Consider the following 57,671-nt stretch of genomic DNA (forward strand, 5'->3'; position numbering starts at 1 on the left):
TCCCGCAGGGTCCGTGCGTAGTGCTCCCGCAGGTTCTCCTGGTGGCGGATTTCGAACCCGGCGTCGTTCATCGCCGCCTGCAGCCAGCCGGGCCCTTCCAGCTCCCCATCGGGGAAGACGTAGCGGTTGATCACCCCGCCGCGTTTGAAGGGCGGCAGGTCGTTGCGGGGCCGGGTGATGCAGTGGTTGAGCAGGCGGCCTCCCGGGACGAGCTTGCGGTACAGCGACGCGAAGTAGGCGGGCACGTTCTTTTTGCCGACGTGCTCGGTCAACCCGATCGAGCTGATCGCGTCGTACTCGCCGTCGGGCAGGTCCCGGTAGTCCATGTGCCGGACTTCTGCCAGGTCGCCCAGGCCCTCGTGGGCGATCCGCTTCTGCGCCCACTCAGCCTGCTCTTTGGACAGGGTCACCCCCAGGGCTTTGACCCCGTGCTCCCGGGCCGCGTGGATGACCATGCCGCCCCAGCCGCACCCCACATCCAGCAGTCGTATCCCAGGGGCAAGACCGAGCTTGCGGGCGATCAGCTCGTGCTTGAAGAACTGTGCCTGCTCCAGCGTGGCCTGCTCGGTCGGGTAGACCGCGCAGGTGTAGGTCATCGACTCGCCCAAGACCAGGGCGTAGAAGGCGTTGGAGACGTCGTAGTGGTGCTGGATGGCTTCGGCGTCGCGCTGCTTGGAGTGGCGCCAGCCCAGGGCGGCGAGGCGGGACTGGCGCACCTCCTGCGGCGGCGGTGGAAGCCGGTTGACGAACTTCACCCACCCGATCCCGCGGATGATCCGCAGCAGTTCCCCGGGGGACAGCCGCGGCCGGTCCTGGAACACCACGTCGGCCATTGCCCGCAGCGCGGTGTACATGTCCCCTTCGACGTCGAGGTATCCCGCCACGTAGGCGCGGGTCAAACCGAGTGCTCCCGGCGCTTGGACGATGTAGTTGACGGCTGCCGGGTGGCGAACCACGATAGCGACTTCACTGCGTGGATCTCCCGCAGTGCTGCCGTCGTAGGCCCGGAAGTGGACGGGCGCATCGGGTCCGACGACACGTTCGAATACCTCCGCCAGTCGCATCCCTCATCCTTTCTCACCCGCCGCCGACGCACTTGGTGTACAGGTCGAGCAGTCGACCGTCGGGGTCGTAGGCAGCTTTGAGCTTGCGGTAGATCTCCCCGTTGTAGAGCTCCCAGAACTCGTCCTCGTCGTAGAAGGCGTCCGAGTAGAGCGACTTGTGCCCGCCCAACCGGGTCACTTCTTTTTCGATCAGCCGGTTGTGGTATGTCCTGCCTCCACCGGGACGGATCGGAACGAGGCCCCAAAACCCGAAGTTGACGTAGAGGCGGCGGGGTTTGAGGGGGTAGAGCGGCCAGACCGGTTCCGTATCGTCGGCTGTGTCTTCTCGCAGCCGCAGCGGGCACAGCCACACCGGGGACATGCCGATCTCGGTGTGGAAGAAGTCGAGGAACTCGGCAGCCCGCCCCACCTCAACCTCGATGTCCTGGATCACCGGTTCCTTGGGCGGGCGCCCGCGGTAGTAGTCGAGCAGGCGGCTCGCGTCAGTGCGCCGGTCCCAGGCGACGAGCTTGCGGTAGACGTCGGAGCGTTTCAAGGAACGCGGCCACAGGCGGCGCACCACGGGATGCTGCAGTCCGAAGGCGCGGGAGCACCAGAACCAGTCGGTGTCCCACCGCCACAGGTAGTCGTGCGTGGTGAGGTAGTCGCCGGGGCCGGGGCCCGCGTAGCGGGGGATCGACCGGTAGTAGATGTCGGTTCCGGTGTAGTCGCTGGTCCACGGAGCCCGGTCGGTGAACGTCCCCAAGGTCAGGTACAGCTCGTTGCGGGCGAACACGACGCCGTCGACGAAGTCGACGGTCTCCCCGTCGTGGGTGCGGTCCGCGCAGATCTGCTCCAGCGCGGCCATGGCCGCTGCGGCATCGGTGAACCGCAGGTGCCGCAGGTGGACGTAGGGGCGGACCGGTTCGAGCTGGATGCGGAGCCGCAGCGCGTAACCGAGGGTGCCGTACGAGTTGGGGAAACCGTAGAACAGGTCGCGGTGCTCGTTGTCGCGCCGGGCCACCACCACCTGGCCGCTGCCGGTGAGGATCTCCATCTCTTCCACTGACTCGTGCGGGAGCCCGTTGCGGAAGGACGAGGATTCGATCCCCAGCCCGGTGACCGCACCGCCCAGGGTGATCGTGCGCAGTTGCGGAACCACCGGCGGCATCAGGCCATGCCGCAGGGTGGCGGCGACCAGGTCCTCGTAGGTGGTCATGCCGCCCACCTCCGCGACCCGCGCCTCCGTGTCGATGCTGATCACCGAGGTGAAAGCGCTGACGTCGAGACGCGCGGCATCGTCCCGGCTGCGGAAGCGGAAGAGGTTGGAGGTGGTCTTCGCCAGGCGCACCGGCTTGTCGGCGGACAGCCGCGCATAGGCGCGGCGCAGCTCGTACACCGCGTTGATGTGGTTGGCGAGGTTGGACGCGGAAGACTGACAGTTCACTGCTCACCCACTTCTCCCCCGCCGTTCCCGCGCGGCATTCCGGGCTGTCGGAGCCGCCGCACGGCGGTCGGGGCGCCGGTTTGAGGCCAGCCTAATCTCCCAGTACGGCAAATCCGGGGATGTTACGCGGCGTTTCCCGGTTTTGCGCATATCATCGGCTGGCGTGCGCATCGCATTAGTCGACTCAGGGATCGGTCTGCTCTCCACCGCCGCCGCGCTGCGGCGGATCCGTCCGGATGCGGACCTGATCCTCTCCATGGACCCTGATTACATGCCGTGGGGACCGCGCAGTGTTCCGGAGATCGTCGCGCGGGCGCTGGCCGGGGCCCGGGCTGTGCTTGACGAGCAGCCCGACGCCGTGGTGGTGGCGTGCAACACCGCCTCGGTGCACGCGTTGGAGTCGCTGCGCGCCGAACTGGAACCGCGGATTCCCGTGATCGGTACCGTCCCGGCCGTGAAGCCCGCCGCAGACCGGGGTGCGCCGTTCGCGATCTGGGCGACCCCGGCTACTACGGGGAGCCCGTACCAGCGGGACCTCATCGACCGGTTCGCGCGGGGGATCGCGGTGACCCCGGTGGCCTGCCCCGGCCTGGCTGACGCGGTGGAACGCGCCGATCCGGCTGCTGTGGCGGAAGCCGTCGACCACGCCGCCGCGCACACTCCTGCCGACGTGTCAGCGGTGGTGCTCGGCTGCACCCACTACGACCTGGTGAGCGACGTCATCACCGCAGCGCTGGGCGAGCATGTGACCCTGTTCACAGCCGCGGATGCGGTCGCCGCGCAGGCCCTCCGGCGAATCGGGGTCTCGCCCCAACCGGACGCGCCCCGCACCGGTGGGCTGCGGGTGTATGCCAGCGGCCGTCCCGCACAGCTTCCCGAGGCAGCCCTGACCTACCGGGCGGGGGTGCTGCTGACCACCGAGGTCGCGGCGTGAGCGTGTCTGCTGCGCCGGTAGTCGTCCCGCACGGATGTGCTGTCGGCCCGGTTCTGTTCCGCGGCAGCGTCTGAATTCCCCGCGCAGTGCGCCACGGCGGTGTGCCGCGCTGTTCAGGGCTGGCGGACGGTACCCGTCTCGGACAGGGTGGCCAGCAGGCCGACCAGTTCCCGTACCCCTTCCATGTCCCCGTCGTGCAGCAGGGATTCCAGCAGGCTGAGCGCGGTGGTCGCGTCGGCGGGGAGCGCGCGGACCCTTGCCCACTGCTCTCGCGCTGCGTTACGGGCCAGGTCGAGTTCCCGGGCTACGCGTCCGAGGCGTTCGAGGAGCACCGCATCCCCCGGGCATTCGGCGAGTGCGGCCCAGATCAGGTCGGCCCGCTGCTCGGGGTTGAGGTCCAGGGCGTGGTTGCTCCACAGCCACGAGTCCAGGCGAGCTGCGGGGACCGGAAGCGACGGCGATGGGAGCTGGCGGACACTGGCGCGGACCGCAGCGAGGTCGGCGGTGAGCGCGTCCTCGCGGCACATCTGGGCTACCGCGGCTTGGGCGTATTCGACCATGCTCAGCGCGGTCCAGCGGGCGCCGCGGCGCAGGGCGAGCCGGGCTGCTCGCACCGCCAGTTCCAGTTGGCGGCGGGGCGCGCCGTTCTGCTCCAGGTGGCGGACCCACCCGGTGAGGCGGACGCCGAGCCGCCAGTCGTTGAGCGCTACCCCGGCCGCGTCGAGGTCTTCTGCGGCCTGCACCCACAGCGGCCGGAGGAACGGGTGGGCCTGGGCTAGTTCCACGGCTGGCAGCGCCGCCGCAGCCACCTCCACCAACTGCCGTCTGGTGCGGGCCAGGCGGGCCAGCAGCCGGGCGCGTTCGAAACGGATCCGGAGGTGCACGTCGTCGCGGGCGGCGTCGGGGCCGCTCAGCACGGGGACCTGGTTGTCAAGCCGGTTGAGGACTGCCAGCGCTTCCTCGTCGCGGCCCATGAGGTGCAAGGCGCGCACGCGTGCCACGGCGAGCTCGACGGTGAAGCGGAGCGTCTGGTCTTGGGTGTCGAGGAAGTCGACCGCCTCGTGCGGGCGTCCCACGTCGCTGAGCAGGTCAGCGAAGGCCGCGGTCAGCGCCGTGTAGGCGGGTGTTCCGGGTTCGACGTGCTCTAAGGCGGTGGTGAGCAGGAGCTCCCGTTCCACGGTGCGGCCAGGGCCGTCGATGTTGGCGTGGCAGGCAGCGGCGATCACGGCAGGGCAGGCGCCGGGCGGGCAGTGGGCCGGATCGGCGTGGGCGGCGTGCACCAGTTCGGTGACCTCGTCCAACACCACTGTGCCTGCCTGGTGGTGGAGGATACGCGCGGCGAGCTGCCAGTACCGCACATAGTGGGCGGCCCAGAGCGGGGCCCCCGGCTCGGTCGCGGCCCGCAGGGCGGCCGGCAGTTCGATGGTGATCCGGTGGGTGTCGCCGAGGACAGCCAGTTCCGGCAGGCGCCCCAGCGCGGTAGCTAGCTGCTCGTGTCCGTTGGCCCGTGTCTTGTCGGCGGCTTCCGCCACCCATTCCCACAACGTCATCGTGGCACTCCCTCCCCGCATCACGCACTGAACGTATCAACGCGATCACTGCAGCGGCCCGATTGACACAGCGGTCCTTGACGGTGTCCTTTAGAGTCAGCGGCACTGGGCTGTGCGGGTCGGGTGTGGTGCGGCGGACACGGACAGGAGTAAGTACGGTATGGGATGGCTGGATCGCTTCGGGCTACGGAAAGCGCAACGCCGAGGCAGAAAAGCGCGTTACGATCGTCCTGCGGAGGATTCCGACATCAAGGCGCTGATCGAGTTCGCCAAGAGTCGGAAAGGCGTCGAGTTCTACGTCGAGCCGGAGACGTTCGCCACGGGCACGACTGCTGTGGCGGTCGCCCACGACGGGGAGTGGATCCGTCGACGGGTCGGTTCCCCTGAGGTGCTGCGCCGGGTCGCGCACAAACTCGCTCTTCCCGCCTACGACGTGAACCTCGTTGGTTACCCCAAGCGCATGCGGGAGTGGACGGCCCGCAACAAGCGCCGTTTGTCCCTCGACTAGCTTCGATGGAGTGTGAAGGGTGGTGCCCCGATGAGTGACGACCCCGGATCCGTGAGGCACCGCCCACCCTCGGAAGGCGCTACTCCCCTCACCGGCTCGGCCGCCCAGGTGCCGCCATGGCTGCTGCGGGCGCTGCTGCTTGTCGTGTGGGTGGTCACTCTCGCGGCGCTCGCCTGGTGGCTGTTTGTGCAGCTCCAAGGGCTGTTGCTGCTGCTGTTGATCTCTTTGTTCCTGGCGCTGGCGCTTGAGCCCGCCGTGAACTGGCTGCACCGGCACCGCTGGCCGCGCGGGCTCGCCACGGGGGCGGTGATGCTGGCAGCGGCCGGCACTCTGGTGCTGTTCCTCACCGTGCTGGGGTCGATGCTTGTCGGCCAGGTCGTCGCGTTCGTCTCGGATCTGCCCCGGATGACGCGTTCGCTGCTGGCCTGGGTGAACGCCACGTTCCACACCGACTTCTCCCCCACCACGCTGCTGAGCGAGCTGACGAGTGTCAGCGGGCTGGTCGAAGAGTACGCGTCCCAGCTCGCGGGCAACGTGGTGGGAGCGGGATCCACCGTGCTGGCGCTGCTTTTCGACGGGTTGACGATCGCGCTGTTCACCTTCTACCTGTGTGCGGACGGCCCGCGGTTCCGCCGCACGATCTGCTCGGTGCTGCCACCGCGCACCCAGCGGGAGGTGCTGCGCGCCTGGGAGATCGCGATCGAGAAGACCGGCGGCTACATCTACTCGCGGGCGCTGCTCGCGCTCATCTGCACGGTGGCCCACTACATCCTGCTGGCGCTCTTGGACATCCCCTTCGCGTTCGCGCTGGCCCTCTGGATGGGGGTGCTATCCCAGTTCATTCCGACCGTGGGCACCTACATCGGTGGGGCGCTCCCGGTGCTCGTAGCGCTCCTCGACGGTTTCTGGCCGGCGCTGTGGGTCCTGGTGTTCGTCACCGTCTACCAGCAGTTCGAGAACTATCTGCTGCAGCCGCGGATCACCGCTAAGACGCTGGACATGCATCCGGCGGTGGCGTTCGGCTCCGTCCTGGCCGGGGTCGCGATCCTGGGTGCGCCGGGGGCGCTGCTGGCGCTGCCTGCCGGGGCGAGCTTGCAGACTTTCCTCAGCTTCTACATCAGACGCTACGAGGTGGCCGAGCACCCGCTGCTGGGCGCGGGCGACTCCGGGGGCACGGCGGAGGAGTCAGAGTCCTCTTCCGGATCGTCTGCCGACCCCTCCGACTCCGCTGAGGCCTCTCTTTCTCCGCCGAACCCAACGAACCGGGGCGACTAGGAAGAGGAGGGGCGCAACCTACTCTCCCGGAACACCCGCTGGCAAGCCCCACAAGCCACTAAGAGGAACAAGAGGGAATTTTTGGACACCGGTGGAGACAGTTTGTAGGAACCACCTGGTGGAATCGGTTCCCCCGCGGGGGAGGCTCATCGCATACTCACTCGTGGGAGGGGTCGTGGAAATGAGACAGGAGTTGACCGCCCTGTGCTGTGACTGCGGGGCAATCCGCCGGGTCACCACCTACCGCGGTATCGGGGAGGCCCAGTCTGCCCACGGTGCGGCCCGGTGCGTGGTACGGCGGATGTGCCGCTCCTGCGGACGGCAGACCTACCACGCCTACATGCGCGACGACGAGGACCGCGACGAACTGGAAGACGCGCTCCGGTTAGACAACGCCCTGGCTGCCAAGGCGTTGGAAGAGGAGATCAGCCAGTTGCGCCGGTGCGGTGTGGAGGTGGGGCACGCTCCTGTTCCCGCGATCTGGGACAGTCCGCCGGTCGGCATGATCACCCAGCGATTGAGCGACCGGAAATACTCGCTCGTCCTCGACCCGAATTCGTCGATCGTGGCCCGGCTCAAACTCATCGACCTGCTGTGGTACGAGCTGACCACGGGGGAGCACAGCGACCGGTGGCACATCCACTCTCCCGGCGACGGTCCGGGCTACGCGATCCGCCTCTTCGGTTTCCGAGCGCCCCGCTGAGTACGGGTCGGCGGGTTCAGGCCGCGCGGGACGCTGCCTCGTGGAGTCTCCGCAGCGCCGCCCGGGCCACTTGGGGGTCGGTGGTTCCCCAGTACGGGGGCAGGGAGGCGCGGAGGAACGCCCCGTAGCGGGCGGTGGCCAGCCGCGGGTCGAGGACCGCGACCACCCCTTTGTCGTGGACGGACCGCAAGAGCCGCCCGGTGCCTTGGGCGAGGAGCAGCGCGGCATGGGTAGCCGCGACTTCGAGGAACCCGTTCCCTCCTTGTGCACCGATCGCGCGCTGCCGGGCCGAGGCCAGCGGGTCATCGGGCCGGGGGAAGGGGATGCGGTCCACGATGACCAGTTGCAGCGCCGGTCCCGGGACATCCACGCCCTGCCACAGTGACAAGGTGCCGAACAGACAGGTGGCCTCGTCTGCAGCGAACTGCTGGACGAGGTGGCCGGTGGAGTCGTCCCCCTGGCACAGGATCGGGTAAGGCAGGCGTTCCCGGAGTTCTTCTGCGGCGTGCACGGCTGCCCGGGTGGAGGAGAACAGGCCGAGGGTGCGCCCTCCTGCCGCGTCGATGAGTTCCGCCATCTCGTCGAGGTATTCGGGGTGGAGGCTCTCCCGGCCCGGCGGGGGCAGGTGGGTGGCGATGTAGAGGATGCCGCTGCGGGCGTGGTTGAACGGTGAGCCCACGTCGATCGCGCGCCACCGGAGCGGGCTGGGTTCGGCCGAGGGCGTGGCAGTGGTTTCCGCGGGCTCTGCTGCCTCTGCCGGGTCATGATCGGGCAGAGGGCCGAGTCCCCACTGCCGGGCCATCAGGTCGAAGGAGCCGCCGAGAGCGAGGGTGGCGGAGGTCAGCACCGTGGTGCGCTCGGTGAACAGGGCCTGGCGCAGGGTCCGGTTGACAGCCAGGGGAGCGATGCGAAGTCCGGGGGTCTGCCGTGCGCCGCGCGCGAACCACACCACGTCCTGCCGGTCCCGGAGGGGCTGCTGGACGCAGAGGAGGATCCGTTCGGCGGTGCAGTGGACTTCTTCGAGGCCGGCGAGGGCGAGCCGGCGGGCGCTGGCGGCGTGCGGGTCGTCCCGGGGCGGCTCGGGCAGCGCGGAAAGGCAGGCGTGGGCGGCGTCCCGGACTGCGGCTACGGCGGTGGCCAGCGGATCCGGCAGATGGTCGAGACGGCCCGGCGGGGTGTCGGCGAGCATCAACGCCAACCCGTCAGCGGTCTCTGCGAGGCGTTCGGTGAGTTCCACGTCACAGACCGGGGCGGCCCGCTTCGCCGCAAGGCTGATGCTCCGGTCACTGAGCACCCCAGTCGCCACGGAGGTGACCCGGTCGACGAGCTCGTGCGCTTCGTCAACGATGAGCAGGTCGTGGTCGGGCAGCAGCCGGTAGCCCTGGACAGCGTCGATAGCGAGCAGGGCGTGGTTGGTGACGACGAGGTCCGCGCCGATGGTCTCGGCCCGGGCGAGCTCCGCAAAACAGTCGTCGCTGACCGGGCACATCTGGGGCCCGATGCACTCGTTGGCTCCCACGGAGACCTGCCGCCAGGCCAGATCGCTCACCCCCGGGGTGAGGTCGTCGCGGTCCCCGGTGAGGGTCTCCTCCGCCCATTCGTGGAGCCGGCGCACTTGGCGGCCGAGCGAGGACAGCAGGTGCGGGTCGAACAGTTCAGCTTCTTCCGGACCTGTCGCTGCCTGGGAGAGGCGGTAGCGGCACAGGTAGTTGCGCCGTCCTTTGAGGATCGCGTAGACGGGACGGCGGCCCAGCAGCGGTTCGAGTGCCTCGGTGAGCCGCGGCAGGTCGCGTCCGATGAGCTGGTTCTGCAGCGCGATGGTGGCGGTGGAGACCACAACCGTGGCGTTGGCGGCGACCGCGTGGCGCAGTGCCGGAACCAGGTAGCCCAGGGATTTTCCTGTTCCGGTGCCGGCCTGCACGACGAGGTGTTCGCGGCTGTCGATCGCTGCGGCCACCGAGCGGGCCATGGTCGCCTGGCCGTCGCGCCGGGTGCCGTTGAGGGCGCGCACGGCCGCGTCGAGGAGCTCGTCGACGTCGGGAAGATCAGACACGCCCCTGACAGTACCGGGTCGGTGCGGCAGGTTCGGCCGGTTGTCCACAGGAGAGCCAGGGCGGTCTCCCGCGGGGGTTCTCACCGCGGGCACGCCCTGGCTGGTCGGTGCGCTGTGCCGGGTGCCTCTGGGGCGGTGGCACGGTACGGCCCTGGCGGGTGTCCGCCAGGGCCGCGGTGCCGGGGAGCTTGGTTCCGGCTGTCTTACGGCTGCCGGCGTGTTGGCTCAGCGGTTAGCCGGCGTAGGTTTCGAACTCGGCCACCCGCGGAGTGCCGTTCGAGCTGAGGATCTCGAAGTTGATCTTCCGCAGCGTGGTGGGGGTGAAGGTGATGACTCCCGCCCCGGTTCCCGTGGCCAGGACGGCGCCGGTGTCATTGTTGACGACCCGCCAGGAGCCGATGTTGCCCACGGCCCCAGCCGCCTCGCGGATGTGGATCGCGGACACCGTCACGTTCGAGCCCCACTTGACCGAGATGCGGCCGGTGGAGCCGCTCGGCGACCAGTAGGTGCTCATGTCGCCGTCGATGACGTTCTTGTAGCTGGTCCCGCTGGCCTTGCTGGAGCCGTCGGCGTCGGCACCGATGCTGAGGTTGGTGCCGCCGGGCGGGGTGCCCGGGTCAGGGTTCCCCGGATCCGGATTGCCCGGATCGGGGTTGCCCGGATCCTCTGCCCGGCAGTTGCCGTCGGAGACCCGGTTGCCCTTGTTCGCGCCCGCGGTCTGGCTCACGATCTGCGGCACGCAGCCGGCGTCGTCAAGCCGGTATGAGTAGGGGATGCTCACCGATGTGGTGGACTGCGGGTTAGGTCCGGCAGGGTAGTTCTCGTTGCCCTGGCTGGACCAGGTCACGTTGTCGAAGATGTTGCCGCGGACCTCCCAGTAGCCCCGCTCGTTGGTGTAGAAGGTGCCCAGGACGTCCTTGGAGTTCTGGAAGTAGTTGTTCTCCACTTTGGCGCGTGCCCCGGCCCGGGAGTTGATGCCGGAGTTGTTGAGGCGCACGTAGTGGTTGTTGTACATGTGCGCCACGCCGCCGCGCAGCAGGGGCGTCCGCGAGTCGATGTTCTCGTACAGGTTGTGGTGGAAGGTGATGTAACCGTTGGAGAGGTCGCTCTCGCTGGATCCGATCAGTCCTCCGCGGCCAGAGTTACGGAGGATGCTGTAGGAGAGGGTGACGTACTGGGTGTTGTCCTTGAGGTCGAAGAGGCCGTCGTAGCCCTCCGACTCACCGCCCGAGGCCTCCAAGGTGACGTGGTCCACCCAGACGTTGCGGACGTCCTTCTCCATGCCGATGGCGTCGCCGCCGTTAGACGTGGGTGATCCGGACTTCTTGACGTTCCGGATGTGCACGTTCTGGATGATGATGTTCCGGGATTCCCGGATGTGGATGCCGATCTGGTCGAACAGGGCTCCGTTGCCGACACCGACGATTGTGACGTTGCTGATCTTCTTGAGTTCGATCTTGTCACTGGCGGTGTCGCATCCCGGTCCGGACACCTTGGAGGTGTTGCCGTGGTTGATGGTTCCTTCGACCTGGATGATGATTGGGGTGCTGGTGCTGGGCCGCTGGCACAGGGCTTGGTGGATCTCGGTTCCTGTGGTGGCTCGGACCACCTGTCCGCCCGCACCGCCCGTCGTTCCGCCGTTGAGGGCTGCGTAGCCGGTGGCGCTGCCGGTCTGCGCCGATGCCGGGGACACCGGTAGGGTTAGACCTGCTGTCACCACGGCCGCTGTGGCTAGCGTCGAGGCGAGTCGACGCGTAATTGATCGTCCCACCGTTTACCTTCCGTAGTAGTTCGTAAGCACCGAGGTGCTTTCCTTGAGCATAAAGAAAGCGCTTTCCGTGTCAAGAGGATCACACCGATTTTTGGTGGCAGGAGGACTCGACGGACGCTGCCCGCCCCTGCGTCTTGGGGGTCTGCCTGCTGGGCGGCCGTACTCCCTATCGAGTGCGCGACACCGCTGAGAGCGGGGCGGCCGCCAGTGCCGACCGCCCCGCAGCTCTCCGGAGCCCGGTGGGCGCACCATGGCTCGCTGCCCAGGACCGATCGGGGAGCTGCGCTACCGGATGCAGGATGTCCAGCAAGGAAAAAGACCCGCGGGCAGTGGAGAGAATTCCACCGACTCCGCGGGTCTTGCTGTGGAGCTATGGGGATTCGAACCCCAGACCTCTTCCATGCCATGGAAGCGCGCTACCAACTGCGCCATAGCCCCTTGGGTCATCACCCACTCTACCCGATCTCCAGGAGTGGTCGGTACATCTTGCTCCCGCCGCGGGGGAACGGGACCGCTTTCTCCTCGGCTCGAAGGCCGGAAACCCCGATGGACCAGGGTCGCTGTCCAGCTTGATCGGGCCTGGGCTCTGCCCCACCCCTTCAAGAAACCGCTTTCCCATACTGGTGAGTGGCGCTCCTCACTTTCTCCCACCCCCATGGTCGGAGCTCTGCTCCCGACGGCACAGCAGCCTTCACCCAGTCCGCCCCGCGTATGGGGCTCATCCAGGAGACAGCGCGGAGGCGGCACCCGTTGTGCCGGGAGGTGCGCTGTGGTGTGACAGGCCCTTGCTGCACCGGCTCCGCACAATGCATCACGGGCCCCACCGGTGCTGGTGAGGCCCGTGATGTGTGCCTATGGAGTGGAGCTATGGGGATTCGAACCCCAGACCTCTTCCATGCCATGGAAGCGCGCTACCAACTGCGCCATAGCCCCGTGTGGAGTCCGCGGGACGTGTCCCGCTGACTTCCAGAACAATAGCGGAATTCCCCGCGTTAGTCGAAACAGTTAGCGGTCGTCGCCCAGGACCTTCTCCTCGGGCAGGCTCCTGGCGTTGTACTCCAGCAGCCGCCAGCCGCCAGAACGGCTCGGCCCGAGGACAGACCAGGAGCAGTTGCTCAACGTGCCCAGCACCTCCCACTGGTCTGCCTGGAGGCCGAGCATCGTGTGGATGCCGGCGCGCAACGCGGCACCATGGCCTACCACGACGAGGGTTCCGCCCTCCGGGACTTTCTCCAAGCCGCGCTGGATGGCTTCTGCGACTCGTTTGCCGACGGTGCCCAAGTCTTCACCGCCGGGGATGTCCATGGTGGGCAACCGCTCGGGCCATCCCGCGGCGATCTCCGCGCGGGTCAGCCCCTCCCACGGGCCGCCGAAGCGCTCCCGCAGCGCGGGGTCGTACGTCACGGGCAGGCCGACGATGCGGGCCAGGGCCCGCGCCGTGTCCGCGGCCCGCTGCAGGTCAGAGGCGACGATCGCATCGGGTCGCAGTTGGGCAAGCAGTCGGGCAGCCCGTTCCGCCTGGGCGAGTCCGGTCTCGTTCAGGGGAACATCGCGCTGGCCTTGGAAGCGGTTCTCGATGTTCCAGTCGGTCTGCCCGTGGCGCCAGCAGATCACGCGGCGGGTTTCGGTCACCAGGTCACTCCTGTCCGCGAAGAGAGCGGTTAATCGGGCGACGACTCACTCACTGCTCGAGCCGTTCGCGGTGTGGTCGACGCCCTGAGCCGCCTGAGGCAGCTCGATCTGGGGGCAGTCCTTCCACAGCCGCTCCAAACTGTAGTAACCGCGCTCCTCTTCGTGCTGGACGTGCACGACGAGGTCAACGTAGTCCAGCAGTACCCAACGGCCCTCGTGTTCGCCTTCCCGGCGCACCGGCTTGGCTTTCGCCTGCCGATACAGGCGTTCCTCGATCTCGTCTACGATCGCCCTGACCTGGCGGTCGTTGGGCGCGGAGCACAAGAGGAAAGCGTCAGTGATGACGAGCTGATCGCTGACATCGTAGGCAACAATGTCCTGCGCGAGTTTGTCGGCCGCGGCGGTGGCCGCAATGGTGACAAGTTCAACAGTCCGTTCCGTAGCGGTCACAGGTAATGGCTGCCTCTCGTGGGCTGCTCCCTCGCCTGCTAGTCATCGAGGTACAGCCCGGTCTTGTTGATGTAGCGGACAATACCGTCGGGCACCAGATACCAGATGGGCTCGCCTTTACGGACGCGTTCTCGACACTCGGTCGAGGAGATCGCCAGGGCCGGGATCTCCACCAGGGAGACCTTCCCCTCGGGCAGACCGGGATCGGCGAGCTGGTGCCCCGGTCGGTTACAGCCTACGAAATGCGCGAGTTCGAAAAGTTCATCCGCGTTGTGCCAGCTCAAAATCGCGCTCAGCGCATCCGCTCCCGTGATGAAGAACAACTCCACGTCAGGGCCGTACTGCCGGCGCATCTCGCGCAGCGTATCGATCGTGTAGGTGGGCCCTTCACGGTCGATCTCGATCCGGCTCACCCGGAACTGGGGGTTCTCCGCGGTGGCGATCACCGTCATCAAGTAGCGGTGCTCGGCCGGGGTGACCCGCTTCCCCTGCTGCTGCTTCTGCCAGGGGTTTCCAGCGGGGACAAAGATCACCTCGTCGAGGTTGAACAGGTGGGCCACCTCGCTGCCGGCCACCAAGTGTCCGTTGTGGATGGGGTCGAAGGTGCCACCCATGATTCCGATACGGCGCGGTTTTCTCTTCCCCCGCGTAATCGTCTTCTCCTCGGGCACGGTCACCGCTCTCGTCTCATCCCCGTCGTTGGGGCTACTCCTCCGGTTTCGAGAGTAGTCATCCCGGTTTCGACCACTGTGAGCACCCCTCCCCTGGACACCGCCCTCCCCGTATCCGCAAACCGTAGATTCTCGGCATAGTCACGCATAGCATTCAGGCATGGCTACTACTCCAGACCGTGCTCGCGTCCGGCTCCGCAACATCTCTTCGCGCGCCTACGAGCATCCCGCGGACCGCGGCGCCCTCGTCGCCTTGCGGTCGCTGCGCGGCTTCGACGAAGTCTTCAAGCGGCTCTCCGGCCTCTTCAACGAGCGGGCGCTGCGGCTGATGTTCCTGGCCAGCGCGGTACGGGTCGACGAGCGCCAGTTCCCCGACATCCACGACTATGTGCGCGACGCCGCCTACGTGCTGGACCTCGACCGGGTTCCAGAGCTGTACATCCAGATGAACCCGCAGCCCAACGCCATGGCGATCGGCAGCAGCCGTCCTTTCATCGTCGTGACCACGGGCCTGGTCGACCTGCTCGGTCCTGAAGAGCAGCGGTTCGTGGTGGGGCACGAGGTAGGGCACATCCTGTCCGGGCACGCCGTCTACCGCACCATGCTGCTGGCTCTGGTTCGGCTGGCGGCGCGGGTCGCCTGGTTCCCCCTGGGCTATGTCGGCCTGCGCGCGATCGTTGCGGCGCTGGAGGAGTGGTACCGCAAATCAGAGCTGTCCTGTGACCGTGCCGGGCTGCTCACCTGCCAGAACCCGGAAGCGGCCAAGCGGGCGCTGATGAAGCTCGCCGGGGGTTCACGGCTGGCCGAGATGAACGTCGACGCTTTCCTCGACCAGGCCCGGGAGTACGACGCTGCTGAGGACATCCGCGACGGGTTCATCAAACTCCTCATCACCCAGGGGCAGACCCATCCGTTCGCGGTGGTCCGGCTCGCGGAACTGGACCGCTGGATCGCAGAGGGCTCCTACCAGCGCATCCTCACCGGCGACTACCCCCGGCGGGACACCGATACCGACGCCCGCATCAGCGAGGAGGCCCGCAGCGCGGCCCGCTCGTACCGGGAGGCGTGGGAGCGCACCTCTGATCCGCTGGTGGGCACTTTGCGCGATGTGGTGAGCGGCGCGGCGGCCACGGGCAGCAAGATCTTCGACTCGATGGCCGACCGGTGGCGCAACGGCCCGGGACGCCGCACCACCGCCTGACCCCGGCCAGTGGTCCGACCATTTCCCGTAGGATGCAGGCCCCGGATTTCCTTTTTCTGCATAAATGAGAAATATAAAATTTATGTAAGAAAAATCCGGCCCTCCCTCTCCATTTCCGATGTGAATTGGTTCACATCAAAGGGATGTGCTCCACCGCATCTGACCTGTCCGGGTGAGGATGCACTCGTATGACGTCTGCCGTTCGTGGGTATCGGTGCAGATGAGACGCGTGCTGCTCGGTCCGGGCGCCGCACCGCCCCGCCATCCCAGCCCTCTCGTGTTTCCCGCGCCTAAAAGAAAGCAAAAGGCTCGGTAAACCAAAAGCCTCGAACACGAGTGATGTAAGTGCACGGACCGTGCCCTGCCATGCGTCTTTTCTTGCACTGGTCCGCGTGCGCCACGCAAAGGCAGCATCACTACAGGGGGAAACGGGGAATCATGTCCATCGATGTGACCGTCATCATTCCGGTCCACAACACCGGCCGGGGGGTACTAGCTGGGCTTGAATCGCTGCGCGCGCAGACTCTGCCCCGCTCTCGCTTCGAAGTCATCTACGTCGACGACGGTTCCACTGACGGGACCGGGGAGCTGCTCGACACGGAACTCGCTGGCGAAGAGAACTTCTCGGTCGTGCACATCGAGAACTCCGGCTGGCCTGGACGCCCCCGCAACATCGGCATCGACCGCGCCCGAGGCGAGTACCTCTTCTTCATGGACGATGACGACTACCTCGGCGCGGAAGCCTTAGAGCGCCTGGTCGCCAAAGCCCGGGAGGACTCCGCTGACATCGTGATCGGCCGGATGGCGGGCATCGGCCGGAGAGCGCCCCGGGAGATCTTCCAAAGACCCTTGTCCGGGGCGACACTGCGCACCCACCGCATCCTGCTCACCACGCTGACGGTGCACAAGCTCTTCCGCACCGAGTTCGTCCGCTCCCACGGGCTGCGCTTCCCCGAAGGGAAAGTCCGGCTCGAGGACCACATGTTCATGCTCCCCGCCTACCTGCGCGCCGCCTCGGTCTCGGTAGTCCACGACTACACCTGCTACTACTGGGTGCGGCACAAGGACGAAAACTTCGGGAATATCTCGTTCCGCACCCCTCCCGACCCCGAGGACTACCTCGGCAGTGTCGAGCGGATCATCGACATCATCGAAGCCGAAACCGAACCGGGAGAGTTCCGCGACACCCTGCTGGCGCAGTGGTACCGGTCGAAACTGCTAGGGCAGATGCAAGGGGCTAAATACTTGCGGCTGCCCGAGCAGACCGCGGAGGTCCTCCACACCGTCGCCCACTCGCTCGTCCAACGCCGCATCCCCGAACGGGTGGACGCCAGACTCAACCCGTTCTCCCGGCTGCGCGCTACCGCGCTGCGGACCGGACAGTTCGACCTTGTCCGCCACGTCGCCGAGTTCGAACACGACCTGGGACAGCACACCACGGTGACCGGATACCGGTGGGACGGCTCGGTGCTGTACGTGGACGTGGAGAGCACCCTGGTGCGCAAAAGCGACCAGCGGCCCCTGGAATTCGTGCGCTCCGCCGAATCGGTCTACTGGGACCTCCCGACCGCCGTGCTCTCCCACCCGGAGGTGTGCGAGGCCGCCGAGGTCACCGCGGCGCTGAAACGGATCAAGCTGCGTACCTTCGCCCGCAATAAGAAGCTCGGCGCAGATGTCACCGTGCCGACCTCGTTCACCCTCCTCGAAGAACCGGTGGGTGCGGACCGGTTCACGGTCCGGCTGGTCGGGACGGTCACGCTTGACATCCAGCGCGGCAACCTGGGCGGCCCCCTGCTCGGCAAGTGGTGGTTCGTCTCCCGCATCGACTTGGGCGGCGTGAGCTGCGATTTCACGCTTGGTCCGCTGCGCTCCCCCGCAGCGGAGGCCACGCGGGTCCCCGCCTTCGTCCACCTCGACAACACACCCCCGGTGCTGGTGACCCCCAGCTACAACGCGAAGAACCACCTGGTGGTCACCGCCGACGACCCCTGGCAGAAACTCCCGGCGCTCATCCCCCCGCAGGAGCGCCCGGCTGTGGTCCGCAACAGCGACGGCCTGCAATTGCGGATCCCGCTGGCCCTGCACACCAGCGACGAGCGCATCGGGTTGCCGCTGTGCTTGGTCGGCAACGGGGAGAAGGTAGAGAGCGCGGCAAGTGTGCGGCCCGATTCGGCCAGCGCGACCAACCCGCACTCCGTCCTCACCGCTGACGTGCCCCACGTCTCCGGTCCGGGGCAGTGGGAACTCGTCGTGGAGACGGCGGAGCGTCCCATCCCGCTGCGGCTCCGGCTCAGCCGGGGCCTGTTCCACTGGTCGGTCAAGGTGCAGCACCCGTCCCGGTCGTTGCGTGCCCGGATGGGCCGCCTCTACCGGGCGCTCCGGCGCCGGGCAGGCCGCCTAGCCCGTGATCTCGGCCTCCGCCGCTGATCCCGCTGTCTTGTTCACTGTCCCCCACGCAGGTCCGCGGGCGGGGCGGACGTGTACGCGATCTCCGTAAAATGCACCGTCTGCCCCTCTCCCGTGGGGGACTGGGCGAGGAAGCCCGCCCGGGCAGGACCGGGGAGCGCGAAGTAGCGGATCAGGTGCCACCACCCGTCGCCGAGATTGGTGTGGAAGGCGTAGGCGCCTCCGGTCCGGGTGATCCGCAGCATGGCTTCCCCCTCGACCGCTAGCGAATTGCAGTCGTCGGAGACACCGTCGCGGGTCACCACCGACACGATGGTCGGCTGGCCTTGCGGGGACAGCTCCAGGCACAACTTGGCGTGGTTGTCCTCGTCGACGTAGAGGAACAGCACGCCGGCGTCGTAGGTGGCGTGGAGGCTCGGGCTGACGCGCGCAGCGAGGGTGAAATCCCCGTCGAGTCCCGCCAGGAGGGCAGGGGCGTTCGCGATGCGGACCGTCCCGTTCGGGTCGCTGAACACGTCCGTCCGTGCTCCAGCGGTGATACAGAGGCTGTCCGGTCCGGTCACCGCGAAGTCGACCGGGGTGTTCCACCAGGTCAGCGAGGCGGGAAGGGCGGGGATGGTTACCGGTTCAGGCATGGGGGTCCTCTCGTGGACGCTGGGGAGTCGCCGTGATCCTCCACCACGGCCACGCTCTGTGACAAGACCTTCCCGCGTCCGGACCGCCCTACCGAAAGCGGCCGCGGGGAGGCGGCCTGCCGCTTCGGCCATGGCCGTCGTCCTCTCCCCCGTGCCGCTGCGCGGCGGCTCTGCGGCGGAACGATCCCGCTGGGCGGGGAACGGGAGCCGCCGCGGCTCCGCTCCCCGGCTGCGAGGTGCGGGCCGCGGCGGCACAGCGCTGGTCAGCGCACGTGGCCTTCCCCGGTAACCACGTACTTGGTGGTGGTCAGTTCCGGCAGGCCCATCGGACCGCGTGCGTGCAGCTTCTGGGTGGAGATGCCGATCTCCGCACCGAAGCCGAACTCGCCGCCGTCGGTGAAGCGGGTGGAGGCGTTGACCATGACGGCCGCGGAGTCCACCAGGGAGACGAAGCGGCGTGCCGCTGCCTGGGAGTCGGTGATGATGGCCTCGGTGTGCGCCGAAGAGTAGGCGCGGATATGCGCCACGGCCTCGTCCAGGGAGTCCACGACGCGGACCGCCAGGTCCAAGGAGAGGTACTCGGTGGCCCAGTCCTCTTCGGTGGCGGGCACCACGCTGCTGTCGTAGGAGCGGACCCGCTCATCGCCGTGGATGGTGACTCCGGCCTCGCGCAGTTCGGCCAGCGCCCGCGGCAGGAAGGCGTCGGCGATACCGGCGTGGACGAGCAGGGTTTCGCTGGCGTTGCACACCGAGCAGCGCTGGGTCTTGCTGTTGAGCACGATCTTCAGCGCCTGGTCGAGGTCGGCTGCTTCGTCGACGTAGACGTGGCAGTTTCCGGTGCCGGTCTCGATCACGGGGATCGTGGACTCGTTGACCACGGTCTGGATGAGCGAGGCACCGCCGCGCGGGATGAGGACGTCTACCAGGCCGCGGGCCCGCATCAGGTGCTTGACCGACTCGCGGCTCTTGCCGGGCACCATCTGCACGGCGTCGACCGGCACCCGCGTGCTGGCCAGCGCCTGGCGGATCACGTCGGTGAGGACCGTGTTGGAGGAGTACGCGGAGGAGGAGCCCCGCAGCAGGACAGCGTTTCCGCTCTTGAGGCAGAGCGCGGCGGCGTCCACGGTCACATTGGGACGCCCCTCGTAGATGATGCCGATGACACCGAGCGGAACCCGGATCTGGCGCAGTTCCAGCCCGTTGGGCAGGGTCTTGCCGCGGACGACTTCGCCGACCGGGTCAGGCAGTTCGACGATCTCGTGGACCGCGTCCGCGATCGCGGTGATACGGGCGGGGGTCAGGGTGAGGCGGTCGATCATCGCCTCGCTGATGCCGTTCTCCCTGGCTTGAGCGACGTCCTTGGCGTTGGCCGCGACGATCTCCTCGGTCCGCTCGCGCAAGGCGTCGGCCACGGCGGTGAGCGCCTCGTCCTTAGCGTCCCGGCTGAGCGGGGCGAGGTCTGCGGCGGCGTCCCGAGCGCGCTCAGCGACCTTGCGGACGTCCCGCTCGATGTCAGTCATGGTGTCTTCGCTTTCTGCAGTCGGTTGTCCTACACACCGCTTTGGACGGCGCGGGTAGCGGCGGTCCGCTCCCCGGATCGGAGCCCAGCGCCGCAGACGGTGGGGTCCGGATGTGTTCCGCCGTCCCACGCACAACGGTATCGGCGTCGCGGGGCCGCCGCCACTGCAGCTGTGGGGAGGCGGTCTGTGGGCCGCCGGGCACGGCGCCCGGGCCACGTGCGGGGCCGCACCCTGGGCGGGCAGGGATGCCGCGGCGGCCGCTCCGACGGGCAGCGGCAGCAGATCTCCCCCGCTGCTCCGTGTCAGCCGCACGCGAAGGGCGACTACTTAAGGTTCACCCATTGACGCAATCGGTCACCACGTCGCACCATGCTGGAGACGTCACTTCACAGAGAGCCAACACCAAACTGGGAGCGCTCCCACACCGGTGTGTTCGCACAATCCCCCTGGAGACCCCATGTCCGTCACTGAACCTCCTCCCCGCCGACGCGGCCGTCACAGCCGGGCGCGCCGCTTCCTCACTTCCCTGGGAGCTACCGCGGCCCTCACCGCGGGCATGCTGGGCGTCCCCTTGGCCACGGGAACCGCCCACGCCGAACCGGCGTTCAACTACGCCGAAGCCCTCCAGAAGTCGATGTTCTTCTACGAGGCCCAACGCTCCGGGAAACTCCCGGAGAACAACCGGGTCTCCTGGCGCGGCGACTCCGGGCTCAACGACGGCGCGGACGTGGGACTCGACCTCACCGGCGGCTGGTACGACGCCGGCGACCACGTGAAATTCGGCTTCCCCATGGCCTTCACCGCGACCATGCTCGCCTGGGGCGCCATCGAAAGCCCGGAAGGCTACATCCGCTCCGGCCAGATGCCCTACCTCAAGGACAACCTGCGCTGGGTCAACGACTACTTCATCAAAGCCCACCCCTCGCCCAACGTGCTGTACGTGCAGGTCGGCGACGGCGACGCCGACCACAAGTGGTGGGGTCCGGCCGAAGTCATGCCGATGGAGCGGCCCAGCTTCAAAGTGGACCCCTCCTGCCCGGGCAGCGACGTCGCAGCCGAAACCGCCGCGGCCATGGCCGCGTCCTCCATCGTGTTCGCCGACGACGACCCTGCGTACGCGGCCACCCTCGTGCAGCACGCCAAGCAGCTCTACACGTTCGCCGACACCTACCGCGGCGTGTACTCCGACTGCGTGCCCGCCGGAGCGTTCTACAACTCCTGGTCGGGCTACCAGGACGAGCTCGTCTGGGGCGCCTACTGGCTGTACAAGGCCACCGGGGACGACTCCTACTTGGCGAAGGCCGAGTACGAGTACGACTTCCTCTCCACCGAGCAGCAGACCGACCTCCGCAGCTACCGGTGGACCATCGCCTGGGACGACAAGTCCTACGGCACCTACGTGCTGCTCGCCAAGGAAACCGGCAAGCAAAAATACATCGACGACGCCAACCGGTGGCTCGACTACTGGACGGTCGGCGTCAACGGCCAGCGCGTGCCCTACTCCCCCGGCGGGATGGCTGTGCTCGACACCTGGGGAGCCCTGCGCTACGCCGCTAACACCGCGTTCGTCGCCCTCGTCTACGCCAAGGTGATCGACGACCCCGTCCGCAAGCAGCGGTACCACGACTTCGCGGTGCGGCAGATCAACTACGCGCTCGGCGACAACCCGCGGAACTCCAGCTACGTGGTGGGCTTCGGCAACAACCCGCCGCGCAACCCCCACCACCGCACCGCGCACGGGTCGTGGACCGACAGCATCGCCTCGCCCGCGGAGAACCGGCACGTCCTCTACGGCGCCCTCGTCGGCGGTCCCGGCTCCCCGAACGACGCCTACACCGACGACCGGCAGGACTACGTCGCCAACGAAGTCGCCACCGACTACAACGCCGGATTCTCCAGCGCGCTGGCCATGCTGGTCGAAGAGTACGGCGGCACCCCGCTGGCGGACTTCCCGCCCACCGAGGAGCCCGACGGACCGGAGATCTTCGTGGAAGCCCAGATCAACACGCCGGGCACCACGTTCACCGAGATCAAAGCCATGATCCGCAACCAGTCGGGCTGGCCGGCCCGGATGCTGGACAAGGGCACCTTCCGGTACTGGTTCACCCTCGATGAAGGCGTGGACCCCGCGGACATCACGGTGAGCTCCGCCTACAACCAGTGCGCCACCCCGGAGGACGTCCACCACGTCTCCGGCGACCTGTACTACGTGGAGATCGACTGCACCGGGGAGAAGATCTTCCCCGGCGGCCAGTCGGAGCACCGCCGCGAAGTCCAGTTCCGCATCGCCGGCGGCCCCGGATGGGACCCCTCCAACGACTGGTCCTTCCAAGGCATCGGCAACGAACTCGCCCCCGCCCCGTACATCGTGCTCTACGACGACGGTGTACCGGTGTGGGGCACCGCCCCCGAGGAAGGGGAAGAGCCCGGCGGCGGAGAAGGACCGGGAGGCGGCGAAGAACCCGGCGAGGACGTGACCCCGCCGAGCGCGCCCGGCTCCCCCGCGGTCCGGGACGTCACCTCCACCAGCGCCGTGCTCACCTGGTCCGCGTCCAGCGACACCGGCGGCAGCGGCGTAGCCGGGTACGACGTCTTCCTCCGCGCCGGCACAGGCCAGGAGCAGAAGGTGGGATCCACCACCCGGACCAGCTTCACCTTGACCGGTCTAGAACCCGACACCACCTACATCGCGGCTGTCGTGGCCCGGGACAACGCGGGCAACGTCTCCCAGCGGAGTACCGTCTCCTTCACCACGCTGGCCGAGAACGGCGGCGGGCCTGACGCCTCCTGCACGGTGGGCTACAGCACCAACGACTGGGACTCCGGATTCACCGCTTCGATCCGGATCACCTACCACGGCACGGCCCCGCTCTCCAGCTGGGAGCTCTCCTTCACCTTCCCCGCTGGCCAGCAGGTCACCCACGGGTGGAACGCCACGTGGCGCCAGGACGGGGCCGCCGTGACCGCCACCCCCATGTCCTGGAACAGCTCCCTGGCGCCTGGAGCCACCGTCGAGGTCGGCTTCAACGGCTCCTGGAGCGGCAGCAACACACCTCCCACCGATTTCACCCTCAACGGCGAGCCCTGCGCCCTCGCCTAACACGGCAACCGCGGCCGTCCGCCCCGCGGGCGGCCGCGGCACCGTGCCGCTACCGGTCCAGGAAGTCGAACAGCTCTTCCCAGCGGCGCACGATCTTCTCAGGGGCGTACCGGGTCACGGAACGCCGTGCCTGGTCCCCCAACCGGTCGCGGAGCTCCTGGTCGGCGAGGATCTGCGCGAGCCGGTCCGCGAGGGCGTGCGTATCCCCGGGCGGGGCCAGCAGCCCGTCGACGCCGTCGGTGACGATCTCACGCACCCCCGGAGCACAATCGAAAGCCACACACGGCACCGCGCACGCCATCGCCTCGAGCAGCACGAGCGGGAAACCTTCCCCGCGTGACGACTGGACGAAAACCGACGCCTCCCGCAGCGCCCCGGGCACATCGGATGTCGTCCCCATCCACTGCACGGAGTCGTCCAGCCCCAAATGGCTGCAGTAGTCGCGCAGCTCCTGCTCTTCGGCGCCGCTCCCGTAGATCCGCAGCGTCCACTCCGGGAAGCGGGGCGCCACCTTGGCCCACGTCTCCAGGAGAAGGTCGACCCGCTTCTGCTCGTCGAATCGGCCGATGCTCGCCACCACCCGACCGGTGCGCGGCGACGGCTCCTCGGGGTACCACGGCAGCGGGTTGGGCATGACGTCGAGGTTGTTGAGCCCTTGGTTGATCCACCGGTCCGCGTCCTCCCGGGTGAGCGCAAGCAGGCAGTCCACGTCCCGGTAGTACCGCTGGACTCGAGCGAACCTGGAGGTCCGCCTGGACTCCTCGAACGATTCGTGGGTCATCCCCACCACGTGCAAGCCCGCGGTATCGGCCATAGCCACCCACTCCATCGCCCACACTTGGGTGACGATGACCACCCCGCCGGGTGCCGCGGTCTGCAGCAGGTCGGACAGTACGGCCGCGTGAGCGCGTCGGGTCGCTTCCCAGCGGGCCCGCCGCAGGCGCGCCCCCACGTTGAGCCGGTCGCGGAGCCGCCGGGGCGGCCGCAGGGACGGGGGTCGGGTCGCGTGCAAGGTGGTCGTGGGATAGGGCGTCTCCCCGACCTCTTGGACGACATTGGGGGGGGCGACTCCCACCACGTGCACGCGGTGGCCCCGGTCGGTGAAGAGGCGGGCCATGCGGTGCGTCCAGCTCGTGACACCGCCCAGCTCGTTGACGCTGTTGGCGACCAGGAACAGGTCACGTCGCCGTTCGGGAGCGCTGTTCATCGGCGGCCTTCCTGGAGAAAGAACCGGTCGACGATGGCGCGCGCAGCCGTCCCAGTGTCGTAGGCAGCGAAACGCTCGGCGAAGGCTCGGCGGGCTTTGACGTACTCGGTATCGGCTGTGTCCAGTTCCCGGAGCGCGGCGAACAGCTCTTCCTCGGTGAACGCCAGCGGTCCGGGTGCCACTTCCGCCAGAGAGAAGTAGGTGCCCCGCGCATGGTGCACGTAGTCGTCATAGTCGGGCACGTAGTAGATCATCGGACGGTCGAGCAGCACGTAGTCGAACATCACCGAGGAGTAGTCGGTGATGAGCGCATCCGCCGCGGCGAGCAGCGGGGTGGTGTCGTGCTCCGCGGAGACGTCGATCACCGCTTCGGCTGCCGAGGGCGGCACCACCAGACGCTCGAGGTAGTGGGAGCGGACGAGCAGCACGTACTGGTCGCCGAACTCGCGGGCGAACGCCGCGAGGTCGAACAGCGGCCGCACCGCGGTCCGCCGCCGCGGCCGCCCGCGGAACGTGGGCGCATACAGCAGGATGCGCCGGTGGTCGGGAAGGTGCGGTGCGGCACCGATCCGCGGATAGGTGCGCCGCCCGGTCCGCTCCTCCTGCTGCCGCTGCCGCACCAGGGCGTCGTTGCGGGGGTAGCCGACGGGGAGCGCCACCGCGGGGTTGAGACGGAACGCCGGGATCAGTGTCTCCATGTCGTGGTGGGACCGCACGCAGAAGGCGTCGAACCGGCCGAGGTCCGCGCGGAGCCGGTCCCGCGCTGCCCGGCTCCGCAACTGCACTTCGGGTTCGTCGAACCCCATGCGTTTGAGGGCGCTGCCGTGCCACGTCTGCAGGTAGGTGGTGTGGGCGGGTTTACGCAGCCCTGAAGGGAAGCCCTGGTTGTCGATCCAGTACTCGGCACGGGCGAGGGCCACCAGGTAGCGCAGGCTCCACCGGCGGACCAGGACCGCATCGCGTGGGAAGCCGTCCGGGGTGTGCGCATAGGACCACACCGCGGTCATGGGCAGGTCGCGGCGGCGTAGCTCTTCGTAGATCGCCCGGGGACTGTCGGAGTAGCGCTGCCCCAGGTGGCTTTCGAAGACAGCGAGTCCGCGGTGCCGCGGCAGCCGGCACAGCACCGTGTGGTAGAGCCACCGCTTGTTCTGTTCCGAGGCGAGCAGGCGCGGAACGCGGCGGGCTGTGGCGAGCAGCGCCCGGCTGCGCCGGCCCGCGGGGGTGCCGGCTGCTGCGACGAGAGCGGTGCGTGCCCGGTGTTGGACCGCAGTGGACGGGACGACCCGCAGCGCGAGGTGTCCTTTGGCGGACACTTCCGCGACCACCTGGTCGGCGCCCAGTCCGGGCAGCAGCGGCTGAACGGGCAGCGGAGCAGTGTCCAGGTCGGGGTGGACGACGGTGAGGCGGCTGCGCACGCGCGTCCCGTCGATATCCATGACCAGCCGCAGATCCCACACGTGGTCGACGATGCCGATCGGGTGGAAGACGCGCCCCAGGTCGAGGTCGGCCGCCCAGGTGAGGTGGTCTCCGCGGTGGACGAGCTGGCGGAGGGGGAAACGGAAGACGCGCCACCCGGCGCGGCGGGCGGTGAGTTCCAGGCGGCCGCGCACCCGAGAGCTCGTCGGCGTGGGGATACGGCCCAGCGGGTTGGTCACGCGCCCCGACAGCCGCAGCCAGCGGCCGTCGACCCGCTGGCCGGTGACCACGGTGCGGGGAGCGAGCTTGTGCAACGGTTTGAGGTGATAGCCGAGGTCGGTGACGTCGAGGAGCTCCCGGCCCAGCGGGTCGTTGAGGTGCCGGGTGCTCCAGTAGATGCGCCCTTCCCGCTCCGCCAGGGGCACCGCGGTCTTGTGGGGGTTGATGAGTGCGTCGGCCGCGGGCAGGAGAGCGTCGCCGTCGCCTTGGGCGACCAGGTAGGCGCATATCGCCTGCAGCGGCCGGAGCTGGTGGTAGGCCTCCGTCGGCAGGTGCGCGACATAGGGGCCCACCAGGTCGAGGAACGACCGCCGGTACTCCTCGGTGCGGAGCGGAAGGTCGCGCAAGTGGAGGACCAGGTCGTGCTTGAGGAATTTGACGCTTTTGGCGAGGTGGACCGTGTCCAGGCCGCGTTCGGCGAGCAGGGCGTCGATTTCGCGGTGCATGGCGAGCCGGTCGGCGAGGTTGCCGATCTCGTCCCGGCGCTGCGTGATCGACCGGCGCTCCGGGCTGTCGGAGACATGCCAGTAGTAGACCGTGTTGGGGATCAGGGCGACGCGCCGCGCTGCCAGCCAGGCCCGGGCGGTGAACAGGAAGTCCTCGTAGGCGATCCCGGTGGGGAAACGGAGCCGGTGGTTGAGGAGGAAAGACCGGCGATAGCACTTGTTGGTGGCAAGCGTGTCCCAGACCAGCGGATCGGGGTCGTCGGTGAGCGAGTCCAGCACTCGGGTCTGCCGGTAGATCCACCGGTACCAGGGTTTTTCCTTGCGTCCGCGCGGGGTGGTGTGGACGCGGACGCACAGGCCGGAGACAAAGTCCGCTCCGGTGGTCTCGATCGCCCGTACCATGGCGCGGCAGGCGTTGCGGTCCAGTTCGTCGTCGCTGTCCAGGAACATCACATAGCGGCCCGCAGCCCGTTCAATGCCGTAGTTGCGGGGTTGTCCGCAGCCTCCGCTGTTGGAGGGCAGGCGGAATGCGCGGACCCGGTCGGGGTAGCGTTCCGCGAATCTCTGGGCTACCGCGAAACTCCCGTCGGAGCTGTGGTCGTCGACGATGACGGCTTCCACGCTCCGCAGTGCCTGGTTCAGTACGGACTGCACCGCGGTAGGTAGCCGCTTTTCGTCGTTGTAGACAATGACCACCACACTGACGTCGACCATAGGAACCCCGTCCGTCCGGCGTGGACCGCTAGCGCGGCCGCTATGTCACGGGACATGCGTACCGGCAGCCTAAGAAGCCGGACGGAAAGCACCGGCCAGAGCCGCGAAAATCTTCCACAAAAGGTGCTTTTCGGGGCAGTTGGGGTGGTTGCACGTGTCGCGCAGCGCAGGAGCGCCGACGCGCGGCGCTCCTGCAGCTCACCGATTATGGGGCGGTCAGCAGGCTTCCCGGTCGCTGGTGCTGCCGTTGCGGAGCACGACCAGGTCGTCGCGGTGCACGATCTCGCGGCTGTATTCGGCGCCGAGCTCCCGGGCCAGCCACCGGGTGGAGCGGCCCATCAAGTCGGGGATCTCCGCAGAGTCGTAGTTGACCAGGCCGCGGGCGACGAGGACACCGTTCTCGTCCCGCAAGTCCACGGGGTCGCCCGCGTTGAAATCGCCTTCCACTTTGATGACCCCCGCGGGCAGCAGGGACGCTTTCTCGGTGACCACGGCATGCACCGCCCCCGGGTCCAAGAAGACACTGCCGCGGCCCGCCGTCGCATGGGCCAGCCAGAGTTGGCGGCTGGACGGGCGGCGGTGTTTCGCGGGGACGAAGAACGTGCCGACGGGATCACCTCGGAGCGCAGCCCGGGCGTTGGCCGCCGAGGTCAGCACAGTAGCCACCCCCGCTTCGGTCGCGATCCGCGCGGATTCGACCTTGGTGATCATGCCGCCGGTCCCCACCCCGCGCTTGTTCGCGCTGCCGAGGTCCACCCCGACAAGATCCTCCGGGCCGTTGACCTGGGTGATGCGTGTGCTCGTCGGCAGGGACGGGTTCCCGTCGTACAGCGCGTCCACGTCGGTCAACAGCACCAGCACGTCCGCGCGCAGCAAGTGGGCGACGAGGGCGGCGAGCCGGTCGTTGTCGCCGAACCGGATCTCGTGGGTGGCGACCGTGTCGTTCTCGTTGACGATCGGCACCGCGCCGATCTCCAGCAGGCGGCTCATCGCGCGCTGCGCGTTGCGGTACTGGGCGCGGCGCATCAGGTCGTCGGCGGTCAACAGGATCTGCGCGGCAGTCAGCGAATGCCGGGCGAACTCGGCGGTGTAGCGGGCCAGGAGCAGCCCTTGGCCTACGCTGGCCGCGGCCTGCTGGGTAGCGAGGTCGCGGGGCCGCTGGGTGAGGCCCAGGGGAGCCATTCCCGCGGCGACCGCTCCGGAGGAGACCAGCACCACTTCGGTGCCCGCTTTGCGGCGTTCCGCCAGCACGTCGGTGAGGTCGCGGATCCGCTCGTGGTCGAGGCCGCCTTGCGGGGTGGTGAGAGAGGAGGAGCCCACCTTGACCACGACTCGTCGCGCCTGAGCGATTTCCGCACGCGTCTGACCGACGCCTGTGCCCACGTTTACCTGTCCTTTCGCGTCACGGGGATCAGCTCAACCGGGGATCGGTGCCGCGCGGGCCCAGCACAGTCTGCTCGCTGTCGACCGTGGGATCCCAGTCGAAGACCACGGGGTTGTCCTCGTCCCCGATGTGCACCTCGGCGCCTGCGGTAGCGCCCGCTTCTGCGAGGGCCTCCTCGATCCCGAGACGGTTGAGCCGGTCCGCGAGATAGCCGACAGCTTCGTCGTTGCTGAAGTCCGTTTGGCGCACCCAGCGGGTGGGCTTGTCGCCGATCACCCGGAAGACGTTGTTGCCGAGCGGGATGACTTGGAAGGGGATTTCGCCGATCTCGCGCGGCCGCAGGATCAGGCGGGTCGGCTCCTCCGGCGGGCGGGCGGCGCGGGCTGCGGCCACCTGCTCGCCGAGCGCATAGGCCAGTTCCTTCAGCCCTTCCCGGGTGGCTGCAGAGACCTGGAGCACCCGGTATCCGCGTTCCACCAGCATGGGTTCGACGAGTTCGGCGAGCTCACGTGCCTCCGGCACGTCGATCTTGTTCAACGCCACGAGCCGCGGCCGGTCGGACAGGTCCACGCCGGTGCGTTCCCCGTAGACGGCCAATTCCCGTTCCACGGCTTCGAGGTCGCTGATGGGGTCCCGTCCCGGTTCGTAGGTGGCGCAGTCCAGGACGTGGAGCAGGGTGGAGCAGCGTTCCACGTGGCGCAGGAACTCCAGTCCCAGTCCTTTGCCTTCGCTCGCGCCAGGAATGAGCCCGGGAACGTCGGCGACCACGTACTGGGTCTGTCCCGCTTCCACGACGCCGAGGTTGGGCACAAGCGTGGTGAACGGGTAGTCGGCGATCTTCGGGCGGGCCGCCGACATCGCCGCGATCAGCGACGACTTGCCCGCGCTGGGAAAACCGACGAGGCCGACATCGGCGATGGTCTTCAGCTCCAGGCGGATGTCGACTTTCTCTCCGGGCTCCCCTTTGAGTGCGAACCCGGGGGCTTTGCGTTTCGGGGAGGCGAGGGCGGCGTTGCCGAGCCCGCCTCGGCCGCCCCGGGCGACGACCAGCCGGGTCCCGTGGCCGACCAGGTCCGCGATCACTTCCCCGTCCAAGGTGGTCACCACGGTGCCGTCGGGGACCGGCAGGACCAGGTCGGCGCCGCTCGCCCCGGAACGGTTGCTTCCCTGCCCGGGAGCACCGTTCTCCGCCTTGCGGTGCGGGCGGCGCTGGTACTCCAACAGGGTTGCGGTGTTGCGGTCGACCTCCAGGATCACGTCCCCACCGTGGCCGCCGTTACCGCCGTCGGGGCCGCCCAGCGGCTTGAACTTCTCCCGGTGGATAGAGACGCAGCCGTGCCCGCCGTCCCCGGCCTTGAGATGCAAGACCGCTTCGTCGACGAAATCGGACATGTCGCTGGCTCCTCGATCCGTCTGGTGGTCGAACGCACGTGAGGCGGGCCAGTGTCACTGGCCCGCCTCACGTTTACTACACCGTCTCCCCGGGCCTATTCACTGGCGACGGGGGTCGGGATGACGCTTACGGCTTTGCGGCCCCGCAGGTTTCCGAACTCGACCCTGCCTGCGACCAGAGCAAACAGAGTGTCGTCACCGCCTCGACCGACGTTGTCACCGGGGTGGAAACGGGTACCGCGCTGGCGGACCAGGATCTCGCCAGCCTTGACGTACTGTCCACCGAAGCGCTTGACGCCGAGCCGCTTGGCGTTGGAGTCGCGTCCGTTACGGCTGGACGACGCGCCCTTCTTGTGTGCCATCTCGCGCTCCTCCCGCTACTTCGCGGCGATACCGGTGACCCGGATCTGGGTGTACTTCTGACGGTGTCCCAGACGCCTCTTGTAACCGGTCTTGCTCTTGTACTTCAGGATCTTGATCTTGGGTCCGGTCACTTCACCGAGAACCTCAGCGGTGACCTGGTACTTGTTCAGCTCGGCTGCATCGCTGACAACCTTGCCGTTGTCCACGACAAGCAGCGGCTCGAGGTTGAGCGTGTCACCGGCCTCTTTGGCCACCCTGTCGATGGTCACCACGTCATCGACGGAGACCTTTTCCTGTCGGCCGCCCGCTCGCACGATCGCGTACACCGGGAAACTCACTTCCTGTTCGCTACAGAAAAGAATGCGCTCACAATCGACCGCGGTCATCAACCCGCTCGCCGCCCGCAAGCGGCAGCAGGGATTGAAAGGAGGTCTCAGGCGCGCGAACATGTGGGGCGCGCCGACGCACCGTATTTCAGCCTACCACTCGCTCGCAGGAGGTCTGCACGCTGCAGCGGTCGGAGCCGGGCGGGATGCCCCGCCCGGCTGACGATCATCCGGCTTCAGCCACCGCCGTCTCGGAGACGACCACCCCGGCCCTGCGCCGGATCCGGCGGCGCCGGGGGCGTTCCGCCACTGTCTCGGCTGGCTGTTCAGCAGCCTCCTTCGTCTCCGGGACAGCGTTCGCCTGCGCGGAGGACTCGCTGCCGGACTCCGAGATGGATGGAACCGAATCCTCCTGTTTCTCGGGCGATCCCGCAACATCTTTGGCGGTACGCGTGGCACCGCCGTTAGCCTCGGCCTGCGCTGCAGTCTCGGCGTCTCCGCCGGCCCGCGCCTTGTCCGTGGCCTTGCCCTGGTCTGCCGAGGTTTTCTCCGCGCCGGCGCCGTTCTTATTCGCGCCGTTGTTCTTGTTCTTCTTCTTGCGCCCGCCGGACTTGGACTCGAGCAGATCGGTCTGCAGGATGAGGCCGCGGCCGTTGCAGTGCTCGCAGGTGTGCGAGAAAGCCTCTAGCAACCCTTGGCCGACCCGCTTGCGCGTCATCTGAACCAGGCCCAGCGACGTGACCTCGGCCACCTGGTGCTTGGTGCGGTCCCGGGACAGGCATTCCAGCATGCGGCGTAGCACCAAGTCGCGGTTGCTTTCCAGCACCATGTCGATGAAGTCGATGACGATGATGCCGCCGATGTCCCGCAGTCGGAGCTGGCGCACGATCTCCTCGGCCGCCTCGAGGTTGTTCTTGGTGACCGTCTCCTCAAGGTTCCCGCCCTGGCCGGTGAACTTGCCGGTGTTGACGTCGATGACCGTCATCGCCTCGGTGCGGTCGATGATCAGCGAACCGCCGCTGGGCAGCCACACTTTGCGCTCCAGCGCCTTGGCGATCTGCTCATCGATGCGGTAGGCCTCGAAGATGTCGCGGTCTTCGGTCCAGTGCGACAGACGGTCCGCCAAGTGTGGGGCGACCTGGTTGACGTAGTCGCGGATGGTCTCCCACGCATCGTCGCCGGAGACGACGAGGCTGGAGAAATCTTCGTTGAAAATGTCCCGGACCACGCGGATGGTGAGGTCTGGTTCGCTGCTGAGGAGCGCCGGGGCGGTCGCTGACTTCGCCTTGCGCTTGATGGACTCCCACTGCTGCGACAGGCGGGCGATGTCGCGCTCCAGCTCCTCTTCGCTGGCCCCCTCTGCCGCGGTACGCACGATCACGCCGGCCCCGTTGGGCATGACCTTCTTCAAGATCTGCTTGAGCCGGGCCCGTTCCTTGTCGGGCAGCTTGCGGCTGATGCCCGTCATCGAGCCGTCAGGCACATACACCAAGTAGCGGCCGGGCAGGCTGATCTGGCTGGTCAACCGGGCACCTTTGTGCCCGACCGGGTCTTTGGTGACCTGCACCAGCACAGACTGGCCGGACTTGAGCACCGACTCGATCCGGCGGGGCTGGCCTTCCAGGCCGGTGGCGTCCCAGTTGACTTCGCCCGCGTACAGTACTGCGTTGCGCCCTTTGCCGATGTCGACGAAGGCCGCCTCCATCGACGGCAGCACGTTCTGCACCCGACCCAGGTAGACGTTGCCGACGTACGACTTGTGGTCGGCACGGTCCACGTAGTGCTCGACGAGCACGTTGTCTTCGAGCACGGCGATCTGGGTGCGTTCCCCGATCCGGCGGACGATCAGGTCACGTTTGACGGACTCGCGGCGGGCCAGGAACTCCGACTCGGTGATGATGGTGGGGCGGCGGCGTCCCTGCTCCCGTCCTTCCCGACGGCGCTGCCGCTTGGCTTCCAAACGCGTCGACCCGCGGACCGCCTGCACTTCTTCCTCGATCGGCCGTTCAGCGCGGGCGGGACGAGTGCGGGCCGCCGTACTGGACTGATCATCGGCTTCCGGCTCGGTGGTGACCTCTACCCCGGAACGGCGGCGGCGCCGACGGCGACGCCGGGTACCGGTCGTCGTCGCCTCGGTCTCCTCGGTCGTGTCCGCGGCGGCAGCGGCAGGTGCCTCCCCCGCGCTGCCTTTCTCGGTCTCGTCGGCCGTCGTCTCCGCGTCGTCCGTGGTGTCGCTGGTATCAGCGGCCTCGCCGTCGTCCCCGCTGCGGGACCGGTTGCGCCTCCTCCGCCGCCTGCGGCGGGTGGGGCGCTCCTCCACCGCCAGTTCGATCTCCGCGCTGAGATCCTCGGCCTCGTCCAGCTCCTCCCCCGCGTCCTGCGGGCTGTCCGGCTCTACCGACTCCACGACCGGCGGTTGGAAGACCACCATGGGCGGTTGGAAGGTGACGGCGGCTACCGCGCTAGGGTCAGCAGGACGCGTGTCCTGGGCCGCGGGCGCGAGAGTGTTGCCCGCGGGCGCGGCCTGCGCGGCGCTCTCCCCGCTGCTCCGTTCCGCTCCTGGGGTCGTGTCCTGGCCGGTCGGCTCGGTATCGTCGGTGGTCGCTGTCCTGCTCCGGGTACGGGTGCGCGAGGTACGGGCCGTGGTCTTACGACTCCGCCGTTTCGGCTCCTCCTCTGCCGTGTCCTCGGCGGCTGACTTCGACGGAGCCGGGTCAGTGACCAGCTCGATAGAGGTGGCAGCCACGGTCGTCCGCGCCGTCACCGGGATCGGGTCGGGTTCGGGCGGTGGTCCCGCGGGCCTGCTTGCGGCTCGGCCTCGGCGTACCGGCTGGGCCAGGCGCACCGTACCGGACATGCCGACGACGGTCGAACCGTTCGATCGTGTGCTTGTCTCTATTTCAGTTGTCCCCTCGGTGCTATCCACACCGTTGTTGGGCTCGTTCTCGAGCATCCGGGCGGTCTCCCGTCAAAAGTTCTCGGGCACGGCCCCGCACGAGGTGCCCGGCCGCGGCGCCTGAGAACTATCGCTGTCAATATCCACACCGGCGTCGCCATCACGGCGACGCCGGTCAAAGTCCTTGAACTGCGCTCACGTTCCCCGATCCGGACCGCGCCGCTGCGGATCCGGCGTGTGCGCTGACGACGGTGGCGCCTGGCCTCGCGGCCGCAGCGTCGACGGCGAGCGGGTCCGCGATGGTTCCGGAATCCTCATCAAGCGGCCCCTGCGCCAACCTGGTCATCCTGGCCGGTGCTGGCAAGGCGAGATCGGCGATCTGACGGAGGCCGGTCACCACGTCGTCGGGTCGTACGACAGGAGTGGTATGCCGCACGATCAAGCGAAGTATGGCATATGTCTCTTGTCGTTCCGTTGCGGCGCGCCTAGCGACGTCCAGCAGGAACACGGCCGGGCGTACGTCGAACCGGCGACGCCCTTTCTTGGTGAGTCGCTCCACTTCAACCTGCTCGGCCGCGAGGAACGCGGCAACGGCTGCCTCGGCGTCGTCGGGGCCGACACCGGGAAGTTCGATTCGCCACTCCGATGCTTCCAGACGGTCTGCCCAACCGCTGGTCGCTGCCGGGACCACGTCGAGGATGGCGATACCGTCCGGCATCGTGGCGTTGAGCCGCTCCCGGACACGTTCGGGGTCCATCGGCTCGGCCAGAGTGAGCTCGCAATACTCCGCCTCACTTGCCACTCCCGTGGGAGCCGCACCCGCGTAGGAGATCTTGGGATGAGGCGAGAACCCCGCCGAAAAAGCTACGGGTACCTCGGCCCGGCGCAGTGCACGCTCAAGTACGCGAGCGATATCGCGATGGCTCGCGAATCTCATGCGGTGGCGCTTCGCGTACCGCACACGCAACCGTTGGGCCTGGCTTCCGTTGGAGAGCGAATCGGCGCCCTCAAGTGCGGGGGGCAGCTCTGCTCCTTTCCTCAAATCCTCACACTCCCGCGCGGATCGACCCGATGTGGGTCCGTGGTCCCCCGGGAGAGGTCCGTCTTATTTTCAGCCTACGGGGCGTACCGGCAACTCTGTGCCATTGCCCTCGTTGAAGTACAACTCTTCCCCGTAGGCGTGTTGTTCCGGCACAGTCATTGCTCTTCCCACTGTGACCGGAGTTGAAAAGCGTGGTTTCGACGATGCCGGCTGCGGCGGTGCCGCGGGCCACGCGGAGTTTTTCGGAAAACCCCTGTTCTTTTGCCAACCAACCCCACCGCTGGTACGTCCAATTAGGTGTACGGCCCGGCGCGAGCGGGGTGCCGGGCCGTACTTTCGTCGACCCGGCACTCCCCTCGCCGACTTCTCCCACCTCATACCACGCTCAGCGGAAGCAGTTTGCGTCCCGGAACGCCGTGGGTCTGGATCTGGGTTCCCATGCTCGGGCAGACCCCGCAGTCGTAGCAGGGGCTCCAGCGGCAGTCGTCGACCTCCACCGCTTCCTCGCCGTGCAAGGCGTCCTGCCAGTCCTGCCAGAGCCACTCCCGATCCAGTCCGGCGTCCAGGTGGTCCCAGGGCAGCACCTCATCGGCATCGCGCTCGCGCACCGTGTACCAGTCCAAGTCCACGGGCTCGTCGGCCAGCTCTTCTTCGACGGCCTTCACCCAGCGCTCGTAGGAGAAGTACTCGCTCCACCCGTCGAAACGGCCGCCTTCGCGCCACACCCGCTCCACGACCCGGCACAGCCGGCGATCGCCTCGGGAGAGGAGGCCTTCGATGATGGACGGCCGTCCCTCGTGGTAGCGCAGCCCGATGGACTTGCCGTACTCCCGGTCGGAGCGCAGGGCGTCCCGCAGCTTCCGCAGTCGGCTGTCGACGACCTCGTGGGGGGCCTGACCCGCCCACTGGAAGGGGGTATGCGGTTTCGGGACGAAACCGCCGATGGACACCGTGCAGCGGATGTCACGACGCCCGGTGACCTCACGCCCCGTCTTGATGACCTTGCGGGCGAGGTCGGCGATGGCGAGGACGTCGGCGTCCTCCTCGGTGGGCAGCCCGCACATGAAGTACAGCTTGACCTGGCGCCACCCCGCCGCGTAGGCCGCGATGACCGTGCGGATCAGGTCCTCTTCGGTGACCATCTTGTTGATGACCCGACGCATCCGCTCGCTGCCGCCCTCGGGTGCGAACGTGAGCCCGGAGCGGCGTCCGTTACGGGTCAGCTCGTTGGCCAAGTCGATATTGAAGGCGTCGACCCGGGTGGAGGGCAGCGAGAGCCCGGTGTGGGTGCCTTCGTAACGGTCCGCGAGGTTCTTGGTGATCTCGCTGATCTGGCTGTGGTCGGCGCTCGACAGGGAGAGCAGGCCGACCTCCTGGAATCCCGAGGAGCGCAGCCCGTGGTCGACCATGGCGGCGATCGCCTTCTCGCTGCGCTCCCGCACCGGGCGGGTGATCATTCCGGCCTGGCAGAACCGGCAGCCGCGCGTGCAGCCACGGAAAATCTCCACGCTGTAGCGCTCGTGGACGGACTCGGCGATCGGAACGATCGGGTTCTTCGGGTAGGGCCAGTCGTCGAGGTTCATGACGGTGTGCTTCTGCACCCGCCACGGGACGCCGGGACGGTTGGGCACGTACTTTTCGATCCGCCCGTCCGGAAGGTAGGTGACGTCGTAGAACTTGGGCACGTACACCCCGCCGGTGGCGGCCAGGCGGGACAGCAGCTCGTCGCGTCCCCCCGGGGACCCTTCCCGGCGGAACTCCCGGATGAGTTCGGTGATCGCGATCGCGATCTCCTCGCCGTCCCCCAGGACCACGGCGTCCAGGAAGTCGGCGATAGGCTCCGGGTTGAACATGGCGTGTCCGCCCGCCAGCACGATCGGGTGCTCGTCGGTGCGGTCCACCGCGTGCAGCGGGATGCCCGCCAAGTCCAGCGCAGTGAGCAGGTTGGTGTAGCCCATCTCGCTGGCGAAGCTGACCCCGAGGACGTCGAAGGCGGCGAGCGGCCGGTGGGAGTCCACGGTGAAGTGCGGGACCCCGTGCTCGCGCATGAGTTTCTCCAGGTCGGGCCAGACCGCGTAGGCGCGTTCGGCGAGTACACCCTCGCGTTCGTTGAGGATCTCGTAGAGGATCTGGACCCCCTGGTTGGGCACGCCAACCTCATAGGCGTCGGGGTACATCAGTGCCCACCGGACTTCTGCGTCGTCCCACTCCTTGACGACGGAGTTCAGCTCACCACCCACGTACTGGATCGGTTTTTGCACGTGGGGCAGCAACGCTTCCAACTGTGGGAAGACGGATTCGACAGTCATCGGGAAAACGGGCCTCACGTTCGCGGTCGTTCGACGACGGCCAGAAGACAGCGCCTGTGCTTGTCAGCATAAGCGCCTTTCCTCGACTCTGGTGAATCGTCGAGTCCTCCTGGTACCCGTTGCGGGCTCAGATGATCAACGCTACCGGACTGTGAACAGCGTTCGGACAGATTTTTCGCCGCCCTGGGCGGCGGGTGGCCGCCGCGTGCCAGAGCTCCAGGATCAGCCCCTCGTGCCCGCCGGTTCCAGGGAACGGCGCTCTTCGTTGTGCGCGTGGACCGCCATGACCAGGCCGAGCGCGGCGAAGTTCGCGACGGCTGCGCTCCCCCCATAGGAGACGAACGGCAGTGGGAGCCCGGTGACCGGGGTGAGGCCCAGCGTCATCCCGATGTTGACGAATACTTGGACACAGAACCAGGCCGCCACCCCGATGCAGACCAAGCGGCCGTGGACCTCGTCACAGCGGGAAGCGACCCGCAGGATACGCAAGAGGACGACTCCGAGCAGGACGATGACCGCGCATCCCCCCGCGAAACCGAGTTCCTCGGCTGCGACACTGAAGACGAAGTCGGTGTGCTGTTCTGGGACGAACTTGCCGCTGGTCTGCCCGCCGTGGAAGAGCCCGGAGCCGCTCAGGCCGCCCGAGCCGACCGCGATGAGCGCCTGGTTGACGTTGTATCCGGCGCCCAGCGGGTCCGCGTGCGGGTCGAGGAAGGCCGTGAACCGCGCTACCTGGTAGTCCTTGAGCAGGCCGAGCTGCCATACCGCGAGACCGGTGAACGCGCCGCAGCCGAGCAGGGCGAGCGGCCAGCGCAGCGGCGCCCCCGAGCAGGCGAGCAGAGCGAGATAGATCGCGGTCAGCACCAGGGCGCTTCCCAGGTCCGGTTGCAACAGGATCAGCCCGATCGGTACCGCTGCGACCCCCAAGCTGATCAACACGTCTGAGGCAGGGGGCCGTGGGGTCCTCGGCCGGGGCCGGCCCAGCACCGCGGCGACGGCCAGGATGAGCGCGATCTTGGCGGTCTCCGCGGGCTGGACGCGCAAGTCGCCGAGTGCGATCCACGAGCGGGACCCGTTGACGGTCTCCCCCAGGGGCCCGAGGACGAGCAGCAGCGCCACGGTGACGGCCACGAAGAGCACCGGAGTGTAGGCGCGGAGTGCCCGCCGGGTGAGCGACGCGAGCGCGAGGCAGAGCGGCAGGGCCAGCAGCAGGTGCCCCAGGTGTCGCCAGGCGTAGACCGTCGGACCGGCATGTCCGGTGGGCGGGAGGGTGGCGGACCACACCAGCAAGGCGCCCACCATGCTGAGCGTGACCGCCGCTCCGAGAAGCACCCCGTCGAGGTGGCGGGGCAGCATCCGGGCGGCGACCTGGCTGACGTGCGGCAGCGGTGCGGGCAGGCGCATGGCCTGCGCGAAGCGGAGCGACATACGGGCCTTCCGGATCATTCGTCGGCCGGACGGGCGGCCGTTCCGTCCCCGAAGACCGAGGAGGTGCGGGCAAGGATCGTCTCGTCATGCGGGTACGACGCGGTCGCTGGCTGGCCCGCGGCTGCAGCGGTGAGGACCGCTCCGTCGGAGTCCTGCTGGCCTACGGCGTCAAGACGCTGTTCGAGGTCGCTGGAGACGGCTTCGCCGCGGTTCGCTCCGGCCAGTGCCCGGTAGTACTCCCCCATGGGCACTTGGAGGTACCACAACCTGCCGATCAGCAGCGCCAGCAAGCACACCACCAGTGCCTGAGCGGCGAGGACCGGTCCGTGCTCGCAGACACCGCGAGACCACCGTTTGACGCTTCTGTTCGACTCCCCCATGGCCTCCTCCCCCCTAGTGGCCACACCGCGCGGTTGCGGTTGGACTGTCTGTGGAGGCGTTATCGCCAGCGGCACCCGGCCGGACTGGCGTTCCTCTCCCCGCCACGGTTGCGCTCGTGCCGAGGATCGCTGTCCTGGGCATCGCGGATCGGCCCGGTAGTCCCGGGTCCGCGCCGCACCGGACAGGAGCGCTGCCCGTCTGCGGGCATGGCACGACCGCGCAGGTCGTCGTGCGCTACCTGCCCCGATCACTCCCAGAGTAACTCTATGAATCTAGTTAGTTACACAAACGCGCCGGTTTGTCGCACCGTGGTGGAAAAAGCACCGCGGCCAGGCGGAATGCTCCGCCTGGCCGCGGTAGGTCTGCGTCGTGCCGTAGCCGGTGGTAAGAGAGTTCTGCCCGGTTCAGGCCAGGTCAGGGAAGAAGAGCTTGATCTCGCGCTCGGCCGAGTAGGTGGAGTCCGAACCGTGGACGATGTTGGCCTGGACGTCGAGACCGTAGTCGCCGCGGATGGTGCCGGGAGCGGCGAGGACCGGGTCGGTGGCGCCCGCCAGGGAGCGGAACGCCTCGATCGCCCGGTTGCCCTCCACCACCATGGCGACCAGCGGGCCGCCGGTGATGAACTCCACCAGCGACGAGAAGAACGGCTTTTCGACGTGCTCCTCGTAATGCGCTTTCGCGGTCTCTTCGTCCAGGGTGCGCAGCTCCATGGCGACGATCTTGAGGCCCTTGCGCTCGATACGGGAGATGACCTCGCCGATGATGTTGCGCCGCACGCCATCGGGCTTGATCAGGACAAGGGTGCGCTCCACGGTGCTTTTCTCCTTGAGACGTCGTTGGCTGTGTACGGTGCTGCCGGTCCAGGAGCACCGCACCGGTGCGGTGCTCTGCCTCCGGTGGTGGGTACCCTATCGGTTCGGCGGCCCCTCCCCGTGCGCGCGGGAGACGACTCCGAGGGCGGTGCTGCTCACGCGCTTTCCGTGTCGTGGACGGCCTGCTGTGCTGCCTCTACCCGCCGTCCCAGGACTACTCCGGCAATCCACAGCCCGACGAAGACAATGCCCAAGGAGATGAGTCCCGGTACGACAAAGCCGCTGAGCAGAAACGCCACCTGGAGTGCGCATGCGGCGTAGAACCCCCAGGTAAAGCGCTGGAGCGCGGCAAGGACCAGGGCGGCGAGCGCCAGACCGCCCCAGACCGCTCCGGCGAAACCGGGGGCGTGGCCGCCGAGTTGGATGGCCACGGGAACGGCCAGTCCCAGCACGATGGCTTCGAAGGCCAGGACAACGGCGCAGACAGTCCGCACGACGGTTACTCCTTCTTCAACAGGTGGATGGCGTCCCCGGCCGTCACCACCGAACCGGTGATCAGCACCCCGCCCCCGCCGAACTCTGCGTCCCGCTCTGCGAGGGCGACAGCCTGGTCGATAGCGTCGTCGAGCCGCAGCGCCGCGTGGACGCGGTCCGGGCCGAAGACTGCCTCCGCGGTCTCCCGAAGCCGGTCTACCGGCAGGGCCCGCGGTGACGAGTTCACGGTCACCACGATCTCATCGAGCAGCGGCTCGAGCGGTTCCAGGATGCCTTCAGCGTCCTTGTCCGCCAGCACCGCTACCACCCCGACCAGCCGGTCGAAGGTGAACGACTCGCGGACCGCTTCGCCGGTGGCGGCCATCCCTGCGGGGTTGTGTGCCGCGTCGACGAGCACGGTAGGGCTGGTCCGCACGATCTCCAATCGTCCCGGGGAGGAGACCGCGGACAGGGCAGTCCGCACCAGCTCCGGATCGAGCCCGTCTTCGCCTTCCTTGGGGGCGGCGAAAGCCTCCACCGCGGCCACCGCCACGGCGGCATTAGTGGCCTGGTGGGCGCCGAACAGCGGCAGGAAGATCCCGTCGTAGGCGGCGCGCAGCCCTTTGACCGCGATCTGCTGGCCGCCGACAGCCAGGTTGCGGTGGACGACACCGAACTCCAGGCCTTCTCGGGCGACTTCGGCTCCCACTGCCGAGGCGTGGCTCAGCAGGGTCTTCGCCACAGGCAGCGTCTGCTGGGCGAGGATGGCGACACTGTTGGGTTTGATGATGCCGGCCTTCTCTTCGGCGATGCCTTCGGGCGTGTCGGCCAGGTAGTCCGTGTGGTCGACGGCGATCGGGGTGACGACGGCGACGTCGGCGTCCACCACATTGGTGGCGTCCCACGTGCCGCCCATGCCCACTTCGACAACGGCGACGTCCACGGGAGCGTCAGCGAAGGCGGCGTACGCCATCACCGTGAGGACTTCGAAGAACGACATGGGCACGTCGTGCTGCTCGTCCACCATCCGCACGTACGGCAGCACGTCGGCATAAAGGTCGGCGAACGCCTGCTCGGAGAGCGGTTCACCGTCGATGACGATCCGTTCGCGCATGCTCGTCAGATGCGGGCTGGTGTAGCGCCCGACCCGCAGCTGCCGCTCCCGAAGCAGGCTGTCGATCATCCGCGCGGTGGAGGTCTTGCCGTTGGTCCCGGTCACATGGATGACCCGATAGTTGTGCTGGGGGTTGCCGAGCAGGTCCATGGCCGCGCGCATGCGATCCAGCGTGGGATGGATGATCGACTCTCCCGCACGCGCAAGGATCTCTTTTTGCGCCTCCTGATACTGCGGATGCACGTGTCCCCTGTTCCCAGCGTTGGTCATTGCGATGTGCGGTTTCAGCCTACCCCGGTGGCGGCCGCGTCCTTTCCCCCGTGGCCAGGCTGCGCTGTTCCTGGCGTGGGGCAAGGCTTTGCGGTTCTTTGTCCTTGACTAGCGCTCGGCCTCCCCGAGCCGGTCAGTGGTCTCCCCGAGTGTTCATCGAGGAGGGGAGTCCGGATGCGCCGAGTGGAGAGCACTGGTCTGAGGTGGGTGGGTGCTGTGGGGGCGCTGCTCATCGCGGTTGGTGCGGCGGCTGGCTGCGACGGCGACGCTACCCCTGATGAAGGCGGCGGGGACCCGGGTCCCACCGGCAGGCTGGAGCAGCGGGGCAGCCCTGAGGCGTCCCCTTCCCCGGCAAACCCGGAGCGTCGCATCGACCTGCTGCGGGCCCGCGACGCGGCCCTGGAGGAGTTTCCGAACGGGGTGGTCTACGACGTGGAACTGGAAGAGGACAGCCACCGCTGGACCGTGGAAGTGAGCGCGGAGGGCGCCGAGCACGCGCTCGCCGTCGACGCGCGCAGCGGTGACGTCTCCGAACTGGAGGCGGACATGCCCGACGGTCCGGACGCGGACCTTGCCGGGCTGTCCGCGCGCAGCCTGGACACGGCGGTGCGGGTCGCATTGGACGACAGCGGCGGCAGCGAGGCCACCGAGGCTTCACTGGACAAGGAGAACGGCCGCCGGGTGTGGAAGATCGAGGTCGACGACGGCCGGACGGTCGCTGTGGACACGGAGACCGGCGAGGTGGTGGCGACCGATTCCTGACCGGCCGCCCTCCAGGGTCTTCCGCGACTCCAGCGTCAGGCGGTTTTCTCCTCGCGCTCCTTGGGCGGCAGGGCCCGCGGCACGATCGTCGGGTACACGTGCTCCAGCACTGCCTCCCGGGTGATGATCACCCGCGCCACATCTTTTCGGCTCGGCACTTCGTACATCACCGAGAGCAGCACTTCCTCGATGATGGCGCGCAGGCCGCGGGCACCGGTACCGCGCATGATCGCCTGGTCGGCGATGGCTTCCAGCGCGTCCTGCGTGAACTGGAGTTCGACGTTGTCCAGCTCGAACAGCCGCTGGTACTGCTTGACCAAGGCGTTGCGCGGCTCGGTGAGGATCCGGATGAGCGCGTTGCGGTCGAGGTTGTGCACGCTGGTGATCACCGGGAGCCGTCCCACGAACTCCGGGATCATGCCGAACTTGAGCAGGTCTTCCGGCATGACGTCGCGGAACGGGTCGGAGTTCTCCAGCTCCTTCTTGGAGCGCACGACCGCGTTGAATCCCATGCCCTGTCTGCCGGTGCGCGCCTCGATGATCTTCTCCAGTCCGGAGAACGCGCCACCGCAGATGAAGAGCACGTTGGTGGTGTCGATCTGGATGAACTCCTGATGCGGATGCTTGCGCCCGCCTTGCGGGGGAACGCTCGCGGTGGTGCCCTCCAGGATCTTCAGCAGCGCCTGCTGCACTCCCTCCCCGGAGACGTCGCGGGTGATGGAGGGGTTTTCGCTCTTGCGGGCGACCTTGTCGACTTCGTCGATGTAGATGATGCCGGTCTCGGCCTTCTTGACGTCGTAGTCCGCGGCTTGGATGAGTTTGAGCAGGATGTTCTCGACGTCTTCGCCTACGTAGCCGGCTTCGGTCAGGGCAGTGGCGTCGGCGATGGCAAAGGGGACTTTGAGGATCTTGGCCAGGGTCTGGGCGAGAAGGGTCTTTCCGGAACCGGTGGGCCCGAGGAGCAGGATGTTGGATTTGGCGATCTCCACATCGTCGTCTCGGGACCGATCTCCCCCGGACCGTATTCGCTTGTAGTGGTTGTAGACCGCTACCGATAGCGCCTTCTTTGCTTGCTCCTGACCTACGACGTAGGAGTCCAGGAATTCGTAAATCTCCCGAGGCTTGGGAAGATTATCCCATTTCAGCTCGGTCGCATCCGCGAATTCTTCCTCGATGATCTCGTTGCAGAGGTCGATGCATTCATCGCAGATATACACACCGGGACCCGCGATGAGCCTCTTCACCTGCTTTTGGCTCTTGCCGCAGAACGAGCACTTCAGCAGGTCTCCACCGTCGCCGATGCGTGCCACCCAGCCACTCCTTAAAACGTCGGCCGTCCCGTCACACGCCTCCTTCCCGCTCTCCTGGGATCCAGACACTCCGGATTCCCGAGGCGATCCGCGGGAAGGCGGGGCGATCCCGGCTCACCGAACGACCACCAATTCCCAGGATATGCCTTCCAGACGCCGCCATTAACGGGACGGTCTGTAGGTCGTTCCTGTTGAGCCTAAGCGAAGAGACGGACCGACTTCACCGCTCGCCGCGTCCAGTCTGACCGGCTGCGCCGGTCTGCCCGTCGAGAATCCTGTGGCGTCAGGCGATCGACGCGCCACGGATTCCTGTGTTTTCTTACCGGAAGTCGTCTGCTGCCGTCGCAGGCCCCACCACGGTCCGCACGGCCTGGTACGGCTGGCGCTGGGACGTGCCACGAGCGTCCCCTCCATGGCTCGCGTGCACCACGGGCCGCCGCGGCGGTCCGCAGTCGTCCCCCTGCGCCCAAGCGGTGAAGGGCCGGCACCGCCGAGAGCCCTCAGCCGGTTGCGTCCGGCCCTTCAGGCCGCCCTCGTGCGGTCGATCCTACTTCAACGACGCCTTACGGTAAGGCAGCACGTCATCGACGATGCCGTACTCCTTGGCCTCCTCGGCCGTGAGAATCTTGTCCCGCTCGATGTCGCGGGAGATCTCCTCGACGCTGCGGCCAGTGTGCTTCGCGAGGATCGTCTCCAACTGGTGGCGGATCCGCATGATCTCGTTGGCCATGATCTCGACGTCGCTGGCCTGGCCGTGCGTCCCCTCAGTTGCGGGCTGGTGGATCAGAATCCGCGAGTTCGGCAGCGCGGTGCGCTTGCCCTTGGTGCCGCCGGCAAGCAGGACGGCGGCCGCGGAAGCTGCCTGGCCGACGCAGACGGTCTGGATGTCTGGGCGCACGAACTGCATCGTGTCGTAGATCGCCATCAGCGAGGTGAAGGAACCGCCGGGCGAGTTGATGTACAGGGTGATGTCACGGTCGCTGTCGATGTGCTCCAACGTCATCATCTGGGCGATGATGTCGTTGGCCGACGTGTCGTCGATCTGCACCCCCACGAAGATGATGCGCTCTTCGAAGAGCTTGTTGTAGGGGTTCATCTCCTTGACGCCGTACGCCGTGCGCTCGATATAGGAGGGCAGGACGTAGCGGCTCTGCGGAGCCATCGGGGCCATCCCACCCCCGTAGCGGCGGTACGGGTCAAAGTTGAACTCGCTCATTTCTTGGCCTTCCACACTGCGCCGGTCCAAAGGGCTGTTGGAGCGGGGGTCGTTCAGGACCGACCACCCGTGACGTCGGGGGTGTTCGTCAGCACCTCGTCGATGAAGCCGTATTCCAGAGCTTCCTGGGCGGTGAACCACCGATCTCGGTCGGCGTCCTTCTCGATCTGCTCCACCGGCTGCCCGGTGTGCAGCGAGATACGCTCCAGGAACATCTTCTTCACGTAGAGCAACTGGTCGGCCAAGATGCGGATGTCGGAGGCGGTGCCTCCGATGCCGCCCGACGGCTGGTGCATCATGATCCGGGTGTGCGGGAGCGCGTAGCGCTTACCCCGGGTCCCCGCGCACAGCAGCATCTGCCCCATGGACGCGGCCAGGCCGATGCCGACCGTGCGGACGTCGTTGGGGATGTACTGCATGACGTCGTAGATCGCCATACCCGCCGTGACCGAGCCCCCGGGCGAGTTGATGTACAACGTGATGTCCCGCTCCCGGTCTTCGGCCGACAGCAGCAGCAGCTCCCCGACAATGCGGTTCGCGATCTCGTCGTCGACCTGCTGGCCGAGGAAGACGATCCGCTGCCGCAGCAGTCGCTGCGCTGTCTGCTCGTACATCGGCTGCATGGGAACGTCGGTTCGCATGAACTCATTATGTGTCGGCGGCACTCTCGTCACCTGCTCCGCGAATTCGAAACGGTTGCGACGCTTGCGACACTAACGCCGTTCCTCGACCTGGTCGTGCCAGTTCCCCATTCTGTTCGCTGTCAGCGCAGGTCTCTTCCGTGGCGACCAGGGAGTTTCGCGCCTGGCGAAACGACGCGGGCCCCGCGCCGTCGCGACGCGGGGCCCGGTGACATCGGCAAGCAGCGACCTATTTTTCGGTTTCGCCCTGCTCTGCCGCGGACTCCTCGGTCTCCTCATCCCCGGAGGCGACCGTGATGGTCTCCGTGTGGACCGGGGTCGGAGGCTCGATGGTGTTGCCGGACTCGTCGGTGATCTTGGCCTTGGACACCACCAGGTCGAGTGCCTTGGCCCGCAGCACCTCGACGTAGACCAGCTGGAGCTGGTTGGCCTGCATGAGGCTCTGGAAGAGCTGGTCGGGCGAGATGCCCATGCTCTGGGCCTGCTCGACGACGTACTGGGTCAGCTCTTCGTTGCTCGCGGTCAGGTTCTCCTGGGAGGCGAGCTGGTCGAGAACGAAGCCGGTCTTGACGGCGCGGGTGGCGTTCTCGGTGAGCTCGGCTTCGAACTCCTCCTCGGTCTTCTCCTGGGCCTCGAGGTAGGCCTCCTTGCTCAGACCGCTCTGGGAGAGCTGCCGGTCCAGGAGTTCACGGCGGCGGTCGGCCTCCTGCTTGATCACGCTTTCCGGCAGCGGGATGTCGATGGAGTCGACGAGCTTTTCAAGGACGCGGTCGCGGGCCTGGCGGAGCTGTTGAGCGCGGAGCAGTTCGCCGAGCCGCTCGGCTTCGCTGGCACGCAGCTCTTCGATGGTGTCGAACTCGCTGGCCAGGCGGGCGAACTCGTCGTCGAGCTCGGGGAGCTCCTTGAGCTTGACACTGTGCACGGTGACCGTGACGTCGGCTTCGCGGCCCTTGTGCTCCCCGCCCACCAGGGTGGTGGTGAAGGTGGCGGACTCTCCCGCGCTCAGGCCGATGATCGCCTCGTCGAGGCCCTGCAGCAGGGTGCCGGCGCCGATCTCGTAGGAGACCCCGCTGGCCTGCGCGTCCTCCAGCTTCTTGCCGTCGACCGAGGCGGACAGGTCGATCGAGACGTGGTCGCCCTGCTCGGCAGGCCGGTCGACGCCGATGAGGGTGGCGAAGCGCTGCCGCAGCGCCTCGAGGCGCTCGTTGACCTGCTCCTCGGTGACCTCGGCGTCGTCGACGGTGACCTCGATGCCCTCGTAGTCGGTGACCTCGAACTTGGGGCGGACGTCGACTTCGGCGGTGAAGGCCAGCTCCTTGCCGTCCTCCAAGCGGGTGATCTCCACCTCAGGCGGTCCGAGGACGGGGACTTCCTCCTTGCTCACGGCCTCGCTGTAGAGCTCGGGGACCGCGTGGTTGACCGCCTGGGTGAGCACCGCTCCGCGGCCGACGTAGCGGTCGATGAGCTTCGCCGGAGCCTTTCCTGGCCGGAACCCCTTGATCCGGACCTGCTTGGCGAGCGACTTGTAGGTCACGTCGAAGGCATGGTCGAGTTCCTCAAACGGAACCTCGATAGTCAGCTTGACCCGGGTGGGGCTCAGCTCCTCGACAGCGGTCTTCACGGGGCGGTACTCCTAGTTTCCGGCGATGACACCCGCTGGCGGCCTGTTTCTCCGCCGCACCGCGCCACGGCAGTGATCGATGGGCTTCGACCGATACGACCGACGGGTGTCAAGAGATTGCTGTGATGTCCAGCATGCTTCTACGGTCTGCGATCTCGCCCAGTCTAGGACAGGCGAGAGGGAGCGACGGCCCTGTCGGGCAGGAAGCCGCGCGGGCCGTCGGCCGTTCGTCGGGGAGGCGGGATTCGAACCCGCGGCCTCATGCTCCCAAAGCATGCGCGCTAACCAAGCTGCGCCACTCCCCGTGGACTGCACAAGTTCGCGGCCAATGTACAACCCACGCCGCGAAGGCGGTAATCTTGTGTCTGCCGGCTCCACGAGTCTAGAGGAAACTCAGTGGCTGCCGTGCCATGCGGGTGTAGTTCAATGGTAGAACTCCAGCCTTCCAAGCTGGCCGTGCGGGTTCGATTCCCGTCACCCGCTCTGCTGTGAAGGCCAGGCGAGCGTGATGCACGCAGCCTGGCCTTCAGATTTTTCTCGTCCTGACACCGCCGTGCAGGCCTGGACGCCCCTCCGTTCCCGGGCACCCTCCAGGCGGACGGTCCGCACGACTCCAGCGGCCGAACCCGCACAGCACTGCTGTGATTGATCTCACTTTTCTCCGTGATTGTCGGCTGTCTTCCGCCGCCCGCCCCTCCCCTGGGAAGCGGCCCGCACTTCCCCTTTCCCCTGCCGCACTGGGCGACTTGCTGCGGCGCGCAGCGAGCAGGCTGCGCCTGTACTCCGGGGCCGGAGTATCGTCAAAGGTCAGAACCGCACGCCACTACCCGATACGACAGTCCTCGGGTAACCCCGGCCGCACGCGGGTGCGCCCGGGCACTTCGATAGGTGAGAGATGACGGGAACCGATCCGACGCGGGAGGCCGCGCCCTCGCTGACGCTGGACTGGGTCTCCCGGCCGACCAGCGCGGAACGCCCCGCGGTCGTCACCGGGGCTTTCGACATCCTGCACGTGGGGCACGTCCGCTACCTCAAAAGCGTACGTGCCCGGGGCTTCCCCCTCCTCGTAGGGGTGGAATCCGACGAACGGGTCCGGGCCTGGAAAGGACCGGGGCGCCCGATCAACCCCGCAGAGGAGCGGGCCGAAATCCTCGCCGAACTGTCCTGTGTCGACGGGGTGTTCATCATCTCCGGTCCCCCCAGCGTGGTGAGCTGGCGGCACTACGCCGAACTCCTCGCCCCGCTGCGCCCGGCTGCCCTGGCCTACACCGAAGGAGACCCCTACGCCGAGAACAAGAAACGCGGTGCGGCCGCGTTAGGCGCACTCGCTTGGGAGCTGCCGCTGACACTGGGCCGGTCCACCACCGCAACCCTCGGACAGCTCGCCCGGTCCCTGTAGTGCGCGGGCGGCGTCGCCGTTTTCCGGAGGCTGCCGCCCGGTGCCCGCCGCGACGGACGCTTCCGTGACCCCACACGAAGGGTGGCGCAACGATGGTGATAAGCGGTCACCGCACAGTCTGGACGCTGGTCAACGACGGTTCGGCTGCCAAGGCAGCGCTCCAGCCGGGCACCGTGCGGCGCGTCCTCAGCTACGCCCGTCCGCACTGGCGGCGCATCCTGCTGTTCGTGCTGGCTACCTCGGTCGGCTCCGGCATCATCATCGCCAACCCCCTGCTGCTCAAAACGATCATCGACCGCGGGATCGGCGCCAACAATCCGTCTCTCGTGGTCGGGCTTTCCCTGGTCGTGGCCGTGCTGGCGCTGCTGGAGACCGGGCTCAGCCTGGTGAGCCGGTGGCTGTCCGCGAGCATCGGCGAAGGGGTCATCTACCGGCTGCGCACCCAAGCGTTCACCCACGTGCAGCGCATGCCGCTGGCGTTCTTCACCCGCACGCAGACCGGGTCGCTGATCAGCCGGCTCAACACCGACGTGGTGGGGGCGCAGCGGGCCGTCACTTCGGTCCTGCAGTCGCTGGTCGCCAACTCGGTGAGCGTAGTGGCGGTGCTCAGCGCCATGCTCGCCCTCTCCTGGCCGATCACCACGGCCGCGCTCCTCGTGATCCCGCTGTTCCTGCTCCCCGCACGCTACCTGGGCCGCCGCCTCGCCCAAGTCCACCGCACGAGCATGGACGTGAACGCGGAGATGAGCTCGATGATGAGCGAGCGCTTCAACGTGGGGGGCGCCATGCTCGTCAAACTGTACGGCCGCCCCGACGAGGAGAGCGCGGAGTTCGCAGCCCGCGCGGGACGCGTGCGGGACATCGGCGTCACCAGAAGCGTCTACAGCGGGATGCTCTTCTCCGTACTGGGGCTGATCACCGCGCTCGCCACCGCCATGGTCTATGGGGCGGGCGGCCTGCTGGTGGTGCACGACACTTTCGAAGTGGGCACGCTCGTGGCGCTGGCGACCCTGCTGACCCGGCTGTACGGCCCGGTGACCGCGCTCTCCAACGTCCAAGTGGATGTGATGACCGCCCTGGTCAGCTTCGAGCGTGTCTTCGAAGTGCTGGACATGAAACCGTCCGTGGCCGAACCCGAGAACCCGGTCGACCTCCCCGCGGGCGGCCTGTCCGTAGAGTTCTCCAACGTCTCCTTCCGCTACCCGGGCGCCGAAGCCACCCTGGAGTCACTGGAACTCGTGCCACAGCCGGAGCACTCTGTCAGCACCCAAGTGCTCAGCGACATCACGTTCACTGTCCAGCCCGGGCAGATGGTGGCCCTGGTAGGTCCGTCCGGGGCAGGCAAGACGACGCTCACCCACCTGGTGTCCCGGCTGTACGACCCCACCGAGGGCACGGTCCGGATCGGCGGAGTGGACCTGCGCCAGGTGCGCACCCAGTCGCTGCGGGATGCGGTCGGCGTGGTCACCCAGGACACGCAGTTGTTCCACGACACCATCCGGGCGAACTTGCGCTACGCCCGTCCGGACGCCACCGACGAGGAGCTCATCGCGGCGATGCGCGCCGCACACCTCGACGCGCTGCTGGAAACCCTGCCCGAAGGGTTGGACACCGTGGTCGGAGACCGCGGCTACCGTCTTTCCGGCGGAGAGAAGCAGCGGCTGGCCATCGCCCGGCTCCTGTTGAAATCCCCGTCCGTGGTGGTGCTGGACGAGGCGACAGCCCACCTGGACTCCGAGTCCGAAGCCGCGGTCCAGCAGGCCCTGGCGACCGCGCTGCACGGGCGGACCTCGCTGGTCATCGCCCACCGTCTGGCCACGGTCCGTGAAGCCGACCTGATCCTCGTGCTCGAAGACGGCCGCATCCTGGAACGCGGGACCCACGAGGAGCTGCTGGCCCGTGGCGGCTTGTACACAGCCCTGTACCGGACCCAGTTCGCCCCGCAGGAGCGGGAGCGGCGCAGCACCGCGAACTGACGCCCGCCCTCCCGCTGCCGGCGGCCGGAGCCGTGCGCTGCCGCGTGCTCAGCGCTCCCGCTTCCGGTCGTCCTGGTCGGCTTCCTGCCGTTGGCGGAGCGAGTCGCTGGCGCGCTCCCGTGCGGTGTCGATGTGCTCGTCGTACTTGCCCCCGGTGCGCTTCTTCGCGGCTTCCGCGGCCTTGTCGACCCCCTGGTCTGTCTTGTCGCCGTGCTCTTCGGCAAGCTGTTTGGCCTTCTCGAAAGTGTCTTTGATCCCCATGGCATGGCCTCCCCTCAGCCAGGGCGCCTGACACTGTCGTCATGCACTCCCCCTCCCCTGCCCTGCGGAGACGGCCTTATGCACCCAGACGAGAGAGGCGTCCCGCCCCGGCTGCGGGCTACAGCCCCAGAACAGTGCGGGCGACCGAGAAGTAGATGAGGAGACCGGTGGCGTCCACCAGGGTGGAGACCAGCGGTGCGGACACTACCGCGGGGTCCACCCCGATCCTGCGGGCCAGGAGCGGCATGGTGCTGCCGATGATCGACGCCCAAGCGCAGATCGCCACCACGGACAGGGCTACAGCGGCGGCGACCGCGGTGCCGACCAGCAGGGAGCCGATGATGAGCGCGATCGTGGCGAGCATGCACCCCAGCAGCAGGCCGACGCGGGACTCTTTCCAAATTACCCGCGGCAGGTCGCGCAGTCGGACCTCGCCCACAGCCAAGGCCCGCACCACCGCGGTGGCCGACTGCGAGCCGACGTTGCCCCCGGTCCCGGTGAGCATGGGAACGAAGAGCGCCAGTGCGGTCATCTGTTCCAGGGTCGCTTCGAAGCCCTGCATCACGTTGATCGTCAAGGTGGAGGCGATGATGAGCAGCAGCAGCCACACGGCGCGGGCGCGGGCTAACCGCAGGACACCGACAGTGGCGTAGTGCCCGGTGATGGGCTGCGACCCTGCCTGGCGGGCGATGTCCTCGGAGTCAGCCGCTTCGATCAGTTCCAGGGCGTCGTCGAAGGTGAGGAGACCGAGGAAACGCTCCTCGGAGTCGACCACGGGCAGGGCGACCAGGTTGGCTTCCTGGACGAGGCGCGCCGCATCCTCGGCCGGGTCGGTGGCGTAGACGCGGGGGGTGAACACGTCGACCAGGTCTTTGAGGAGGGTGTCGGGGTTGCTCGTCACCAGCTCGCTGAGCCGCACCATGCCGGAGAGCCGACGCCCGTCGTCGACCACGGGCATCACGTAGACGATTTCGGCTTCGGACCCTTTGGCGCGCACCACTTCCAGGGCCCGGGCCACGGTGAGGTTGCGGTGGAGGATCACCGTGTCGGGGTTCATGAAACGGCCGACCGAGTCCTCCGGATAGCCCAGGATTGCCGCGGTCACTCGACGTTCAGCCGGGCTCAGCCCGGCCAGTGCCCTGGCAGCGATCTTGGCCGGGGCCTCCCCGATGAGCCGGGCCCGGTCGTCGGGCCCCATCTTCTCCAGGAGCTCTCGGAATGCCGAGTCGCGCAGTCCCATGAGGATCGCCTGCTGCTGACTAGGGTCGAGCTCTTCGAAGACTTCGAGTTCCCGTTCCTTGTCCAGCAGCCGGAAGGGGATGATGGCCCGCTGCGGGGGCAGGCGCGTCAACGCGTCAGCGATCTCATAGGGCGGATGTTCGGCCAGCCACAGCCGTATCCCGACCAGGTCGTTGGCGGCGACTAGCTGGTCCAGCTCGATCGGCTTCTTGGCGTCGGTCATCTGAATCGCGGTGTGGACCTTCCGGACGTCGGGTAAGACCGGGGCACACCGCACCTCCTCACAGCGGTCAGCGTGGGCAGGGACCGCAGCGCAGCGACCGCACTCTCATGCCGCGTCCAGAGTGCGCGGACGGGCGCGGCAGGGTCGCTGCGGGCTGCGGAGCGGCGCCCCGCGTGGCAGGTGTGCACCCCAGCAGGAGAGTCTTCCCTTTGGAGGCTCGGCGACTCGGAGGCGCGCAGCCCCTTCACAGGAAAAACGTACGTGCCGCACTCGCGTGGTCGCTCAGTGGGTCCGCCAAAGCACGACGAGGGCGCGGTCGTCGTTCTTGTCCTTGCTGAGGGTGTCGACGAACTGCTCGGTTCCTGGTCCGAACCCCATCGCCACTAGGCTCTCCGCCGCGCCGAGCAGGCGGTCCACTCCTGCGTCGAGGTCTTCTCCCGGGGTTTCCACGAGCCCGTCGGTGTAGAGCATGACGGCGTCGCCGGGACGGAGACGGCCCCGCACCGGCGTGTAGCTCATCTCCGGGATGATGCCTAGCACGACCCCTTTGGCCTCGGTAGGGCTCCACGCTCCGGTCGTGTGGTCGAACTGTACGGCGGGCGGGTGTCCGGCCGAGGCCAGCAGGTACTCTCCGGTGGTCAGGTCGACGCTGAGGTGGACGGCGGTGACGAACCCCTCGCCTCCGGCGATGCGGACCAGGTAGTCGTTGCAGTGCTCGAGGAACTCGCCGCGTGGCACCGCGCCGATCAGGCCGCCGAACGCGCCGGAGAGCAGCAGGGCCCGGGTCCCTGCTTCGACGCCTTTGCCGGAGACGTCGACCACCGCGATGTCGAGCTGGTCGTCGCGGAGCGTTGAGACTACGAAGTCGCCGCCGAAGGAGGAGCCGCCGGCCTGCCGCAGCACTTGGGTGGCGTGCCATCCGGCGGGCAGGGCGGGAAGCTGGCCTTGGGTGCGGATGCGGTCCCTCAGTTCGAGCAGCATCTTCTCGCCGTCGAGGCCTTGGACGCCGAGACGCTCCCGCACCCCGGACAGCAGGTACGCCACGACAGCGGTCACCCCGATGGTGACGGCCAGCCCGGGCCCCACCTGGCTGAAGTCCAGTGCATAGGCGGTGAAGGCGAGGACTACAGCCACCACTCCGAAGAGGAAGGCCAGGCTCCGGCGTTTGAGCAGCAGCCCGCCAGCGAGGACTGTGATGATGACGGCGCTCGGCGGGAACCATCCGGGAGGCCCCCACACGGCGCCCACCCCGATGCCGACGGCGAGCAGCACCAAGACGATGAGGACCAGGCGGTAGCGGAAGAGCACTTTGCGCCGGAGGAACGCGAAAACGCGCTGCGCCACAGAGTTGGCGGAGCGCAGAAGGCGAGAGGGCGGCGAAGTGCTCATCGTTGCCGAACTGTAGCGCGGGAAACCTTCCCAAGCACGCTGTGCCGGGCCCAGGGGGGCTGAGACTTCCCATAACGGGCCAACCGATATCCACCTCGGGTGGGAGCGGGGAACAGCAAAGAACAGCCCATGGTTCAGTATGGACCTTCCCTGCCCCTTCTGTCAGGGTTATGGTCCCGCTCGCATCGCACGAAAGAAAGCGAAAAATCCCTCATATTCTTCACGGTGCTGTTTCTATGACCCCTTGCGGCACCCTCGGGTGCCCGTGTCCCGCCCGCACCACCCCGGGGAGATTCGGATCGAAAAAATCAGTGGCGCGCAGTGAGGAGCGGCAGGTAGGCAAGAAGCCATGTCTGTTTCTCCCTGTTCCGCTGACTCCGATCCGTGGCCAATACGGCCGGTCACCGTCGACGAGTTCCCCGCATTCTGCGGGACCTGCCGGGAAGCGCTGCTCGACGACCCGATTGACGAGGAGCGCCTGGCGTCTGTGCTTGCCATAACCGACCTGGATCGCACGCTCGCCGCATTCGACGGCGACCAGGTCATCGGTACGACGCGGCTGTTCTCCTTTGAGATGACACTGCCCGGAGGTTCCCGCCCGGTCGCCGGGGTCTCCGCGGTCGGGGTCCTGCCCACGCACCGGCGCCGCGGGGTGCTCACCGCGCTGATGCGCCGCCAGCTGCGGGACATTGCCGAACGCGGGGCAGAAGCGGTGGCGCTCCTGTTCGCTTCGGAAGGCGGGATCTACGGGCGGTTCGGCTACGGCGTCGCTTCCCTGCTGGGCACGGTGACGGTGCGCCGCGGCGAAGGCGTCCTGCGCGCGGATGCTCCCCGCGACCCCGGGCTGCGGATGCGTATGGCCGATCCCGCTGCTGTGCGCGCCGAACTCGCTCAGGTCCACGAAACGGCCCGCTTGGCGCGGGTCGGCGAGTTCCGTCGCACCCCCCAGTTGTGGGATTGGCTCTTCGACCGTTTGGCACGGCGGAAGGACCAGTTCAGTCCGATCAAATGCGTTCTCGTGATGGACGGGTCGGAACCGGTGGGCTATGCGCTGTACCGGACCCGGCAGCACTACGACGAGCACGGCCTCGCCGACGGTGCCATGGAGGTGGAAGAGCTCTTCGCGACCCGTCCGGCCGCTCTGGTGGCCCTGTGGGAGTTCCTGCTCAACCGGGACCTGATAGGGAAGGTCACCGCTTTTCTGCGGCCTGCCGACGACCCCTTGCTGTACCTGCTGACTGACCGGCACCGGGCACGGTGGACGCCCGACACCGGGGTGTGGGGGCGGCTTGTGGACCTCCCCCGCGCACTGTCCGAACGCTCCTATGCGGCGCCGGTCGACGTCGTCATCGAAGTGGCCGATGCGATGTGCCCGTGGAACGAGGGGCGCTGGCGGTTGCGGGCGGACCGGGAGCATGCCGAGTGCATCCGCACCGACGATCCGGCTGACCTCTCCCTCGACGTGGGGGTGCTGAGTTCGGCGTACCTGGGCGGGGAAGCACTGACCGCGTACGCGGCCGCGGGCCTGGTACGCGAGGCGCGTCCCGGAGCGGTGGCGGAGCTCTCCGCCGCACTGGTCACGCCCACGATCCCGGCGTGCTCAATGATCTTCTGACCGGGCTGGTCTCCGCCGCGCCTGGTTTCTCCTCACGCTTCCTGGGAGGGTCCGCGGACGCCTGAGCCAGGGTGGGGCCGGAGTACCGCTGGAGCAGTCGTTTCCGGGCACAGGTTTCGGTGAGGGATTTATCGCTCCCGGGGGAGTGCACTGCCGGGGCGTGCCGCGCTAGCGTCAAAGTACGCCGTGAGGCGCCTCGGCGGTTCCGTCCGCTCAGCGTGGACGCACGACGGCGCGTAGTGGGCTGGCTCCCCGGTGCAGCGCGTCCCCCGCAGGGAGCCCCAGCCTGCCTCCCGGGGAGGCGAGAGAGGGAGCGCATCCGCATCCTGGCAGCGCTGCGGAGGCTCTCCTCCGGCTCCCCGGGATCAGCCGGTACGGCTCCGGTCAGGGGAGCGGGGGAAGCTGCCCGGTGGTCTCGTAGTCGGAGAGCATCCGAATACGGCGACTGTGGCGTTCCTCACCGCTGTATGGGGTGGTGAGAAACGTGTCGACAAAACCGGTGGCTTCGTCGATCGTGTGCATCCGCGCGCCGATGCTGATCACATTGGCGTTGTTGTGCTCGCGGGCGAGTTTGGCGGTCTCGTTGCTCCAGACGAGGGCGGCCCGCACCCCTTTGACCTTGTTCGCGGCGATCTGTTCGCCGTTGCCGGAGCCGCCGAGCACGATGCCGAGCGCCTCAGGGTCCTTGGCTACCCCCTCAGCGGCGCGCAGCACGAACGGAGGATAGTCGTCAGCCGCGTCGTAGACGGCTGGACCGGCGTCGATGACATCGTGTCCCTGCTTCTGCAGCCAGGAGACGAGGTGCTGTTTGAGTTCGTAGCCGGCGTGGTCGGATCCAATGTAGATACGCACGGCTCCAGTTTTGCAGGTCCCCGGGGCACGCATGCCCCCGGGAGCACTGTCCGGCGTTGAGGACGCCGGACAGTGCCCTGTGTCCTACGGGTCGCTCAGGTCGCGGCGAAGGTCACCGTCGCACCCAGAACGCCGAAGGCGACAGCGGACAGGAGGAAAATCAGGTTGATGACCACCAGAAGCTTGATGTCCTTGCTCAGCGGAACCGCTTTGGATTCCGGCTTCTTGCTCAACTCACACCACCTTGGCAAAAGCGGACAAAATGCTCACTCACGCTGATGGTACCGCTTCTCATCAGCGCGTATACGGCGGGTAAAGCGTTAAGCCCAGTGCGGAGGAACGTCGTTGAGCAGCTCCTCAATACGCGACCGCTCGCTCCGTTCCGGCGATTCTCCCCACCCCGTGTCTTCCTCGTCGGAGGTGGTGTCCGGAAGGATTTCCAGCTCGTCATCGAAGATGACTATGCGCTCCTCGTCCGGTTCGCTCATGTTCGCTCCTTCACACCGTCGCGGCTAGTCGAAGATGGGGTCGCGGGTGCGGCTCCGCTTGAGTTCAAAGAACCCGTCGGTTCCCGCGACCAGCAGAACGCCGTCCCACAACCGACCGGCGGCCTCGCCTCGAGGGGCGGGGGACACAACGGGGCCGAAGAAGGCGACGTCCTCGACCGCGATGACGGGAGTGCCCACTTCCTGGCCGACCCTGTCCATGCCGTCATGGTGCGACTTGCGCAGTGCCTCATCGTAGTCAGTGCTCTCCGCGGCTTCGATGAGATCCGCTGGTTGTCCCACGTCGGCGAGTGCCGCCGCGATGGTCTCCAAGGAGCGCGGCTCCCGGCGGTTGTGCAGCCGCGTCCCCAAAGCGGTGTAGAAGCGTCCCAGTTCCTCGTTGCCCGAGCGCTGCTCCACTGCGACGGCTACCCGCACCCCCCACCACGCCTCGGTGGCGAGCATCTTCCGGTACTCCTCCGGCACATCCTTGCCCTCGTTGAGGACAGCGAGGCTCATGACATGCCAGCGCGGGCGGACCGGGCGCACCTTCTCCACCTCGAGCAGCCAGCGCGACGTGATCCACGCCCACGGGCAGAGCGGGTCGAACCACAGGTCCACAGGAATGCGCTCTTGTGTCACCGTCGTCTCCTTACGCTTTTGGTCAACAGCCCGGGCGTGAACCTTAAAACGCCCAGCTCCTCAGGGATGAACCACAGTCGTCGGTTCCGCATTCCACACCCCGGCATGGCAGGATCAGAGCTGATCATCAGGCGGTGGCTCTCCGTCCGCTCTCCGTGAGCACGCCGACGGCCGCCACCACCATCGGCACCGAGACAGGTTGGGAAGGGAGCGTCGTGGCAGGCAATCTGACACGTGAGGAGGCACGGGAGCGGGCACGGATTCTCCGCGTCGACTCCTACGCCGTCGAACTTGATCTCACTTCAAGCGACCAGACCTTCACCTCCACCACGGTGGTCCGGTTTCACTGCTCGGAACCCGGGGCGGCAAGCTTCATCGACTTGGTGGCTCCGACCGTACGCGAAGTCACCCTCAACGGCGTCGCCCTCGACCCGGCCGAGGTGTTCAACGGAGAGCGGATCACCCTTCCCGACCTGCGTTCCGACAACGAACTGCGGGTCGTCGCCGACGCCGCCTACATGCGCACCGGTGAAGGGCTGCACCGGTTCGTCGACCCTGTCGACGGCAACGTCTACCTCTACAGCCAGTTCGAGACCGCCGACGCGCAGCGGATGTACGCCTGCTTCGACCAGCCCGACCTGAAGGCGACGTTCGAACTGACCGTGCTCGCCCCCGCGGACTTCGAAGTCGTGTCCAACACCGCACCCGATGTGGTGCGCGAGCCGGTGCCCGGCAGCACGGCGGTGCGCTGGCACTTCCCGCCGACCCCGCGGATCTCCACCTACATCACCGCGCTGGTGGCCGGCCCCTACCACGTGGTGCGGGACGAGCACGACGGTATCCCGCTGGGCGTGTACTGCCGGGCGTCGCTCGCCCAGTACCTGGACG

At 67.6% G+C, this 57,671-nt stretch carries 47 protein-coding genes and 4 tRNA genes (2 of these 51 only partly in view); 13 read left to right on the top strand and 38 right to left on the bottom strand.

Features of this window, described 5'->3' with window-relative positions; all coding sequences use genetic code 11:
- Both TFU_RS10670 and TFU_RS10675 read right to left on the bottom strand, forming a co-directional pair.
- Window positions 1-1,064, bottom strand: partial view of an SAM-dependent methyltransferase gene (locus tag TFU_RS10670; RefSeq protein WP_011292583.1) — the 5' portion only. It extends 208 nt beyond the left edge of the window; the window shows 1,064 of its 1,272 coding nt (coding positions 1-1,064); it begins with the start codon at window positions 1,062-1,064; its stop codon lies beyond the left edge, outside the window.
- A 13-nt stretch (window positions 1,065-1,077) separates the two neighbouring features.
- Window positions 1,078-2,490: an FAD-binding protein gene (locus TFU_RS10675; protein WP_011292584.1), complete on the bottom strand. Its 1,413-nt coding sequence runs from the start codon at window positions 2,488-2,490 to the stop codon at window positions 1,078-1,080.
- 163 nt (window positions 2,491-2,653) lie between these two features.
- On the opposite strand from TFU_RS10675, the gene TFU_RS10680 reads away from it, so the two are divergent.
- Window positions 2,654-3,424, top strand: a complete 771-nt coding sequence (locus TFU_RS10680) for a glutamate racemase (protein ID WP_011292585.1) — start codon at window positions 2,654-2,656, stop codon at window positions 3,422-3,424.
- Between the two features lie 113 nt (window positions 3,425-3,537).
- Here the strand turns inward: TFU_RS10680 and TFU_RS10685 are convergent, their stop codons facing one another.
- A complete protein-coding gene (locus TFU_RS10685) occupies window positions 3,538-4,974 on the bottom strand; it encodes a hypothetical protein (protein WP_011292586.1) in 1,437 nt (478 codons plus the stop codon).
- 160 nt (window positions 4,975-5,134) lie between these two features.
- On the opposite strand from TFU_RS10685, the gene TFU_RS10690 reads away from it, so the two are divergent.
- From TFU_RS10690 to TFU_RS10700, 3 genes are all read left to right on the top strand, one after another.
- A complete protein-coding gene (locus TFU_RS10690; RefSeq protein WP_011292587.1) occupies window positions 5,135-5,482 on the top strand; it encodes a hypothetical protein in 348 nt (115 codons plus the stop codon).
- A gap of 30 nt (window positions 5,483-5,512) precedes the next feature.
- Window positions 5,513-6,757, top strand: coding sequence for an AI-2E family transporter (locus tag TFU_RS10695; RefSeq protein WP_011292588.1), 1,245 nt, complete (start codon window positions 5,513-5,515; stop codon window positions 6,755-6,757).
- 181 nt (window positions 6,758-6,938) lie between these two features.
- Entirely contained in the window at window positions 6,939-7,460 is a 522-nt protein-coding gene (locus TFU_RS10700; RefSeq protein WP_016188998.1) for a DUF6315 family protein, read from the top strand.
- Between the two features lie 16 nt (window positions 7,461-7,476).
- Here the strand turns inward: TFU_RS10700 and TFU_RS10705 are convergent, their stop codons facing one another.
- The 7 genes from TFU_RS10705 to nadD form a co-directional block, all read right to left on the bottom strand.
- Window positions 7,477-9,513: an ATP-dependent DNA helicase gene (locus tag TFU_RS10705; protein WP_041428242.1), complete on the bottom strand. Its 2,037-nt coding sequence runs from the start codon at window positions 9,511-9,513 to the stop codon at window positions 7,477-7,479.
- Between the two features lie 232 nt (window positions 9,514-9,745).
- A complete protein-coding gene (locus tag TFU_RS10710) occupies window positions 9,746-11,206 on the bottom strand; it encodes a pectate lyase family protein (protein WP_016189000.1) in 1,461 nt (486 codons plus the stop codon).
- A 443-nt stretch (window positions 11,207-11,649) separates the two neighbouring features.
- A tRNA-Ala gene (locus TFU_RS10715) sits at window positions 11,650-11,722 on the bottom strand.
- A gap of 422 nt (window positions 11,723-12,144) precedes the next feature.
- A tRNA-Ala gene (locus TFU_RS10720) sits at window positions 12,145-12,217 on the bottom strand.
- Window positions 12,218-12,289: 72 nt separating this feature from the next.
- Window positions 12,290-12,916 (bottom strand): histidine phosphatase family protein, encoded by a 627-nt coding sequence (locus tag TFU_RS10725; RefSeq protein ID WP_011292592.1) that lies wholly within the window; start codon window positions 12,914-12,916, stop codon window positions 12,290-12,292.
- A gap of 45 nt (window positions 12,917-12,961) precedes the next feature.
- Window positions 12,962-13,366 carry a ribosome silencing factor gene (gene rsfS, locus TFU_RS10730; RefSeq protein ID WP_011292593.1) on the bottom strand — a complete coding sequence of 135 codons (405 nt, stop codon included), beginning with the start codon at window positions 13,364-13,366 and terminating at the stop codon, window positions 12,962-12,964.
- A gap of 38 nt (window positions 13,367-13,404) precedes the next feature.
- The gene (gene nadD, locus TFU_RS10735) at window positions 13,405-14,043 is read right to left on the bottom strand and encodes a nicotinate-nucleotide adenylyltransferase (RefSeq protein WP_011292594.1); all 639 of its coding nucleotides are present in this window, start codon (window positions 14,041-14,043) and stop codon (window positions 13,405-13,407) included.
- A gap of 154 nt (window positions 14,044-14,197) precedes the next feature.
- Between nadD and TFU_RS10740 the strand changes: the two genes are divergently transcribed.
- Both TFU_RS10740 and TFU_RS10745 read left to right on the top strand, forming a co-directional pair.
- Complete coding sequence (locus tag TFU_RS10740; RefSeq protein ID WP_011292595.1) at window positions 14,198-15,238, top strand: M48 family metallopeptidase; 1,041 nt, start codon at window positions 14,198-14,200, stop codon at window positions 15,236-15,238.
- Between the two features lie 438 nt (window positions 15,239-15,676).
- Window positions 15,677-17,665 carry a glycosyltransferase family 2 protein gene (locus tag TFU_RS10745; protein WP_011292596.1) on the top strand — a complete coding sequence of 663 codons (1,989 nt, stop codon included), beginning with the start codon at window positions 15,677-15,679 and terminating at the stop codon, window positions 17,663-17,665.
- Window positions 17,666-17,679: 14 nt separating this feature from the next.
- Here TFU_RS10745 and TFU_RS10750 read toward each other — a convergent pair whose 3' ends face one another.
- Together TFU_RS10750 and TFU_RS10755 are read right to left on the bottom strand one after the other, a co-directional pair.
- Window positions 17,680-18,279: a DUF1349 domain-containing protein gene (locus TFU_RS10750; RefSeq protein WP_016189002.1), complete on the bottom strand. Its 600-nt coding sequence runs from the start codon at window positions 18,277-18,279 to the stop codon at window positions 17,680-17,682.
- A gap of 263 nt (window positions 18,280-18,542) precedes the next feature.
- Window positions 18,543-19,799, bottom strand: a complete 1,257-nt coding sequence (locus TFU_RS10755) for a glutamate-5-semialdehyde dehydrogenase (protein ID WP_011292598.1) — start codon at window positions 19,797-19,799, stop codon at window positions 18,543-18,545.
- Window positions 19,800-20,256: 457 nt separating this feature from the next.
- On the opposite strand from TFU_RS10755, the gene TFU_RS10760 reads away from it, so the two are divergent.
- On the top strand, window positions 20,257-22,899 hold the full coding sequence (locus TFU_RS10760; RefSeq protein ID WP_011292599.1) for a glycoside hydrolase family 9 protein: 2,643 nt from the start codon (window positions 20,257-20,259) through the stop codon (window positions 22,897-22,899).
- A gap of 49 nt (window positions 22,900-22,948) precedes the next feature.
- Here the strand turns inward: TFU_RS10760 and TFU_RS10765 are convergent, their stop codons facing one another.
- The 14 genes from TFU_RS10765 to TFU_RS10830 form a co-directional block, all read right to left on the bottom strand.
- Entirely contained in the window at window positions 22,949-24,106 is a 1,158-nt protein-coding gene (locus TFU_RS10765; protein WP_011292600.1) for a glycosyltransferase, read from the bottom strand.
- Window positions 24,103-26,961: a bifunctional glycosyltransferase/CDP-glycerol:glycerophosphate glycerophosphotransferase gene (locus TFU_RS10770; RefSeq protein ID WP_011292601.1), complete on the bottom strand. Its 2,859-nt coding sequence runs from the start codon at window positions 26,959-26,961 to the stop codon at window positions 24,103-24,105. Before TFU_RS10770 ends, TFU_RS10765 begins: the two co-directional genes overlap by 4 nt.
- Window positions 26,962-27,177: 216 nt before the next feature.
- A complete protein-coding gene (gene proB / locus TFU_RS10775) occupies window positions 27,178-28,344 on the bottom strand; it encodes a glutamate 5-kinase (protein ID WP_011292602.1) in 1,167 nt (388 codons plus the stop codon).
- A 28-nt stretch (window positions 28,345-28,372) separates the two neighbouring features.
- Window positions 28,373-29,737, bottom strand: a complete 1,365-nt coding sequence (gene obgE / locus TFU_RS10780; protein ID WP_011292603.1) for a GTPase ObgE — start codon at window positions 29,735-29,737, stop codon at window positions 28,373-28,375.
- 95 nt (window positions 29,738-29,832) lie between these two features.
- Window positions 29,833-30,099 carry a 50S ribosomal protein L27 gene (gene rpmA / locus TFU_RS10785; protein ID WP_011292604.1) on the bottom strand — a complete coding sequence of 89 codons (267 nt, stop codon included), beginning with the start codon at window positions 30,097-30,099 and terminating at the stop codon, window positions 29,833-29,835.
- Between the two features lie 15 nt (window positions 30,100-30,114).
- Window positions 30,115-30,426 (bottom strand): 50S ribosomal protein L21, encoded by a 312-nt coding sequence (rplU, locus tag TFU_RS10790; protein ID WP_011292605.1) that lies wholly within the window; start codon window positions 30,424-30,426, stop codon window positions 30,115-30,117.
- A gap of 226 nt (window positions 30,427-30,652) precedes the next feature.
- Window positions 30,653-33,379 carry an Rne/Rng family ribonuclease gene (locus TFU_RS10795; RefSeq protein WP_011292606.1) on the bottom strand — a complete coding sequence of 909 codons (2,727 nt, stop codon included), beginning with the start codon at window positions 33,377-33,379 and terminating at the stop codon, window positions 30,653-30,655.
- 118 nt (window positions 33,380-33,497) lie between these two features.
- The gene (locus TFU_RS10800) at window positions 33,498-34,283 is read right to left on the bottom strand and encodes a TIGR03936 family radical SAM-associated protein (protein ID WP_155983575.1); all 786 of its coding nucleotides are present in this window, start codon (window positions 34,281-34,283) and stop codon (window positions 33,498-33,500) included.
- 455 nt (window positions 34,284-34,738) lie between these two features.
- A complete protein-coding gene (locus tag TFU_RS10805; protein WP_011292608.1) occupies window positions 34,739-36,673 on the bottom strand; it encodes a TIGR03960 family B12-binding radical SAM protein in 1,935 nt (644 codons plus the stop codon).
- A 222-nt stretch (window positions 36,674-36,895) separates the two neighbouring features.
- A complete protein-coding gene (gene rodA, locus TFU_RS10810; RefSeq protein WP_016189009.1) occupies window positions 36,896-38,101 on the bottom strand; it encodes a rod shape-determining protein RodA in 1,206 nt (401 codons plus the stop codon).
- A gap of 14 nt (window positions 38,102-38,115) precedes the next feature.
- Window positions 38,116-38,481, bottom strand: coding sequence for a hypothetical protein (locus TFU_RS10815; RefSeq protein WP_011292610.1), 366 nt, complete (start codon window positions 38,479-38,481; stop codon window positions 38,116-38,118).
- Between the two features lie 405 nt (window positions 38,482-38,886).
- Complete coding sequence (gene ndk / locus TFU_RS10820; RefSeq protein WP_011292611.1) at window positions 38,887-39,294, bottom strand: nucleoside-diphosphate kinase; 408 nt, start codon at window positions 39,292-39,294, stop codon at window positions 38,887-38,889.
- Window positions 39,295-39,449: 155 nt separating this feature from the next.
- The gene (locus tag TFU_RS10825) at window positions 39,450-39,788 is read right to left on the bottom strand and encodes a DUF4233 domain-containing protein (RefSeq protein ID WP_011292612.1); all 339 of its coding nucleotides are present in this window, start codon (window positions 39,786-39,788) and stop codon (window positions 39,450-39,452) included.
- 5 nt (window positions 39,789-39,793) lie between these two features.
- Complete coding sequence (locus TFU_RS10830) at window positions 39,794-41,152, bottom strand: bifunctional folylpolyglutamate synthase/dihydrofolate synthase (protein WP_038043976.1); 1,359 nt, start codon at window positions 41,150-41,152, stop codon at window positions 39,794-39,796.
- A 174-nt stretch (window positions 41,153-41,326) separates the two neighbouring features.
- On the opposite strand from TFU_RS10830, the gene TFU_RS10835 reads away from it, so the two are divergent.
- Window positions 41,327-41,914, top strand: a complete 588-nt coding sequence (locus tag TFU_RS10835; protein WP_011292614.1) for a PepSY domain-containing protein — start codon at window positions 41,327-41,329, stop codon at window positions 41,912-41,914.
- Window positions 41,915-41,949: 35 nt separating this feature from the next.
- On the opposite strand, the gene clpX is transcribed toward TFU_RS10835, so the two are convergent.
- The 5 genes from clpX to TFU_RS10860 form a co-directional block, all read right to left on the bottom strand.
- Window positions 41,950-43,224: an ATP-dependent Clp protease ATP-binding subunit ClpX gene (gene clpX / locus TFU_RS10840; RefSeq protein ID WP_016189011.1), complete on the bottom strand. Its 1,275-nt coding sequence runs from the start codon at window positions 43,222-43,224 to the stop codon at window positions 41,950-41,952.
- Between the two features lie 547 nt (window positions 43,225-43,771).
- Window positions 43,772-44,440: an ATP-dependent Clp protease proteolytic subunit gene (locus TFU_RS10845; RefSeq protein WP_011292616.1), complete on the bottom strand. Its 669-nt coding sequence runs from the start codon at window positions 44,438-44,440 to the stop codon at window positions 43,772-43,774.
- 53 nt (window positions 44,441-44,493) lie between these two features.
- Window positions 44,494-45,081, bottom strand: coding sequence for a ClpP family protease (locus tag TFU_RS10850; RefSeq protein WP_016189012.1), 588 nt, complete (start codon window positions 45,079-45,081; stop codon window positions 44,494-44,496).
- Between the two features lie 229 nt (window positions 45,082-45,310).
- Window positions 45,311-46,702, bottom strand: a complete 1,392-nt coding sequence (gene tig, locus TFU_RS10855) for a trigger factor (RefSeq protein ID WP_011292618.1) — start codon at window positions 46,700-46,702, stop codon at window positions 45,311-45,313.
- Window positions 46,703-46,932: 230 nt separating this feature from the next.
- Window positions 46,933-47,007: transfer RNA gene (locus TFU_RS10860), tRNA-Pro, on the bottom strand.
- A gap of 107 nt (window positions 47,008-47,114) precedes the next feature.
- On the opposite strand from TFU_RS10860, the gene TFU_RS10865 reads away from it, so the two are divergent.
- The 3 genes from TFU_RS10865 to TFU_RS10875 all read left to right on the top strand — a co-directional run bounded on the left by TFU_RS10865 (window position 47,115) and on the right by TFU_RS10875 (window position 50,077).
- Window positions 47,115-47,185: transfer RNA gene (locus tag TFU_RS10865), tRNA-Gly, on the top strand.
- Window positions 47,186-47,597: 412 nt separating this feature from the next.
- Window positions 47,598-48,101, top strand: coding sequence for an adenylyltransferase/cytidyltransferase family protein (locus TFU_RS10870; protein WP_011292619.1), 504 nt, complete (start codon window positions 47,598-47,600; stop codon window positions 48,099-48,101).
- Window positions 48,102-48,193: 92 nt separating this feature from the next.
- On the top strand, window positions 48,194-50,077 hold the full coding sequence (locus TFU_RS10875) for an ABC transporter ATP-binding protein (protein WP_011292620.1): 1,884 nt from the start codon (window positions 48,194-48,196) through the stop codon (window positions 50,075-50,077).
- Window positions 50,078-50,125: 48 nt separating this feature from the next.
- On the opposite strand, the gene TFU_RS10880 is transcribed toward TFU_RS10875, so the two are convergent.
- The 3 genes from TFU_RS10880 to TFU_RS10890 all read right to left on the bottom strand — a co-directional run bounded on the left by TFU_RS10880 (window position 50,126) and on the right by TFU_RS10890 (window position 53,189).
- Complete coding sequence (locus TFU_RS10880) at window positions 50,126-50,338, bottom strand: antitoxin (protein ID WP_011292621.1); 213 nt, start codon at window positions 50,336-50,338, stop codon at window positions 50,126-50,128.
- A gap of 118 nt (window positions 50,339-50,456) precedes the next feature.
- Window positions 50,457-51,800, bottom strand: coding sequence for a magnesium transporter (gene mgtE / locus TFU_RS10885; RefSeq protein WP_041428138.1), 1,344 nt, complete (start codon window positions 51,798-51,800; stop codon window positions 50,457-50,459).
- 282 nt (window positions 51,801-52,082) lie between these two features.
- The gene (locus tag TFU_RS10890; protein WP_011292623.1) at window positions 52,083-53,189 is read right to left on the bottom strand and encodes a PP2C family protein-serine/threonine phosphatase; all 1,107 of its coding nucleotides are present in this window, start codon (window positions 53,187-53,189) and stop codon (window positions 52,083-52,085) included.
- Between the two features lie 349 nt (window positions 53,190-53,538).
- On the opposite strand from TFU_RS10890, the gene TFU_RS10895 reads away from it, so the two are divergent.
- A complete protein-coding gene (locus TFU_RS10895) occupies window positions 53,539-54,804 on the top strand; it encodes a GNAT family N-acetyltransferase (RefSeq protein ID WP_011292624.1) in 1,266 nt (421 codons plus the stop codon).
- Between the two features lie 384 nt (window positions 54,805-55,188).
- Here the strand turns inward: TFU_RS10895 and TFU_RS10900 are convergent, their stop codons facing one another.
- The 4 genes from TFU_RS10900 to TFU_RS10905 form a co-directional block, all read right to left on the bottom strand.
- Window positions 55,189-55,656, bottom strand: coding sequence for a ribose-5-phosphate isomerase (locus TFU_RS10900; protein WP_016189015.1), 468 nt, complete (start codon window positions 55,654-55,656; stop codon window positions 55,189-55,191).
- A gap of 95 nt (window positions 55,657-55,751) precedes the next feature.
- Window positions 55,752-55,889 (bottom strand): hypothetical protein, encoded by a 138-nt coding sequence (locus TFU_RS16215; protein WP_169803326.1) that lies wholly within the window; start codon window positions 55,887-55,889, stop codon window positions 55,752-55,754.
- Window positions 55,890-55,976: 87 nt separating this feature from the next.
- The gene (locus TFU_RS16220; protein WP_169803325.1) at window positions 55,977-56,144 is read right to left on the bottom strand and encodes a hypothetical protein; all 168 of its coding nucleotides are present in this window, start codon (window positions 56,142-56,144) and stop codon (window positions 55,977-55,979) included.
- Between the two features lie 24 nt (window positions 56,145-56,168).
- Window positions 56,169-56,783, bottom strand: coding sequence for a DsbA family protein (locus TFU_RS10905; RefSeq protein ID WP_011292626.1), 615 nt, complete (start codon window positions 56,781-56,783; stop codon window positions 56,169-56,171).
- 215 nt (window positions 56,784-56,998) lie between these two features.
- On the opposite strand from TFU_RS10905, the gene pepN reads away from it, so the two are divergent.
- Window positions 56,999-57,671, top strand: the 5' end (the start) of a protein-coding gene (gene pepN / locus TFU_RS10910) for an aminopeptidase N (protein ID WP_011292627.1). 1,868 nt of this gene lie beyond the right edge of the window; the window shows 673 of its 2,541 coding nt (coding positions 1-673); its start codon is at window positions 56,999-57,001; its stop codon lies beyond the right edge, outside the window.

Source organism: Thermobifida fusca YX (assembly GCF_000012405.1).
Classification (GTDB): Bacteria; Actinomycetota; Actinomycetes; order Streptosporangiales; family Streptosporangiaceae; genus Thermobifida; species Thermobifida fusca.

Bases quoted from the DNA above. Each gene is read 5' to 3' on its own strand.
- TFU_RS10880 (WP_011292621.1), bottom strand. From the start codon at position 50,338: ATGGGGATCAAAGACACTTTCGAGAAGGCCAAACAGCTTGCCGAAGAG.
- TFU_RS10850 (WP_016189012.1), bottom strand. From the start codon at position 45,081: ATGCGAACCGACGTTCCCATGCAGCCGATGTACGAGCAGACAGCGCAG.
- TFU_RS10700 (WP_016188998.1), top strand. From the start codon at position 6,939: ATGAGACAGGAGTTGACCGCCCTGTGCTGTGACTGCGGGGCAATCCGC.
- TFU_RS10690 (WP_011292587.1), top strand. From the start codon at position 5,135: ATGGGATGGCTGGATCGCTTCGGGCTACGGAAAGCGCAACGCCGAGGC.
- TFU_RS16220 (WP_169803325.1), bottom strand. From the start codon at position 56,144: ATGAGCGAACCGGACGAGGAGCGCATAGTCATCTTCGATGACGAGCTG.
- TFU_RS10870 (WP_011292619.1), top strand. From the start codon at position 47,598: ATGACGGGAACCGATCCGACGCGGGAGGCCGCGCCCTCGCTGACGCTG.
- TFU_RS10830 (WP_038043976.1), bottom strand. From the start codon at position 41,152: ATGACCAACGCTGGGAACAGGGGACACGTGCATCCGCAGTATCAGGAG.
- rpmA (WP_011292604.1), bottom strand. From the start codon at position 30,099: ATGGCACACAAGAAGGGCGCGTCGTCCAGCCGTAACGGACGCGACTCC.
- TFU_RS10895 (WP_011292624.1), top strand. From the start codon at position 53,539: ATGTCTGTTTCTCCCTGTTCCGCTGACTCCGATCCGTGGCCAATACGG.
- TFU_RS10745 (WP_011292596.1), top strand. From the start codon at position 15,677: ATGTCCATCGATGTGACCGTCATCATTCCGGTCCACAACACCGGCCGG.
- TFU_RS10750 (WP_016189002.1), bottom strand. From the start codon at position 18,279: ATGCCTGAACCGGTAACCATCCCCGCCCTTCCCGCCTCGCTGACCTGG.
- TFU_RS10845 (WP_011292616.1), bottom strand. From the start codon at position 44,440: ATGAGCGAGTTCAACTTTGACCCGTACCGCCGCTACGGGGGTGGGATG.
- TFU_RS10875 (WP_011292620.1), top strand. From the start codon at position 48,194: ATGGTGATAAGCGGTCACCGCACAGTCTGGACGCTGGTCAACGACGGT.
- TFU_RS10765 (WP_011292600.1), bottom strand. From the start codon at position 24,106: ATGAACAGCGCTCCCGAACGGCGACGTGACCTGTTCCTGGTCGCCAAC.
- TFU_RS10685 (WP_011292586.1), bottom strand. From the start codon at position 4,974: ATGACGTTGTGGGAATGGGTGGCGGAAGCCGCCGACAAGACACGGGCC.
- TFU_RS10890 (WP_011292623.1), bottom strand. From the start codon at position 53,189: ATGAGCACTTCGCCGCCCTCTCGCCTTCTGCGCTCCGCCAACTCTGTG.
- TFU_RS10835 (WP_011292614.1), top strand. From the start codon at position 41,327: ATGCGCCGAGTGGAGAGCACTGGTCTGAGGTGGGTGGGTGCTGTGGGG.
- TFU_RS10760 (WP_011292599.1), top strand. From the start codon at position 20,257: ATGTCCGTCACTGAACCTCCTCCCCGCCGACGCGGCCGTCACAGCCGG.
- TFU_RS10740 (WP_011292595.1), top strand. From the start codon at position 14,198: ATGGCTACTACTCCAGACCGTGCTCGCGTCCGGCTCCGCAACATCTCT.
- TFU_RS10815 (WP_011292610.1), bottom strand. From the start codon at position 38,481: ATGGGGGAGTCGAACAGAAGCGTCAAACGGTGGTCTCGCGGTGTCTGC.
- TFU_RS10805 (WP_011292608.1), bottom strand. From the start codon at position 36,673: ATGACTGTCGAATCCGTCTTCCCACAGTTGGAAGCGTTGCTGCCCCAC.
- rodA (WP_016189009.1), bottom strand. From the start codon at position 38,101: ATGTCGCTCCGCTTCGCGCAGGCCATGCGCCTGCCCGCACCGCTGCCG.
- TFU_RS10795 (WP_011292606.1), bottom strand. From the start codon at position 33,379: ATGCTCGAGAACGAGCCCAACAACGGTGTGGATAGCACCGAGGGGACA.
- TFU_RS10755 (WP_011292598.1), bottom strand. From the start codon at position 19,799: ATGACTGACATCGAGCGGGACGTCCGCAAGGTCGCTGAGCGCGCTCGG.
- TFU_RS10770 (WP_011292601.1), bottom strand. From the start codon at position 26,961: ATGGTCGACGTCAGTGTGGTGGTCATTGTCTACAACGACGAAAAGCGG.
- mgtE (WP_041428138.1), bottom strand. From the start codon at position 51,800: ATGACCGACGCCAAGAAGCCGATCGAGCTGGACCAGCTAGTCGCCGCC.
- TFU_RS10695 (WP_011292588.1), top strand. From the start codon at position 5,513: ATGAGTGACGACCCCGGATCCGTGAGGCACCGCCCACCCTCGGAAGGC.
- obgE (WP_011292603.1), bottom strand. From the start codon at position 29,737: ATGTCCGATTTCGTCGACGAAGCGGTCTTGCATCTCAAGGCCGGGGAC.